At 62.9% G+C, this 54,995-nt stretch carries 58 protein-coding genes (2 of these 58 only partly in view); 31 read left to right on the forward strand and 27 right to left on the reverse strand.

What is annotated here, in order from left to right; translation table 11 throughout:
* From J2X53_RS18125 to J2X53_RS18160, 8 genes are all read left to right on the forward strand, one after another.
* Positions 1 to 232, forward strand: the 3' end of a protein-coding gene (locus tag J2X53_RS18125; protein WP_349038909.1) for an FAD-dependent oxidoreductase. The gene continues 1,871 nt to the left of window position 1, outside the view; only the last 232 of its 2,103 coding nucleotides appear in the window; the start codon falls outside the window, past its left edge; it ends in the stop codon at positions 230 to 232.
* Between the two features lie 24 nt (positions 233 to 256).
* Positions 257 to 1,423, forward strand: a complete 1,167-nt coding sequence (gene argE / locus J2X53_RS18130) for an acetylornithine deacetylase (protein WP_349038910.1) — start codon at positions 257 to 259, stop codon at positions 1,421 to 1,423.
* A gap of 102 nt (positions 1,424 to 1,525) precedes the next feature.
* Positions 1,526 to 1,939: a RidA family protein gene (locus J2X53_RS18135; RefSeq protein WP_118155604.1), complete on the forward strand. Its 414-nt coding sequence runs from the start codon at positions 1,526 to 1,528 to the stop codon at positions 1,937 to 1,939.
* A gap of 4 nt (positions 1,940 to 1,943) precedes the next feature.
* On the forward strand, positions 1,944 to 2,615 hold the full coding sequence (locus J2X53_RS18140; RefSeq protein WP_349038911.1) for a DUF1028 domain-containing protein: 672 nt from the start codon (positions 1,944 to 1,946) through the stop codon (positions 2,613 to 2,615).
* A gap of 27 nt (positions 2,616 to 2,642) precedes the next feature.
* Positions 2,643 to 3,590, forward strand: coding sequence for a LysR family transcriptional regulator (locus J2X53_RS18145; protein WP_349038912.1), 948 nt, complete (start codon positions 2,643 to 2,645; stop codon positions 3,588 to 3,590).
* Positions 3,591 to 3,685: 95 nt separating this feature from the next.
* Positions 3,686 to 4,921, forward strand: a complete 1,236-nt coding sequence (locus J2X53_RS18150; RefSeq protein WP_349038913.1) for an NAD(P)/FAD-dependent oxidoreductase — start codon at positions 3,686 to 3,688, stop codon at positions 4,919 to 4,921.
* Between the two features lie 120 nt (positions 4,922 to 5,041).
* Positions 5,042 to 6,175 carry a Rieske 2Fe-2S domain-containing protein gene (locus J2X53_RS18155; protein ID WP_349038914.1) on the forward strand — a complete coding sequence of 378 codons (1,134 nt, stop codon included), beginning with the start codon at positions 5,042 to 5,044 and terminating at the stop codon, positions 6,173 to 6,175.
* Positions 6,176 to 6,244: 69 nt separating this feature from the next.
* Entirely contained in the window at positions 6,245 to 6,961 is a 717-nt protein-coding gene (locus J2X53_RS18160) for a UTRA domain-containing protein (protein WP_349038915.1), read from the forward strand.
* A 73-nt stretch (positions 6,962 to 7,034) separates the two neighbouring features.
* Here the strand turns inward: J2X53_RS18160 and J2X53_RS18165 are convergent, their stop codons facing one another.
* Genes J2X53_RS18165 through hutI form a run of 5 tightly spaced genes read right to left on the reverse strand, consistent with a single transcriptional unit; the run spans position 7,035 to position 12,774 of the window.
* Positions 7,035 to 7,556 carry a HutD family protein gene (locus J2X53_RS18165; RefSeq protein ID WP_349038916.1) on the reverse strand — a complete coding sequence of 174 codons (522 nt, stop codon included), beginning with the start codon at positions 7,554 to 7,556 and terminating at the stop codon, positions 7,035 to 7,037.
* Entirely contained in the window at positions 7,553 to 9,238 is a 1,686-nt protein-coding gene (gene hutU, locus J2X53_RS18170) for a urocanate hydratase (protein ID WP_349038917.1), read from the reverse strand. Before hutU ends, J2X53_RS18165 begins: the two co-directional genes overlap by 4 nt.
* A 10-nt stretch (positions 9,239 to 9,248) precedes the next feature.
* Entirely contained in the window at positions 9,249 to 10,043 is a 795-nt protein-coding gene (hutG, locus tag J2X53_RS18175) for an N-formylglutamate deformylase (RefSeq protein ID WP_349038971.1), read from the reverse strand.
* The gene (gene hutH, locus J2X53_RS18180) at positions 10,043 to 11,575 is read right to left on the reverse strand and encodes a histidine ammonia-lyase (protein WP_349038918.1); all 1,533 of its coding nucleotides are present in this window, start codon (positions 11,573 to 11,575) and stop codon (positions 10,043 to 10,045) included. The genes hutG and hutH overlap by 1 nt, the downstream gene beginning before the upstream one ends.
* Positions 11,572 to 12,774 carry an imidazolonepropionase gene (gene hutI, locus J2X53_RS18185; protein ID WP_349038919.1) on the reverse strand — a complete coding sequence of 401 codons (1,203 nt, stop codon included), beginning with the start codon at positions 12,772 to 12,774 and terminating at the stop codon, positions 11,572 to 11,574. The genes hutH and hutI overlap by 4 nt, the downstream gene beginning before the upstream one ends.
* Positions 12,775 to 12,880: 106 nt before the next feature.
* Here hutI and J2X53_RS18190 point away from each other — a divergent pair, with 106 nt between their 5' ends.
* Positions 12,881 to 14,212, forward strand: coding sequence for a formimidoylglutamate deiminase (locus tag J2X53_RS18190; protein WP_349038920.1), 1,332 nt, complete (start codon positions 12,881 to 12,883; stop codon positions 14,210 to 14,212).
* 76 nt (positions 14,213 to 14,288) lie between these two features.
* Here J2X53_RS18190 and J2X53_RS18195 read toward each other — a convergent pair whose 3' ends face one another.
* The 10 genes from J2X53_RS18195 to mutM form a co-directional block, all read right to left on the reverse strand.
* Entirely contained in the window at positions 14,289 to 14,489 is a 201-nt protein-coding gene (locus J2X53_RS18195; RefSeq protein ID WP_118155615.1) for a hypothetical protein, read from the reverse strand.
* Between the two features lie 204 nt (positions 14,490 to 14,693).
* Entirely contained in the window at positions 14,694 to 17,144 is a 2,451-nt protein-coding gene (gene gyrB, locus J2X53_RS18200) for a DNA topoisomerase (ATP-hydrolyzing) subunit B (protein ID WP_349038921.1), read from the reverse strand.
* Positions 17,145 to 17,225: 81 nt separating this feature from the next.
* On the reverse strand, positions 17,226 to 17,846 hold the full coding sequence (locus J2X53_RS18205; protein WP_349038922.1) for a LysE family translocator: 621 nt from the start codon (positions 17,844 to 17,846) through the stop codon (positions 17,226 to 17,228).
* Complete coding sequence (locus J2X53_RS18210) at positions 17,843 to 18,268, reverse strand: VOC family protein (RefSeq protein WP_349038923.1); 426 nt, start codon at positions 18,266 to 18,268, stop codon at positions 17,843 to 17,845. The genes J2X53_RS18205 and J2X53_RS18210 overlap by 4 nt, the downstream gene beginning before the upstream one ends.
* Positions 18,265 to 19,353 carry a DNA replication/repair protein RecF gene (gene recF / locus J2X53_RS18215; RefSeq protein ID WP_349038924.1) on the reverse strand — a complete coding sequence of 363 codons (1,089 nt, stop codon included), beginning with the start codon at positions 19,351 to 19,353 and terminating at the stop codon, positions 18,265 to 18,267. The genes J2X53_RS18210 and recF overlap by 4 nt, the downstream gene beginning before the upstream one ends.
* Before the next feature lie 107 nt (positions 19,354 to 19,460).
* Positions 19,461 to 20,579, reverse strand: coding sequence for a DNA polymerase III subunit beta (gene dnaN / locus J2X53_RS18220; RefSeq protein WP_349038925.1), 1,119 nt, complete (start codon positions 20,577 to 20,579; stop codon positions 19,461 to 19,463).
* Positions 20,580 to 20,795: 216 nt separating this feature from the next.
* The gene (gene dnaA, locus J2X53_RS18225) at positions 20,796 to 22,154 is read right to left on the reverse strand and encodes a chromosomal replication initiator protein DnaA (protein WP_349038926.1); all 1,359 of its coding nucleotides are present in this window, start codon (positions 22,152 to 22,154) and stop codon (positions 20,796 to 20,798) included.
* Between the two features lie 533 nt (positions 22,155 to 22,687).
* Positions 22,688 to 22,963, reverse strand: coding sequence for a 30S ribosomal protein S20 (gene rpsT / locus J2X53_RS18230; RefSeq protein ID WP_349038927.1), 276 nt, complete (start codon positions 22,961 to 22,963; stop codon positions 22,688 to 22,690).
* Positions 22,964 to 23,116: 153 nt separating this feature from the next.
* Entirely contained in the window at positions 23,117 to 23,893 is a 777-nt protein-coding gene (locus J2X53_RS18235; RefSeq protein ID WP_349038928.1) for an enoyl-CoA hydratase, read from the reverse strand.
* 60 nt (positions 23,894 to 23,953) lie between these two features.
* Complete coding sequence (gene mutM, locus J2X53_RS18240) at positions 23,954 to 24,805, reverse strand: bifunctional DNA-formamidopyrimidine glycosylase/DNA-(apurinic or apyrimidinic site) lyase (RefSeq protein ID WP_349038929.1); 852 nt, start codon at positions 24,803 to 24,805, stop codon at positions 23,954 to 23,956.
* A 110-nt stretch (positions 24,806 to 24,915) separates the two neighbouring features.
* On the opposite strand from mutM, the gene ubiE reads away from it, so the two are divergent.
* Positions 24,916 to 25,668 (forward strand): bifunctional demethylmenaquinone methyltransferase/2-methoxy-6-polyprenyl-1,4-benzoquinol methylase UbiE, encoded by a 753-nt coding sequence (ubiE, locus tag J2X53_RS18245; RefSeq protein ID WP_349038930.1) that lies wholly within the window; start codon positions 24,916 to 24,918, stop codon positions 25,666 to 25,668.
* On the forward strand, positions 25,669 to 27,198 hold the full coding sequence (gene ubiB / locus J2X53_RS18250; protein WP_349038931.1) for a 2-polyprenylphenol 6-hydroxylase: 1,530 nt from the start codon (positions 25,669 to 25,671) through the stop codon (positions 27,196 to 27,198).
* A gap of 56 nt (positions 27,199 to 27,254) precedes the next feature.
* Here ubiB and J2X53_RS18255 read toward each other — a convergent pair whose 3' ends face one another.
* Together J2X53_RS18255 and J2X53_RS18260 are read right to left on the reverse strand one after the other, a co-directional pair.
* Positions 27,255 to 27,917: a flagellar hook capping FlgD N-terminal domain-containing protein gene (locus J2X53_RS18255; RefSeq protein WP_349038932.1), complete on the reverse strand. Its 663-nt coding sequence runs from the start codon at positions 27,915 to 27,917 to the stop codon at positions 27,255 to 27,257.
* A gap of 12 nt (positions 27,918 to 27,929) precedes the next feature.
* A complete protein-coding gene (locus tag J2X53_RS18260; protein WP_349038933.1) occupies positions 27,930 to 28,694 on the reverse strand; it encodes a flagellar hook-length control protein FliK in 765 nt (254 codons plus the stop codon).
* Between the two features lie 3,778 nt (positions 28,695 to 32,472).
* On the opposite strand from J2X53_RS18260, the gene J2X53_RS18265 reads away from it, so the two are divergent.
* The 6 genes from J2X53_RS18265 (at position 32,473) to J2X53_RS18290 (ending at position 36,224) form a co-directional block, all read left to right on the forward strand.
* A complete protein-coding gene (locus tag J2X53_RS18265) occupies positions 32,473 to 32,757 on the forward strand; it encodes a rod-binding protein (RefSeq protein WP_349038934.1) in 285 nt (94 codons plus the stop codon).
* Positions 32,750 to 33,070, forward strand: coding sequence for a hypothetical protein (locus tag J2X53_RS18270; RefSeq protein WP_349038935.1), 321 nt, complete (start codon positions 32,750 to 32,752; stop codon positions 33,068 to 33,070). The genes J2X53_RS18265 and J2X53_RS18270 overlap by 8 nt, the downstream gene beginning before the upstream one ends.
* Before the next feature lie 196 nt (positions 33,071 to 33,266).
* Positions 33,267 to 34,565, forward strand: coding sequence for a flagellin (locus J2X53_RS18275; RefSeq protein WP_349038936.1), 1,299 nt, complete (start codon positions 33,267 to 33,269; stop codon positions 34,563 to 34,565).
* 68 nt (positions 34,566 to 34,633) lie between these two features.
* The gene (gene flaF, locus J2X53_RS18280; protein WP_349038937.1) at positions 34,634 to 35,011 is read left to right on the forward strand and encodes a flagellar biosynthesis regulator FlaF; all 378 of its coding nucleotides are present in this window, start codon (positions 34,634 to 34,636) and stop codon (positions 35,009 to 35,011) included.
* Entirely contained in the window at positions 35,008 to 35,412 is a 405-nt protein-coding gene (gene flbT, locus J2X53_RS18285) for a flagellar biosynthesis repressor FlbT (RefSeq protein WP_349038938.1), read from the forward strand. Before flaF ends, flbT begins: the two co-directional genes overlap by 4 nt.
* A complete protein-coding gene (locus J2X53_RS18290; RefSeq protein WP_349038939.1) occupies positions 35,409 to 36,224 on the forward strand; it encodes a DUF1217 domain-containing protein in 816 nt (271 codons plus the stop codon). Before flbT ends, J2X53_RS18290 begins: the two co-directional genes overlap by 4 nt.
* Before the next feature lie 20 nt (positions 36,225 to 36,244).
* Here J2X53_RS18290 and J2X53_RS18295 read toward each other — a convergent pair whose 3' ends face one another.
* The gene (locus tag J2X53_RS18295; RefSeq protein WP_349038940.1) at positions 36,245 to 37,555 is read right to left on the reverse strand and encodes a FliI/YscN family ATPase; all 1,311 of its coding nucleotides are present in this window, start codon (positions 37,553 to 37,555) and stop codon (positions 36,245 to 36,247) included.
* Positions 37,556 to 37,612: 57 nt separating this feature from the next.
* On the opposite strand from J2X53_RS18295, the gene J2X53_RS18300 reads away from it, so the two are divergent.
* From J2X53_RS18300 to J2X53_RS18340, 9 genes are read left to right on the forward strand one after another with little or no spacing between them, the layout of a single operon-like run.
* Positions 37,613 to 38,020, forward strand: a complete 408-nt coding sequence (locus tag J2X53_RS18300) for a FlgB family protein (protein ID WP_349038941.1) — start codon at positions 37,613 to 37,615, stop codon at positions 38,018 to 38,020.
* Between the two features lie 10 nt (positions 38,021 to 38,030).
* Positions 38,031 to 38,411, forward strand: coding sequence for a flagellar basal body rod protein FlgC (flgC, locus tag J2X53_RS18305; RefSeq protein WP_349038942.1), 381 nt, complete (start codon positions 38,031 to 38,033; stop codon positions 38,409 to 38,411).
* Positions 38,412 to 38,421: 10 nt separating this feature from the next.
* Positions 38,422 to 38,712 (forward strand): flagellar hook-basal body complex protein FliE, encoded by a 291-nt coding sequence (fliE, locus tag J2X53_RS18310; RefSeq protein WP_349038943.1) that lies wholly within the window; start codon positions 38,422 to 38,424, stop codon positions 38,710 to 38,712.
* Entirely contained in the window at positions 38,709 to 38,987 is a 279-nt protein-coding gene (locus J2X53_RS18315) for a flagellar biosynthetic protein FliQ (protein WP_349038944.1), read from the forward strand. The genes fliE and J2X53_RS18315 overlap by 4 nt, the downstream gene beginning before the upstream one ends.
* 1 nt (position 38,988) lies before the next feature.
* Positions 38,989 to 39,699, forward strand: coding sequence for a flagellar hook-basal body complex protein (locus J2X53_RS18320; protein ID WP_349038945.1), 711 nt, complete (start codon positions 38,989 to 38,991; stop codon positions 39,697 to 39,699).
* 9 nt (positions 39,700 to 39,708) lie between these two features.
* The gene (flgG, locus tag J2X53_RS18325) at positions 39,709 to 40,494 is read left to right on the forward strand and encodes a flagellar basal-body rod protein FlgG (RefSeq protein WP_349038946.1); all 786 of its coding nucleotides are present in this window, start codon (positions 39,709 to 39,711) and stop codon (positions 40,492 to 40,494) included.
* The gene (gene flgA, locus J2X53_RS18330; RefSeq protein ID WP_349038947.1) at positions 40,494 to 40,913 is read left to right on the forward strand and encodes a flagellar basal body P-ring formation chaperone FlgA; all 420 of its coding nucleotides are present in this window, start codon (positions 40,494 to 40,496) and stop codon (positions 40,911 to 40,913) included. Before flgG ends, flgA begins: the two co-directional genes overlap by 1 nt.
* Positions 40,914 to 40,917: 4 nt before the next feature.
* Positions 40,918 to 41,637, forward strand: coding sequence for a flagellar basal body L-ring protein FlgH (gene flgH / locus J2X53_RS18335; protein ID WP_349038948.1), 720 nt, complete (start codon positions 40,918 to 40,920; stop codon positions 41,635 to 41,637).
* 4 nt (positions 41,638 to 41,641) lie between these two features.
* Positions 41,642 to 42,127, forward strand: a complete 486-nt coding sequence (locus J2X53_RS18340; protein WP_349038972.1) for a flagellar basal body-associated FliL family protein — start codon at positions 41,642 to 41,644, stop codon at positions 42,125 to 42,127.
* A 213-nt stretch (positions 42,128 to 42,340) separates the two neighbouring features.
* On the opposite strand, the gene J2X53_RS18345 is transcribed toward J2X53_RS18340, so the two are convergent.
* The 5 genes from J2X53_RS18345 to J2X53_RS18365 are packed head-to-tail and all read right to left on the reverse strand — an operon-like array spanning position 42,341 to position 47,320.
* Positions 42,341 to 42,670, reverse strand: coding sequence for a hypothetical protein (locus tag J2X53_RS18345; protein ID WP_349038949.1), 330 nt, complete (start codon positions 42,668 to 42,670; stop codon positions 42,341 to 42,343).
* Positions 42,667 to 43,755: a flagellar type III secretion system protein FlhB gene (locus tag J2X53_RS18350; RefSeq protein WP_349038950.1), complete on the reverse strand. Its 1,089-nt coding sequence runs from the start codon at positions 43,753 to 43,755 to the stop codon at positions 42,667 to 42,669. The genes J2X53_RS18345 and J2X53_RS18350 overlap by 4 nt, the downstream gene beginning before the upstream one ends.
* A 6-nt stretch (positions 43,756 to 43,761) precedes the next feature.
* Positions 43,762 to 44,532: a flagellar biosynthetic protein FliR gene (locus J2X53_RS18355; protein WP_349038951.1), complete on the reverse strand. Its 771-nt coding sequence runs from the start codon at positions 44,530 to 44,532 to the stop codon at positions 43,762 to 43,764.
* A complete protein-coding gene (gene flhA / locus J2X53_RS18360) occupies positions 44,529 to 46,604 on the reverse strand; it encodes a flagellar biosynthesis protein FlhA (RefSeq protein ID WP_349038952.1) in 2,076 nt (691 codons plus the stop codon). The genes J2X53_RS18355 and flhA overlap by 4 nt, the downstream gene beginning before the upstream one ends.
* A gap of 5 nt (positions 46,605 to 46,609) precedes the next feature.
* Positions 46,610 to 47,320, reverse strand: coding sequence for a transglycosylase SLT domain-containing protein (locus J2X53_RS18365; protein ID WP_349038953.1), 711 nt, complete (start codon positions 47,318 to 47,320; stop codon positions 46,610 to 46,612).
* A gap of 172 nt (positions 47,321 to 47,492) precedes the next feature.
* On the opposite strand from J2X53_RS18365, the gene J2X53_RS18370 reads away from it, so the two are divergent.
* From J2X53_RS18370 to lpxK, 3 genes are read left to right on the forward strand one after another with little or no spacing between them, the layout of a single operon-like run.
* The gene (locus J2X53_RS18370; RefSeq protein WP_349038954.1) at positions 47,493 to 47,738 is read left to right on the forward strand and encodes a DUF4170 domain-containing protein; all 246 of its coding nucleotides are present in this window, start codon (positions 47,493 to 47,495) and stop codon (positions 47,736 to 47,738) included.
* Between the two features lie 12 nt (positions 47,739 to 47,750).
* Complete coding sequence (locus tag J2X53_RS18375) at positions 47,751 to 48,947, forward strand: glycosyltransferase N-terminal domain-containing protein (RefSeq protein WP_349038955.1); 1,197 nt, start codon at positions 47,751 to 47,753, stop codon at positions 48,945 to 48,947.
* Positions 48,947 to 49,921, forward strand: a complete 975-nt coding sequence (gene lpxK, locus J2X53_RS18380) for a tetraacyldisaccharide 4'-kinase (protein WP_349038956.1) — start codon at positions 48,947 to 48,949, stop codon at positions 49,919 to 49,921. The genes J2X53_RS18375 and lpxK overlap by 1 nt, the downstream gene beginning before the upstream one ends.
* 18 nt (positions 49,922 to 49,939) lie before the next feature.
* Here the strand turns inward: lpxK and J2X53_RS18385 are convergent, their stop codons facing one another.
* From J2X53_RS18385 to J2X53_RS18395, 3 genes are read right to left on the reverse strand one after another with little or no spacing between them, the layout of a single operon-like run.
* Entirely contained in the window at positions 49,940 to 51,064 is a 1,125-nt protein-coding gene (locus J2X53_RS18385) for a CaiB/BaiF CoA-transferase family protein (protein ID WP_349038957.1), read from the reverse strand.
* On the reverse strand, positions 51,061 to 51,744 hold the full coding sequence (locus J2X53_RS18390) for a DsbA family protein (protein WP_349038958.1): 684 nt from the start codon (positions 51,742 to 51,744) through the stop codon (positions 51,061 to 51,063). Before J2X53_RS18390 ends, J2X53_RS18385 begins: the two co-directional genes overlap by 4 nt.
* Positions 51,744 to 52,283, reverse strand: coding sequence for a DciA family protein (locus tag J2X53_RS18395; RefSeq protein WP_349038959.1), 540 nt, complete (start codon positions 52,281 to 52,283; stop codon positions 51,744 to 51,746). Before J2X53_RS18395 ends, J2X53_RS18390 begins: the two co-directional genes overlap by 1 nt.
* An 81-nt stretch (positions 52,284 to 52,364) precedes the next feature.
* Here J2X53_RS18395 and mutY point away from each other — a divergent pair, with 81 nt between their 5' ends.
* The gene (gene mutY, locus J2X53_RS18400; RefSeq protein ID WP_349038960.1) at positions 52,365 to 53,411 is read left to right on the forward strand and encodes an A/G-specific adenine glycosylase; all 1,047 of its coding nucleotides are present in this window, start codon (positions 52,365 to 52,367) and stop codon (positions 53,409 to 53,411) included.
* Between the two features lie 49 nt (positions 53,412 to 53,460).
* The gene (locus J2X53_RS18405; RefSeq protein WP_349038961.1) at positions 53,461 to 54,597 is read left to right on the forward strand and encodes an alkane 1-monooxygenase; all 1,137 of its coding nucleotides are present in this window, start codon (positions 53,461 to 53,463) and stop codon (positions 54,595 to 54,597) included.
* A 47-nt stretch (positions 54,598 to 54,644) separates the two neighbouring features.
* Here the strand turns inward: J2X53_RS18405 and pcaF are convergent, their stop codons facing one another.
* Positions 54,645 to 54,995: the final stretch of a 3-oxoadipyl-CoA thiolase gene (gene pcaF / locus J2X53_RS18410; RefSeq protein ID WP_349038962.1), read on the reverse strand. Its footprint extends 849 nt past the window's final position; 351 of the gene's 1,200 nt are visible here — the last part of the coding sequence; its start codon lies off the right edge, out of view — the gene reads right to left on this strand; it ends in the stop codon at positions 54,645 to 54,647.

Raw genomic sequence — 54,995 nt, forward strand, 5'->3', positions numbered from 1 at the left:
CGACAGCCTCTACCACGACCTGCGCGCCCGTCAGGGCGACTGGGCCGATGCCGGCATCCTCTCGGTCAAGCTGATTGGCGATGCCGCTGCCCCCGGCCCGATTGCCTGGGCCACCTATGCCGGGCGCCGCTTTGCCGAAGAGCTCGACGAACCCGACGACCGGGGCGACACCCCCGCCTTCCGGCGTGAGGTGGCGCGGCTGGAACCATTGCCCTCGCGCCTGCCTTCGTAAAGACTGGCACCAAGGGGGCATCACATGACACCGACCGAAACATGGCTCAGCCGCCTGATCGCCCACCCCACCGTCAGCAGTGTCACCAACCTGCCGCTGATGGCAGAGGTTGAAAAGGCGCTGACCGCCCTTGGCGCGGTCTGCACCCTTTTCCCCGATGCCACCGGGCAGAAAGCCGCCCTGCTGGCCCGGCTCGGCCCCGATGGCCCCGGCGGGCTGATGCTGTCGGGCCATGTCGATGTGGTCCCGGTCACCGGGCAGGACTGGACCGTGCCACCGTTCGCGCTGACCCGTCAGGGCGACCGCCTCTATGGGCGCGGCACCACCGACATGAAGGGCTTTATCGCCGCCATGCTGGCCTTGGCCGGGCGCGCGCCAACGCTAACCCGCCCGCTCTGGCTGGCCATCTCTTATGACGAGGAAGTCGGCTGCATCGGTGTCCGCCCGATGCTGGCCGCCATTGCCGCGCGCAACATCCGCCCCGATCTGGTGGTGGTGGGCGAACCCACGTCGATGCGGCTTGGCCTTGGTCACAAGGGCAAGCTGGCCTTTACCGTCTCCGCCAAGGGCACCGCCCGCCACTCGTCCGAGGCACCGCTGGCGCTCAACGCCCTGCATCTGGCGGCGGATTTCATGACCGGGGTGCGCGCCTTGCAGGATGACATCGCAGCACACGGCCCGGCCGAAGATGGCTATTCCGTCCCGTATGCCACCGTGCATGTCGGCCGCCTGACCGGCGGCACCGTCGTCAACCTTGTGCCCGACAGCGCAGAGCTGCTGATGGAGCTGCGGCTTCTGGCCGCCGATGATCCCGCCGCCCTGACCGCCCGCCTGCACGATCTGGCGGCGCAGATCGTCGCCCCGCATCGGGGCGCTTTCCCCACCGCCGACCTGACCGTCGTTGAGACTGGCGGCTACCCCGGCCTGTCCACCCCGCTCTCCCCCGCCGTCCACACTTTCGCCACCTGCCTGCCGCCCGGCACCCGACCGTGCAAGCTCAGCTACGGCACAGAAGGCGGGTTGTTCGCGCAAAGTCTTGGCGTGCCGGTGGTCGTCTGCGGCCCCGGCGACATGGCGCAGGGCCACCGCCCGGATGAGTATATCGAGACCGCCGAGCTTGCCGCCTGCGACGCCGCGCTGGATGCCGCCCTTGCCCGGTTCTGCGCCTCACCAGATGCGCGTGCTGATTAGGCCCTACCTAATCAGCGACACAGAAAGCCCTACTTTTGCCATACGTAAACCTGACGCATCCTCCGACGCAAACCGGCACCTTTCCGCAGACAGGACCCCCCCATGGCCCACACCCGCCACCGCAAGTTCAACACCAAGGACACCTACCCCGAACAAAAGCTCGATAACGATCTGGCGCAGGCCGTCGTCGCCCGTGGCCGCATGGTGTTTTTGCGCGGTCAATGCCCGCAAGACCTTGATACCGCGCAGAATATCAACAGCCACGACCCGGTGGAACAGACCCATAAGGTGATGCAGAACATCCGCCAGCTCTTGGAAGAGGTCGGCGGCAGCATGGAACACCTGTGCAAGGTGGTGGTCTACCTGACCGACGTGCGCCACCGGGAGGCGGTGTATCGCACCATGGGCGAGTACATCAAAGACGTGCACCCCGTCTCGACCGGCGTTGTCGTCACCGCCTTGGCCCGGCCCGACTGGCTGGTGGAAATCGACGGCACGGCCGTGATACCGGATTGATTTCATGACATTTTCTCTGATCGCCCGTTGCGCGCGTACTGGCCAGTTTGGCATGGTCATTGCCTCATCTTCCCCCGCCGTTGCGGCCCGTTGCGCGCATGTCCGCGCCGGCGTGGGGGCGGTGGCCAGCCAGAATGTCACCGACCCCGCCCTCGGCCCGTTGCTGCTCGATCAGCTGCAGGCCGGGTTGTCTGCGCCGGATGCTCTGGCGCAGATCACCACGGACCGCGCGCATATCGACTATCGCCAGTTGCTGGCGATTGACGCGCAGGGCCGCACTGCCATCCACTCGGGCAAACAGGTGCTCGGCCTCTGGGGGGAGGCGATGGGCACAGATTGTGCCGCAGGCGGCAATCTGCTGGTAAATCACACCATCGCTGGTGCCATGGTCACCGCCTTTGAGACCACCCAAGGCCCCTTGGGAGAGCGCCTCATGACCGCGCTGGAGGCCGGTCTTGCCGCAGGCGGTGAGGCGGGTCCGGTCCATTCCGCCGGGCTGAAACTGGCAGACCGCCTCAGCTGGCCGCTGGCCGATCTGCGCATCGACTGGGCCGATGACCCCATCGGCATGCTGCGCAGCGCCTGGGATGTCTACCACCCGCAAATGCTGGCCTACGTCCAGCGCGCCACTGACCCGACTCAAGCCCCCAGCTATGGTGTGCCCGGCGATGAATGATCCCACGCCTTGCGCCAAGGGCTGAAGATGCCCCTGCGCTTCACCCTCCGGCAGCTGGAATACCTCGTCGCGGTGGGCGATGCCGGGTCGATTGCGGTCGCGGCAGAGCGGGTCAATGTGTCCTCCCCCTCGATCTCTGCCGCCATCGCGCATCTGGAGCATGAATTCGGCCTGCAACTCTTTGTCCGCCGCCATGCGCAAGGCCTGTCGCTGACCAGCGCGGGGCGTCAGGTCTGTGATCACGCCCGGCAGATTCTGGCGCAGGCCGGGCAGCTGAACGATCTGGCGGGCAGCATCACCCAGACCGTGCAGGGGCGGCTGCATGTCGGCGGGCTGATCACCTTTGCGCAGGTGATCCTGCCGCAACTGCGCCGCAGCTTTACCGACCTGCACCCGCAGGTCGAGTTTCACCAGTCCGAAGGCGACCAGCCCGATCTTTACGACGGCCTGCGCAAGGCCACGCTGGACGCGGCTCTGGGCTACGACCTCGACATCCCCGCCGATCTGGATTTTGTGCCGCTGGCCAGCCTGACCCCCTATGCCGTGCTGGCCGTCACCCACCCGCTTGCCGGGAATGACACCGTGACACCGCAGGATCTGGCCGCCTACCCGATGGTCCTGCTCGACCTGCCGCTGTCGGCGGATTACTTCCTGTCCTGCTTTCACGCCGCCGGGCTGAAACCGCGCATCGTGGAGCGGACCCGTGACATGGGGGTGATGCAAAGCCTTGTGGGGCAGGGCTTTGGCTATTCCATCGCCAATATCCGCCCCTGGTCCGACCGCTCGCCCGATGGCCAGCCTTTGCGCTTTGTGCCGCTGACCGGCGGGGTGCGCCCCATGCAGCTGGGCCTGATCCTGACCATGGGCGCGCAATCTGCGCTGACCGTGCGCGCCTTTGTCGCCCATTGCCACGACCAGCTGACCCCGGAAAAGGTGCGCAGCCTGCGCCCGGCGATAGACCCCGGTGTGGCTTAGCCGCAGCCTGATCCGGGCTGAGCCAGATCATCGTTTTCCCGAACCAAGGGACGGATTACACCTTTCCCATCCCCACTCTTGAGAGGACGCCGCAGATGAGCCTTGAAAAAATCAACACGATGGTTATTGGCGGAGGTCAGGCCGGGGTGGCCACCAGTGCGCATCTGGTGCAACACGGCATACCACATCTGGTGCTGGAGCGCGCCCGCATCGCCGAACGCTGGCGGTCCGAGCGTTGGGATTCGCTGGTCGCCAACGGCCCCGCCTGGCATGACCGTTTCCCCGCCATGACCTTTGACGACCTTGACCCCGACAGCTTTGCCGGCAAAGACCGCGTGGCCGCGTATTTCGAGGCTTTTGCCAGCAAGATCAACGCGCCGATCCGCTGCGGGGTCGAGGTGACGGCGCTGCACCGCACCCCCAGCGGCACCTTCCGCGCCGAAACCAGCGATGGCGTGATCGAGGCCGAGCAGGTGGTGGTCGCCACCGGCCCGTTTCAGAAACCGCTGATCCCGGCCATGGTGCCTGCGCAACCCGGGCTGACCCAGCTTCATTCCAGCGCCTACAAGAACCCCGCCCAACTTCCCGAAGGCGCGGTGCTGGTGGTCGGCGCAGGCTCGTCCGGCGCGCAGATCGCCGAAGAATTGCAGCGCGCGGGGCGTCAGGTCTATCTGTCGGTCGGCCCGCACGACCGCCCGCCCCGTCGCTATCGCGGGCAGGATTTCGTCTGGTGGCTGGGCAAACTGGGCAAATGGGACGCCAAGGCCAAGGAGCCGGGCACCGAGCATATCACCATCGCCGTCAGTGGCGCTTACGGTGGCCACACGATGGATTTCCGCCGCCTCGCCGCGCAAGGCGTGGTGCTTCTGGGCCGCGCCAATGGCTTTGCGAATGGCGCGCTTACGGTCAACGATGACCTCGCCCGGAACATCGCCCAAGGCGACGCCAACTATCTGTCGGTGCTGGACGAGGCTGATGCCTATGCCGTTGCCCACGCCCTCGACCTGCCCGAAGACCCCGGCGCGCGCGTCTTTGCCCCGCTGCCCGGTTGCGTGACGCAGCCGCTGCTGTCGCTCGATCTCGCCGCACAGGGCATCACCAGCATCATCTGGGCCACCGGCTTTGCGCTCGACTACAGCTGGATCAAACTCGACGCGTTTGACGAACAGGGCCGCCCGCTCCACACCGAAGGCGTGTCGCAGGTGCCCGGTCTGTATTTCGTCGGCCTGCCGTGGCTGTCCTGCCGGGGGTCAGCTTTCATCTGGGGGGCCTGGCGTGATGCCGAACGGCTGGCTGCCCATATCGCCGCGCGGGTGCCCGCACATGCCTGACCCGCAGGCAGAACGCCCGACGCCGCTGCAAAACCTTGCCGCCGGGCCACAGCGCGCTTGCCCGATCCCCGATCCCTGCGCATGCTCGCAGGGCAACCCATCGGCAGACGGAGGTGTCAGATGACCCGCCACGACCCAGACCTCAGCCCGCTGGCCGAACTTCGAGCCAATGTCGCGCAGCCCTTCGAACGCGCCACTGCCATGCCGAAATCGGTCTACACCTCGCCCGATTTTGCCGCGCTGGAACAGCAGCACATCTTTGCCCGCGAATGGCTCTGTGCCGGTCGCGCCGATGCGCTGCCCAATCCCGGCGATTACCTGACGATGGAGATCTCGGGCGAGCCCATCATCATCCTGCGCGACCGCGAAGGCACCCTGCGCGGCCTGTCCAACGTCTGCCGTCACCGGATGAGCACCCTGCTCGAGGGGCGCGGCAACACCCGCGCCATCGTTTGCCCCTATCACGCCTGGACCTACAACCTTGACGGCACGCTGCGCGGCGCGCCCGCGATGACCCTGAACGAGGGGTTCTGCAAAGACCAGATCGCGCTGCCGAAAGTGCGGGTCGAAAACTGGCTTGGCTGGATCATGGTCACCCTGAACCCCGACGCCCCCGCCCCGACCGAGGCCCTGAGCGACGTCGAAAACCTCGTCGGCTATCTCGGCATGGAACACTATGTCGAGGCGTTCCGGGAGGAGTTCCACTGGAACACCAACTGGAAGGTGCTGGCCGAGAATTTCATGGAAAGCTACCACCTGCCGGTCTGCCATGCAGACACCATCGGCGGCACGGTCGACCTGTTGAAAATGACTTGCCCCGAGGGGTTCCCCGCGTTTAACTACCATTACATCGTCAAGAACGACTCCCTGCCGCTGACCCTCGCCCACCCGTCGAACACCACCCTGACCGGGGATGAGCGGCGGATCACCTGGCTGGTGTCGGTCTACCCCGCCCTGCTGATCACGCTGACGCCGGGGTATTTCTGGTATCTCTGCCTCACCCCCGATGGCCCCGGAAAGGTGCATGTCCTGTTCGGTGGCGGTCTTGCGCCGGACTGGGCCGCCGACCCGCAGGCGCCTGCGCATTTTGCGGCACTCAAGGCGCTGCTTGATGATGTGAATGTCGAAGACAAAGGCTGTGTCGAACGCGTCTATCGGGGCCTGTGCGCCGATATGTCCTCCCCCGGTGCGCTCAGCCATCTGGAGCGGCCAAATTTCGAATTCGCCACCTATATCGCCGGCAAGATGCCCTGAGCCTTCCCCTGTGCTTGTTCCGCCCGGCCCGGTTGTCTAGGCTGCGGGCCAAGCAGAACAGGGGCCCTTGTGGACAGCCGCACCACCCATCACGACCGCATCCTTGCCGATCTGCGCGACCGCATCACCGGCGGCGTGTGGCCCCCCGGCTTTCAGCTGCCGTTTGAAACCGTGCTTGCCGAACAGCATGGCGTGTCGCGCATGACGATGAACAAGGTGCTGGGCCAGCTCACGCGCGAGGGCTTTCTGGTCCGCCGCAAGAAGCTGGGCACCTTTGTTGCCCAACCAATGGCGCAGGCGGCGGTGATGGCGATCACCGATATCGAGGCCGAGGTCCGCGCCCTTGGCCTGCCCTGGCGCTTTGCCCTGACATTGCGAGACCTGCGCCCGCCACGCCCCGATGAAATCCAGACCGCCTGCATCGACGGGGCAGCACCCGTTCTGGCGCTGCAAGGCCTGCACTACGCGGGCGACCAGCCGTTCTGCCACGAATCCCGCATCATCAACCCCGTCAGCGCGCCTGCCGCCCTTACGCAGGATTTCCGCACCATCGCCCCCGGTCAGTGGCTTTTGCGCGAAATCCCGTGGACATCTGCCGACCACCGCATCCGCGCCATCAACGCCCCCGCCCCGATCGCCCGCGCGCTGGCGCTCGCTGCGGGGGAGGCCTGTCTGGAAGTCACCCGCCGCACCGAAAGCGCCGGGCAGTGGGTCACGCTGGTCACCCAGACCTACCCCGGATCGCGGCACCAGCTGGTCAGCCGCTTCACCCCGGACGAGCGTTGAATTTGAGTATTTTTTCCAAGATGAAATCCATGCCGTTTCATCTTGGCCCAAATACTCACTGATCCCGCAAGGGTCAGGCGCGCGGCAGACGGATCGCGATGACAGGCGCACCCAACAGGTGCGCCACAAGGTTCGTCTCTGCCACGACCAAATCCACCAGATCCAGCCGTGCCAGACCGGCGACGGGCGCCAGCAGCAGGGCAAAGCGGGCCCCGGCTGTGAGTGGCCCGACGGTGACCTGCGCCTGTAGCGGGCGGCGGGTCATCACGTTGAAGTCGAGGAGGGGCGGGCCTTCAAGCTTGGCCTCGCAAAGCGCGTCGCCGGGAAAGGCAAAGGGCGGGCTGCCGGGGGCAAGGCGATGGTCTGTGCCGTCAAGGCTCAGCACCATGGCCCCGCCCTCGATCACCGTCAGCACCCGGTCCACCCCCGGAAACAGCGAGAACGGGCCGGAGCGGTCCACCCGCGCTGTGCTCAGGCGCAGGGTGAAATCGTCAAGGCCCGCCCCTTCGGGCCAGCACAGAATCTCCGCCGTCTCCCCGCCGCCGTTTTTCCACGGGCGAAAGACGCGGGCGGCGGCGGGGTAGACGCCGTTCATCCGAGGCCCGGCAGGCGGAGACCGTGGTCTGACGCACACTCGCGCGCGATGTCGTAGCCCGCATCGGCATGGCGCATCACGCCTGTGGCCGGGTCGTTCCACAGCACCCGCTCCAACCGCTTCGCCGCTTCCTCGGTGCCATCGGCCACGATCACCACCCCGGCATGCTGGCTGAACCCCATCCCCACGCCGCCGCCATGGTGCAGCGACACCCAGGTCGCGCCCCCGGCCACGTTGAGCATCGCATTCAACAGCGGCCAATCGCTGACCGCATCCGACCCGTCCTTCATCGCCTCGGTTTCCCGGTTGGGGCTGGCCACCGAGCCGGAATCCAGATGATCCCGCCCGATCACCACCGGCGCCTTCAGCTCGCCCGAGCGCACCATCTCGTTCAGCATCAGCCCGGCGCGGTGGCGATCCCCCAGCCCGATCCAAGCGATCCGCGCGGGCAGGCCCTGAAACGCGATCCGATCACGCGCCATATCCAGCCAGCGGTGCAGATGCGCGTTGTCGGGGAACAGTTTCTTCATCGCGGCATCGGTTTTGTAGATATCCTCCGGGTCGCCCGACAGCGCCACCCAGCGGAACGGCCCGATGCCCCGGCAGAACAGCGGGCGGATATAGGCGGGCACGAAACCGGGGAAGGCGAAGGCATTCTCCAACCCCTCTTCCTTCGCCACCTGCCGGATGTTGTTGCCATAATCCAGTGTCGGCACGCCAGCGTTCCAGAACCCCACCATCGCCGCCACATGCTCGCGCATTGACGCGCGTGCCGCCTTTTCCACCTCCTCCGGGTGGGTTTCGCGCTTGGCTTGCCATTCGGCCACGGTCCAGCCCTTGGGCAGATAGCCGTTGAGCGGATCGTGGGCCGAGGTCTGGTCGGTGACGATATCGGGCCGACCGTTCGGCATCACCTCCCCCGCCTGCATCCGGCGGTAGATCTCGGGGAACACATCCGCCGCATTGCCGATCAGGGCGACCGACTTTGCCTCTCCGGCCTTGGTCCACTGGTCGATCAGCGCCAACGCCGCGTCCAGCGTATGCGCCTTGGCATCGCAATAGCGGGTGCGGATGCGGAAATCGGCGCGGGTCTCGTCACACTCTACCGCCAGACAGCAGGCCCCCGCCATCACCGCCGCCAAGGGCTGCGCGCCGCCCATGCCGCCAAGGCCAGCGGTCAAAATCCACCGCCCCCGCAGGCTGCCGTCATAATGCTGCCGCCCGGCCTCGGCAAAGGTCTCATAAGTGCCCTGCACGATGCCTTGCGTGCCGATGTAGATCCACGATCCGGCGGTCATCTGGCCGTACATCATCAGGCCCTTGCGGTCCAACTCGTGGAAATGCGCCCAGGTCGCCCAATGCGGCACCAGATTGGAGTTGGCGATCAGCACCCGTGGTGCATCGGCATGCGTGCGGAAAATGCCCACCGGCTTGCCCGATTGCACCAGCAGCGTCTCGTCGCCCTCCAGATCGCGCAGCGCGGCGCAGATGCGGTCAAAATCCTCCCAGGTCCGTGCCGCCCGGCCGATGCCGCCGTACACCACCAGCTCATGCGGGTTTTCGGCCACATCGGGGTGCAGGTTGTTCATCAGCATGCGCAGGGCGGCTTCGGTCAGCCAGCTTTTGCAGCTGATCTCGGTGCCGGTGGCGGGATAGATGTCGCGGGTGTTGTGGCGGGTCATGATGGCTCCCTCAGCTGTGCGCCAGACGCGGGGCCAGATCGGCCAGCGTGGCAAGGATTTCGGTCAATGTCTGGCGCAGATGGTCGGTGCGGGCGGGGTCCAGCGCAAACGGCGGTTCCTCCTGCGCCAGATGGCTGATCTGCGACAGCTCCATCTGGATCGCATGCACCCCGGTCTCTGGCCGGCCATAGTGCCGCGTGGTCCAGCCGCCCTTGAACCGCCCGTTCAGCACCCAACTGTGACCCGAAGCGGCGGCAATCCCCGCCACCGCCTGTTCCAGCACGGGCGCGCAGGTGGCCGCGTCATTGGTGCCGATGTTCAACTCGGGCAGGGTGCCCGGAAACAGCCATGGGATTTCCGACCGGATCGAGTGGCAGTCATACAGTACCGCCACCCCATGCCGCGCCCGCACCTTTGCCACTTCTGCCGCAAGGGCAGCGTGATAGGGCCGGTGCACCACCTCCAGCCAATGCGCCACATCTGCAGCCCCCGGTGGCTGGTCCCAGATCGGCACATTGTCGAAGGTCGTCTGCGGGATCAGGCCGGTGGTGGTCAGGCCGGGGTACAGGCTTTCGCCACTCGGGTCGCGGTTGAGGTCGATGACAGTGCGCGACTGCGTGGCTGTCACCGTCGTCAGCCCGGGGATCAGCCCGGCGTAAAGCTTGTGAATATGCCAGTCGGTGTCGCGCAGAACCCGGCCCTCATCGTTCAGTCGCCCCCAGACTTCGGACGGGACTTCGGTGCCGACATGCGGAAACGCCAGAATGACCGGGCCGTCGCCCTGCTGCACCTGCACCACCTGCATCACGCCACCCATGGCAGCAGCTCTGCCCCCGCCGCCTCCAGCGCGCCGGATGCCACCAGTTCGCCCGCAGCTTCCATATCTGCCCCCATGAACCGATCCGCCTCCAGCGCCGGAATCCGCGCCCGGATCGCCGCAATCGCGGCCTGCAAGGCGGGCGAGGTGGTCAGCGGCCCGCGCAGACCCACGCCTTGCGCCGCCACCATCGCCTCGACCCCGATGATCCAGTACAGGTTCTGCGTCATCGCCAAGAGCCTGCGCGCGCCATGGCAGGCCATCGAGACGTGATCCTCCTGATTGGCCGAGGTGGGCGTGGAATCGACCGAGGCCGGATGCGCCAGCATCTTGTTTTCGCTCATCAACGCGGCAGACGTGACCTCTGCGATCATCAGCCCCGAATTCAGCCCCGGCTTGGGCGTCAGAAACCCCGGCAGGCCAAAGTTCAGCGCAGGGTCTACCAGCAGCGCAATCCGCCGCTGTGCAATTGCGCCGATTTCGGCAACCGCCAAAGCGGTGATATCGGCGGCAAAGGCCACGGGTTCGGCGTGAAAATTGCCGCCCGACACCACCGATCCATCCGACAGCACCAGCGGGTTGTCGGTCGCGGCATTCGCCTCAATCTCCAGCGTGCGGGCAACGCCGCGCAGAATATCCAGCGCCGCCCCCGCCACCTGCGGATGGCAGCGGATGCAATAGGGGTCCTGCACCCGCTCATCCCCCTCCACATGGCTGTCGCGGATCTGGCTGCCCGCGAGCAGCGCGCGCAAACTGGCCGCCACGTCGATCTGCCCCTGATGCCCGCGCAAGCTGTGGATTTCCGCCGCAAATGGCGCGGTCGATCCCATCGCCGCATCGGTCGACAACGCCCCGGTGACAATCGCGGCGCGCAAGGCCCGTTCTGCCCGGAACAGCCCCGCGAGGGCCAAGGCGGTCGATACCTGCGTGCCGTTGATCAGCGCCAGCCCCTCTTTGGCGGCCAGCACCACCGGGGCCAGCCCGGCACGGGCCAGCGCCTCTGCCCCCGGCAGACGTTCCTCGCCCAGAAACGCCTCGCCCTCGCCGATCATCACCGCCGCCATATGCGCCAAAGGCGCCAGATCACCCGAGGCCCCGACCGAACCCTTTTCCGGGATCACCGGCAGCACGCCATGGGCCAGCATGCCCTCCAGCAACCCGCTCACTTCAGGCCGCGTGCCCGATGCGCCGCGCCCCAGTGACATCAGCTTCAGCGTCAGGATCATCCGCACCACTGCACCGTCCAGCGGCGCGCCGACGCCGCAGCAATGCGACAGGATCAGATTGCGCTGCAACTGCGCCACATCCCCCGCCGCGATGCGGATCGACGCGAGCTTGCCGAACCCGGTGTTCACCCCATAAACCGCCGCATCCCCTGCTGCGACCTCGGCAATCCGCGCCGCTGCCCGCGCCACGGCAGGCGCGCAATCGGGCGTCAGGCGGGGCGCGCCGCCCTGCCAGTACAGGTCGCGCAAGCTGGCCAGCGACACTGCGCCGGGGGTCAGGATCATCTCGGTCATGCGACCACCTCTCCTTGAAAAATCCGGGCGTGCAGGGGGTTGAACCCGATCCGCGCCACCAGCTGGGCCGGGGTTTCGGCGTTCCACAGCACCATATCTGCGGCGAGGCCCGGCGCGATCCGCCCGGTGACCTCTTGTAACCCCAGTGCCCGCGCCGCATGCGCCGTGATCCCCAGCAGACACTCCGCCACGGTCAGACGGAACAGCGTGGCCCCCATGTTCATCGCAAGCAGAATCGAGGTCAGCGGCGAGGTGCCGGGGTTGCAATCTGTCGCCAGGGCCATCGGCACGCCCGCCGCGCGGAACGCCGCGACAGGTGGCAGCACGGTTTCGCGCAAAGCGTAGAACGCCCCCGGCAGCAGAACCGCGACCGTACCCGATGCCGCCATCGCCTGCGCATCTGCTTCGGTCGCATGTTCCAGATGATCTGCCGACAGCGCGCCATAGCGCGCGGCAAACGCCGTGCCGCCGCTGTGCGACAGCTGTTCGGAATGGATCTTCACCGGCAGGCCAAGCGCGCGCGCCCGGTCATACAGCGGGGCCAGTTGCGCGGGGGTAAAGGCGATCCCCTCGCAGAAACTGTCGACTGCATCGACCAGTCCTTCGGCATGCGCCGCCTCCAGCCCCGCAATCGCCACTTCGGCGATATAGGCCTCGGGCCGCCCGTCATATTCCGGCGGCAGAGCATGCGCGGCCAGCCATGTGGTGCAAACCCGCACCCGCCGCGCGTGTCCCAAGGCTCGGGCGGCGCGCAGCATGGTCAGCTCTGATGCAACCGACAGACCATAGCCCGACTTCACCTCCACCGTGCACACGCCTTCGGCCAGCAGATGATCCAGCCGGGGCAGGCTGGCCGTGACCAGCGCCTCCACGCTCATCGCCCGCGTGGCGCGCATGCTGGCCTTGATGCCGCCGCCCGCCTGCGCGATCTGCGTATAGGGCACGCCGTCGAGCCGCATCTCGAACTCGTTCGCCCGGTCGCCGCCGAACACGATATGCGTGTGGCAATCCACCGGGGCGGGCGTCAGCAACCGCCCACCACAATCGACGATCCGGTGCCCATCACCCGCCAATCCCGGCCCCACCGCCAAAATCCGCCCGCCTTCGGTCAGCACGTCCAGCGCACCTGCCTGTGGCGCGCGGTCAATGCTGCCGTCAGCGGTGACAACCCGGGCATTGGTCCATAGCGTGGCTGTCATCGCGGCCCCCTGATGCGGCACAGGAATCTACTTCCTTTACACTCTGATTAAGTATATACATATTAAAGACCGCCTGCATAGCCCCTTTGCCAAAGGAACGCCTGCCATGACCCTGCATGCAAAAACCGCCCTGCTCCCCGATGGCTGGGCGCGCGAGGTGCGGCTGGTGCTGCAGGCGGGCCGGATTGACAGCGTTGCCACCGGTACGCCGCCACAGCCCGGCGACCACCGCGCCGAAATCGTGATTCCCGGCCTGCCCAATCTGCACAGCCACGCGTTTCAGCGCGGCTTTTCCGGCCTGACCGAACAGCGCGGCCCGACCCGTGACAGCTTCTGGACCTGGCGCGAGATGATGTATCGCTTTGCGCTTTCCCTGACGCCCGAGGCGATGCAGGCCATCGCCGCCCTCGCCTATGTCGAGATGCTGGAGGCAGGGTTCACCCGTGTCGGTGAATTCCACTACCTGCATCACACCCCGGATGGCCGCGCCTACGACAACCCGGCCGAGATGTCGGCGCGGATCTTCGCTGCGGCAGAAGACACGGGCATCAGCCTGACCCATTTGCCGGTGTTCTACGCCCACGGCGGTTTCGGCCCCAAACCGGCGGGCGCGGGTCAGCGCCGGTTTCTCCACACGCCCGACAGCTTTGCGGATCTGGTGCAGGCCTGCGACGCGATGGCCCGCCCGCAGGACCGCATCGGCCTTGCGCCGCATTCGCTGCGGGCTGCCACCATCGCCGACATCACCGCGCTGGCACAGGCCTTCCCGAACCGCCCCCTCCACATCCACATCGCAGAGCAACTGCAAGAGGTGGCGGATTGCGTCGCGTTCACTGGCCAGCGCCCGGTCGACTACCTGCTGGCCAACGCCCCGGTCGGCCCGGATTGGTGCCTGATCCACGCCACCCACCTGACCGATGCGGAAGTGCAGGGCATCGCCGCGACACAGGCCGTCGCCGGACTTTGCCCGATCACCGAGGCCAATCTGGGCGACGGTATTTTCCCGGCAGAACCGTTTCTGGCCGCAGGTGGGCGCCTTGGCCTTGGGACCGACAGCAATGTGCAGATCACGGCAGCGGGCGAGGCGCGGATGCTGGAGTATTCCCAACGCCTTGGCAGCCGCGCCCGCAACGTCTGCGCCGATACCGGCTCTACCGGGGCGCGGCTGTTTCACGGCGCGGCCAGCGGCGGCGCGCAGGCACTCGCCGCGCCCGCCCCGCAGATCGCTGCGGGCGCGCCCGCCGATCTGGTCGCTTTGCACGACCCGATGGCGCTGGATATGGCCGACGACCGCCTGCTTGACCGCTGGATCTTTGGCACCGACCTGACCGTGGCCGATGTCTGGGCCCATGGCGCGCATCTGGTTCGGTCGGGCCGCCACATTCACCGCGACCGCTTGCGGGCGGCAGCCGCCATCGCCTGTCGCGCCCTGATCTGACCGCAACAGAAAACGCCCGCAGCCAAACGGCTCCGGGCGACTTTTACAGCACAGCACCCCCGCAAAGGGGCAGGCGTCAGGCTTTGTCAGCCGGTTCCGCGTCGGGCGCAGCAGCCTCGGCTTCAACTTCGACCTCTGCTTCCGGTTCAACCGCTTCCGGCTCGGCGGCGGGGCGTGCGCCAAGGGCAAAACGCTTCCACTTGCGCGATTTCGGGCTGCCGGGCTTGCTCAGAAAATCGGTCAGGTCAAACGGCGTCTTTTGCGGGGAATATCCCATGGTCAGGCTCCTGTCAGGCTGGATTCGGTTGGAAACCGGCCGGGACAGAGCCTGCCATGACGCGGCACAAAGACCTTGTGCAGCTTATTCCAAGATGGGGGTCCGGCACCCGTTAAACCAGTGCCAGACCTCAACAATCGCAGAACCCAAGGGGATCAACGGAAACTTTCCGCGCCGCCCCGCCGCAAAGCAGGGCGGTACAGATCAGAAATCCAGATTTTCCACATTCAAGGCGTTTTGCTGAATGAATTCGCGGCGTGGTTCCACCACATCGCCCATCAGCTTGGTGAAAATGTCATCGGCCTCGGCCAGATCATCCACCTTTACCTGCAACAATGTGCGCGCCTCGGGGTCCAGCGTGGTTTCCCACAGCTGTTCGGGGTTCATCTCGCCCAGACCCTTGTAGCGTTGCAGGGTCAGGCCCTTTTCACCCTCGGCCAGAATCGATTTCAAAAGGTCGGTGGGGCCGTAAACCAGCTGCTCACGATCCTTACGCACCAGCTTGGCCGGGTCGCGGAAGGCATCGCGGCTGTCGCGCGACACCGTTGACAGCCGCCGCGCCTCGCCCGAGCGCAGAACGGCACCATCAAGCGTCCGCAATTCCTCGACCCCGCGCAGGATGCGGCTCAGGCGGATGCCATGATCCTGGGTGATCCGGCCCGCCCAGCCCTTTTCGTATTCCGCCGCGATCAGGTTCAGACGGACGGCGACCGTATCGGCGACCGCCTGCAAACCGGCATCCGCCTGACCGGGATCAAACGCACCCGCCAAAGCCGCCTGCTCCAGCAGATTGCGCGGATAGTTGGTCGGGAACGAGTCCAGCACCCGGCGGAACTGCCGCGCGCCATTGATCACCCGGCGCAGGTCTTCGCCCGCCAGCTCTTCGCCATTGCCGAGCCGCAGAAGCGCGCCATCCAGCCCCATGTCGATCAGGTAATCTTCCAGACCCGCCTGATCCTTGATGTAGACCTCGGACTTGCCGCGCGCGACTTTGTACAGCGGCGGCTGCGCGATATAGAGGTATCCGCCTTCGATCAGCTCCGGCATCTGCCGGAAAAAGAACGTCAGAATCAGCGTCCGGATATGTGCGCCATCCACATCGGCGTCGGTCATGATCACGACCTTGTGGTAGCGCAGTTTCTTGATGTCAAACTCGTCGCGGCCAATCCCGGTGCCCAGGGCGGTGATCAGCGTACCGATCTCCTGGCTGGCCAGCATCCGGTCAAACCGCGCGCGTTCCACGTTCAGGATCTTGCCCTTCAGCGGCAACACCGCCTGATTGGAGCGTGACCGCCCCTGTTTCGCCGAACCGCCTGCCGAATCCCCCTCGACGAGGAAGATCTCAGACTTTGCCGGGTCACGTTCCTGACAATCGGCCAGCTTGCCGGGCAGCGATGCCACGTCCAGCGCCGTTTTGCGCCGCGTCAACTCACGCGCCTTGCGCGCCGCTTCGCGCGCCAAAGCCGCCTCGATGATCTTGCCGACAATGATTTTCGCCTGCGACGGGTTTTCCTCAAACCATTCGGCCAGCTTTTCGTTCACCAGGTTCTCGACCGCAGGCCGCACCTCGGAGCTGACCAGCTTGTCCTTGGTCTGGCTGGAGAATTTGGGGTCCGGCACCTTGACCGACAACACACAGGTCAGACCTTCGCGGGCGTCATCGCCGGTGAAGTCGATCTTTTCCTTCTTCGCAATGCCCTTGGCCTGCGCATAGCCGTTGATCGTCCGCGTCAGCGCGCCCCGGAACCCGGCGAGGTGGGTGCCGCCATCGCGCTGCGGGATGTTGTTGGTAAACGGCAGCACCATCTCGTTGTAGCTGTCATTCCACCACATCGCGACCTCAACGGTCATGCCATTGCGTTCCCCGATCATATAGATCGGCTCGGCCATGATCGACGATTTGGAGCGGTCGAGGTATTTCACATACTCCCGCACGCCGCCTTCATAAAACAGCTCGGTGTGCAGCGGCTCTGCCGGGCGCGCGTCCTCGACAATGATCCGCACGCCCGAGTTCAGAAACGCCAGCTCCCGCAGCCGGTTTTCCAGCGTCTTGAAGCTGTAGTCGAGGTTCGAGAACGTCCCCTCCGGAATGTTGGTCTTGGCGCTGGCCAGAAACCGCACCTCGGTCCCGCGCATCCCCGGAGCCGGGCCAATGGCGCGCACATGCTCCACGCACTCGCCATGCTCGAACCGCGCCCGATACTCGGTCTCATCGCGCCAGACGGTCAGCTCCAGCCATTCCGACAGCGCATTGACCACCGACACGCCCACGCCGTGCAACCCGCCCGAGACCTTGTAGGCGTTGCCCGAGTCGTCCGTGTTGTTGAACTTGCCGCCCGCATGCAGTTGGGTCATGATGACCTCTGCCGCCGACACGCCTTCACCCTCATGGATATCCACCGGAATCCCGCGCCCGTTGTCGCGCACCGATACGCTGGAATCCGCGTGGATCTTGACCGTCACCGCCGTCGCATGCCCGGCCAGCGCCTCGTCGATGCCGTTGTCCACCACCTCATAAACCATGTGATGCAGACCCGACCCGTCATCGGTGTCACCAATGTACATGCCAGGGCGTTTGCGAACCGCCTCTAACCCCTTGAGAACCTTGATGGAATCGGCGCCGTATTCGGCGGGTTTGCGGGCAGCTTCGGCCATGCGTCATGAACCCCAAATTATGTGTCCGACTTATACCGCCGGGGGCAGGGAATGTCACCCCTGTGACACAAGATTTGGGGGTCAGGTAAAGGGAATCACACATCCCACCGCAATCAGCAAAACGCCCGACACCACATTCAGCCGCCGCAGCGCCGCCGGGCTGCGCAGCAGCTGACGTGCGCGGTCCAGAAACAGCGCCAGCCCCAGATTGCCCAGCATCGGGATCAGCGCCGAAACCAGCAGAATCGCCACAATATCCCAGGCCGTCACCCGGCTCAGATCAAAAAATCCCGGCAGAAACCCCATGTAGAACAAAATCGCCTTGGGGTTGCCGATCACCGCCGCCACGCCCACCGAAAACCCGGCCCAGACTCCGGGCCGCGTCATCCGGCTGTCCGCCCCCGGCACCGCCGCCGGTTTGCGCAGCAAGAGCACCCCCATCACGATGAACACCGCCGCCGCGACCCAGCGCATCACCTCCAGCAGATCGCCATACAGCGACAGCACCCAGGCCAGCCCCAGAATCGCACAGAGCGGCCAGATCAGATCCCCCAGCGCCACGCCCACCGCCAGCGGCCAGGCCCCCGCCATGCCGCCCGACAGCGCCCGCGCGGTCAGCGCCACCCAGACCGGGCCGGGGATCACCCACAGCCCCACCATGGCCAGCGCATAGAGCGCCAGCTGATGCAATGTCACCGTCATGGCAGCGTCAGGCTCCCGTCTTCATTCAGCGGCCAAAACGGGTTCATCGCAACCTCCCAGATATGGCCATCCGCATCAGCCCAATAGCCGGAATAGCCGCCCCAGAACACTTCTTCCGGCATTTTCAGCGCCACAGCTCCGGCAGCCAGCGCCGCTGCAAAGGCCGCATCCACCTCGGCCTCGGTGGCAAAGTTCTGCGCCAGTGTCACCGCCCCCGTGCCCAGCACAGCCCCGGGCCGTCCCTGATCCAGCGCCAGATTGTCGCGACCGAACAGCGCCAGCGCCGCCCCGTGCATCTGGAAAAACGCCACCCCCTCTTGCGACTCAGCATGCTCGACCCAACCCAGCCGGGCGTAAAACGCCCGCGCCGCCACAAGATCTGTCACGCCCAGCGTGATCAGCGTCACCCGTTGCACCGTCATCCCTTAACCTCCGATATGCCGCCGTCCTCGGTCACAGCCAGAACCTGCGCCCGCCCGTCCAGGCCCTCAAACAACCCCGGCTCGGTGCCGGTCATCAGCGCCTGCGCCCCCAGCGCACAGATCTCATCATAAAGCGCCGCGCGCCGGGCCGCGTCCAGATGCGCCGCCACCTCGTCCAGCAGCACCACCGGCGCGCGGCCCAGATCGGCACGCAGCGCCCGTGCATTCGCCAGAATCAGGCTGATCAGCAGCGCCTTCTGCTCCCCGGTCGAACATTGCCCCGCCGCCACGCCCTTGGCCGCAAAGACCGCCGCCAGATCCACCCGGTGCGGCCCTTGCAGCGTCCGCCCCGCCGCCATATCGCGCGCCCGCCCTTCGGCCAGCGCCAGCGCCAGATCGCCGTAGCCGCCCTCGGGGTGCACCAACGTCAGATCGGCGCGCGGAAACGCCGTCTCCGCCCCGTCCTGCGCCCGTGCCAGCCGGGCCAGCGCCGCCGCCCGGTTGGCGTCGATCGCTGCGGCCGCCTCGGCCATCCGCGCCTCGACCACGCCATACCAATGGGCATCGCGCACCTGATCCTTCAACAGACGGTTGCGCTCGCGCATCGCCTTGTCATAACCCAGCACCGCCTCGCCATGCTCGGGGGTAAAGCTCAGCGTGATCCGGTCCAGAAACCGCCGCCGGCCCTCGGCGGCCTCGATCCACAGCCGGTCCATCGCCGGCACCAGCCACAAAATGCGCAGCACCCGCCCCAGCATGGCCTGCGTGGCCGCCTTGCCATCAATCCGCACCACCCGCGCGTCCTGGCCTTCGGCATAGGTCACCACCTCATGCGGGGCGTCCAGCCCGTCCACCTCAGCCGAGAGTTTCCAGCCAATCGCCTCGGGCCGCCGCGCCAGCTCCTCTGCCCCCGCCCGCCGCAAGCCGCGACCGGGTGACAACAGCGACACCGCCTCCAGAATATTGGTCTTGCCCGAGCCGTTCGGGCCATGAATGGCCACAGGCCGCCCGTCAAAGGCCAGCCGCGTCAGGCCATGGCTGCGGAACTGCGACAGCACCAGCGAAGTGATCGCAAGGCCAGCCAACCGCTGCCCCTTTCATCTTGGCAAAAATACTCCGGGGTGCGTCCAGGGTTGCACCACCGGTTCAAGTAACCTTGGACGCGGGGGTAAAACCCCCGGCCCAACCGATGTTACACGCGCATCGGCATCACGACATAGATCGCGCTGGTATCATTCCCCTCGCGCATCAAGGTCGGATCGCCTGAGGAATTGAACAGGAACACCGCATTTTCCCGGTCCACCTGCGACGCAATCTCCAGCAGATACTTGGCGTTAAAGCCAATCTCCAGCCGCTCATCGCTATAGGCCACCGCCAGCTCTTCCTCGGCCGCACCCGAATCCGGGGCGTTGACCGACAGGATCAGCCGGTCTTCGTCCAGTGACAGCTTCACGGCACGCGACCGCTCGCTCGACACGGTGGCCACCCGGTCCACCGCCTTGGCAAACTCGCTGGCATCGACTTCTAGCCGCCTTGTGTTCCCGGTGGGGATCACACGGGTGTAATCGGGGAAGGTGCCGTCGATGACCTTTGAGGTCAGAGTGATGGCAGGCGTCGCAAAGCGGATCTTGGTCTCCGAGACCGAGACCGCAATCGTCGCCTCGTCATCATCCAGCAGCTTGCGCAATTCATTCACGGTCTTGCGCGGCACGATCACGCCGGGCATGCCGGTCGCGCCTTCGGGCAGGGGCGTATCAATCCGCGCCAGCCGGTGGCCATCGGTTGCCACCGCGCGCAGCACCTGACCTTCTTCGCTGGTCGAGACATGCAGATAGACGCCGTTCAGATAATAGCGGGTTTCCTCGGTCGAGATTGCAAATTTCGCCTTGTCGAACAGCCGCCGCAGATCGGACGCCTTGGCCGAGAAGTTCGACGAATACTCAGACGTTGCCATCACCGGGAAATCTTCTTTCGGCAGCGTGGCCAGGCTGAACGACGACCGCCCCGCCATGATCGACAACCGGCCCGAGGCCGGGTCTTCGGTCAGGTTGACCAGCGCGCCATCGGGCAGTTTGCGCACGATCTCGTGCAGCATCACCGCCGAAACCGTGGTCGCTCCGGGGCGTTCCACCATGGCCGGGGCCCGGTCTACCACCTCGATATCCAGATCGGTGGCGCGGAACGACACCTGCGCGCCTTCGGCCTCGATCAGCACGTTGGCCAGGATCGGAATGGTGTTGCGCCGCTCCACCACCGACTGCGCCTGAGCCAGGGCCTTGAGCAATGTGCCGCGTTCAATCGAAAGCTTCATCTTCCATCCCCCTGTCGGGCCGTCTAAGGGACGCCGACAATACCCGTTTTTCGCGGGTTCACAAGTGTTTGAACCGACATTGTGTGGCTTTGCAGGCAAGGTCAAGGGCCAGAGGCTGCCTTACCGCCGAGCCGTTAAGTTTCCGTCAAAGTGAAAATGCAAGCCGTTGAAAACAAAGGGGCCGCCCTGATGTAACACTGCGGGCACCCCTTGCCCTCAGCTCTGCAAGAGCCGCTTCAACAGCTGCACATCATCGGCCAGCTGCCCGTCGGCCGCCATCAGCTCCTCGATCTTGCGAACCCCGTGCATGATCGTGGTATGGTCCCGCCCGCCAAAGCGGCGGCCAATTTCCGGCAGGCTGCGGCTGGTCATCTGTTTGGACAGATACATCGCCACCTGCCGGGGCCGCGCGATTGTCCGCAACCGCTTGGGCCCGATCATGTCGGACAGCCGCACATTGTAATGCTCGGCCACCTTCCGCTGGATCTCTTCGATCGTCAGCCGCTTTTCCGAAGACCGCAGGATATCGGAGAGGCATTCCTGAACCAGATCCAGATTGATCTCGCGCCCGACAAGGCTGGCAAAGGCAAAGAGCCGCATCAAGGCGCCTTCCAGCACCCGGACGTTGGTGGTGATCCGGTGCGCCAGAAATTCCAGTACCCCCGGCGCCATCGTCAGGCCACGGTACTGGTTGGCATAATGGTCCAGCTTGGCCTGAAGAATGCCCAGCCGCAGCTCGTAATCGGTCGGATGCAGGTCCACCACCAGCCCGCATTGCAGCCGCGAGCGGATGCGTTCCTCCAGATCCTTGATCTCGCCCGGCGCGCGGTCGGCGGAGATCACGATCTGCTTGTTCTGATCGACCAGCGCGTTGAAGGTGTGGAAAAACTCTTCCTGCGTGCTGTCCTTGCCGGCGATGAACTGCACGTCATCGACCATCAGCACGTCAACCGAGCGGAACAGCTCCTTGAAATCCATGATCTGCCGGTCGCGCAGAGCTTGAACAAAGCGGTACATGAACTGCTCGGCGGACAGGTACAGCACATGCAGGTCAGGACGGCTGAATTTCAGCTCATGGGCGATGGCGTGCATCAGGTGTGTCTTACCCAGTCCGACGCCGCCATACAGAAACAGCGGGTTAAAAGTGACCGGCCCGCCCTCGGCTACCCGACGGGCGGCGGCGTGGGCCAGTTCGTTCGGCTTGCCGACCACGAAATTGTCAAAGGTGAAACGCTGCTCCAGCTGCGCGCCGGTGACCTCATCCGTACCAGACGGGCGCATCCGCGCGGCCTTTGCCGCCCGCGCCGCAGGCTTTGCCGGAGCCCGCTCTGACATCGCGCCGACGGTAAACTCCACGCGTTCGACCGGCGTTCCGGCAACCGCAAGCTCGCCGCGAATGTGGTCGGCAAAATTGCGCGACACCCAGTCGCCGAAAAAGGTCGTCGGGACTTCAAAACTGGCGACGCCGTTTTTCAGGTGCGACAGGCGAAGCGGCTCGATCCATGTTGTGTAGTTGTTCTTACCAACCCTCTTGATCAGTTCTTCCCGAACCTGTCCCCACGTCTCGTTCGTCATTCGCTTTGACCTGTTTTTTTATTTGCCCGCGACCTCCGGTGACCCGGTCGGACTTTGTTTCTCACGCACCACCCCACAAGGCCTGCCGAACGGGACTGATACCTGTTTGCAGGCGTGCAAACAGGAACCGACCCGGGAACGGATCAGGTAAGGACACATTACAGAACGACGTTGCCGGCCCCGAAAAGCCAGCTCCGTTGAACCACCTGAGTGCGGAAAGGACCGCAGACAGCACAACACATTGATCTTTCACAAAACTCTGATGGTATAGCTGGCAGCAAGACACATCAGATTATTGCGCAAGACCGCGTCATGTCCCCCAAGACGAAGTGAATCGCCTCTGGAAGCTAGCAAGCTGGCAGGTGCTTTCGCAACCGAACTATTAAGTTGACAGACGAATGAACTCTGCGAATCCGGGGGCTCTGGCAAATCGGCAACGTGCAGGCGGAAAAGCGCCTGAAAACCCGTGAGAGGCATGAAAAAAGGGCGCCCTCTGAAGAGGACGCCCTTGACACAAAATTGATAAGAACGACTCAGGAAGCCGGGGTCGACAGGGCTTTGACGCGCGACGACAGGCGCGAGATTTTGCGCGAGACGGTGTTCTTGTGCAGCACGCCCTTGGTCACGCCGCGTGCCAGTTCTGGCTGTGCGTTTTTCAGCGCTTCGACAGCGGCTTCGGAATTGCCCGACGCGATTGCCTCTTCGACTTTACGGACAAAGGTACGGATGCGCGAACGGCGGGCTTTGTTCACGGCATAGCGCGCCTCGGACTGGCGGGCGCGTTTTTTGGACTGTTCACTATTTGCCATTTGGTGGCCTTTCCTGGGTCTGATTCAATGCGATCGCACGAAAGCCCCAAGACCCCACCTTATAGGAGGGGATGATTCTTGCCTAAGCGGGCCCACGCGCATGTGGGGCGGCGTATAGGATGGTTTGATCCGAAAGAAAACAGGAAAAACCGCCTACTTGTCGCGGAACTGCGGCTGACGCTTTTCCAGGAACGCGGCCATGCCCTCTTTCTGGTCTTCGGTCGCAAACATGGCGTGGAAGACCCGACGCTCGAACAGCAAGCCTTCGGCCAGGGTGGTTTCCTGCGCCCGGTTCACGCATTCCTTGACGGCCATCGACGACAGCAGCGATTTTTCGACAATCTTGTCGGCGATCTTCATCACTTCGGTCATCAGATCCTTGGCCGGAAACACCCGGCTGACCAGACCGCACCGCTCGGCCTCGGCCGAGTCCATGAAGCGGCCGGTCAGATGCATGTCCATCGATTTGGATTTGCCGACAAAGCGGGTCAGACGCTGGGTGCCGCCCATGCCCGCCACGATGCCAAGGTTGATCTCGGGTTGGCCGAATTTTGCGGTGTCAGAGGCGATGATGAAGTCGCTCAGCATCGCCAGCTCACACCCGCCGCCCAGACAATAGCCGGAAACAGCGGCGATGATCGGTTTGCGCACATTGCCGATGATTTCGGCTTCGACGCCGAACAGATTGTCGAAATAAACCTCGGTAAAGGTCTTTTCGGCCATTTCCTTGACATCGGCACCCGCGGCAAAGGCCTTTTCCGACCCGGTCAGCACAATGACGCGGACATTGTCATCGCGGTCAGCCGCCTGCACCGCGCTGGCCAGTTCCTTCATCAGCTTGGAATTCAGCGCGTTCAGCGCGTCGGGGCGGTTCAGCCGGATCAGGGAAACATAGTCCTCGACCTCGACGATCAGGGTATCATAGGCCATGCGCGGGCTCCACGGTTGGGCGATGCGGTGACTCCTAGCAGTATCTTGCCTGATGGCAAGTCAACGCTGGCATATCGGGCAATAGAAAGACGACCGCCCGGATTGCACCATCCGCTCAATTTTTGCGCTGCAGCCGGGGGTTACGCAAGGTTCGCCTTCGCGGTCATAGACCTGAAAGCGGTGCTGGAAATAGCCCAGCTCGCCGTCGGCCTGACGGAAATCGCGCAGGCTGCTGCCGCCCGCCTCGATCGCCTCGGCCAGCACCTCGCGGATCAGCGGGACAAGGCCCGCAACCTGACGGGCCGTCAGCGCGCCGGCCTTGGTCGCGGGCGCAATGCGGGCGCGGTACAGGGTTTCGCAGACATAGATATTGCCCAGACCGGCCACGATATGCTGATCCAGCAACGCAGATTTTATCGGCGTGTTGCGGCCCTTGAGGCGGGCCATCAGATACGCCTCGTCAAAGCCATTCCCCATCGGTTCCGGCCCCAGCGCGGCAAGCAGCGGATGCGTCTCTGCCGTGGCGGTCGGCATCAGATCCATCGCCCCGAACCGGCGGGCATCGTTAAAGGTGATGCGCGCGCCCCCTGCCATATCCAGCACCACATGGTCATGCTTTTGCGGGGCAGGGTGGTCGTGGTGAAAGGTGCCAAGCATCTGGCCGGAAATCAGCATTCGCCCCGACATGCCGAGGTGAATGAGCAAAGTCTCATCAGTGGACAGGTCGGCCAGAATATACTTCGACCGCCGCCGCAGGGTATTGACCCGAGCGTTGGTCAGCCGCGCAGCCATATCGTGCGGAAACGGCCAGCGCAGCCCATCCCGGTTGACGGTGGCCAGCGCGATCACCTGCCCCTCCATCACCGGCAGAAGACCGCGGCGGACGGTTTCAACCTCGGGCAGTTCGGGCATGATCGGAAGCTCCTGCTGTTTCGCGCGGGCCGCCCCCGGACAGGGTGGCGCATTGCAGCCGCGCAGATGCGCCCTATAAGAAGACGGACAGGCAATAAAGGGCAAGGCCCATGACCGACGACGACAAAAGCACGACGCATTTCGGCTATCAGACCGTACCGGAGGCCGACAAGGCCGGAATGGTGCATGGCGTCTTTACGCGGGTGGCCAGCAAATACGACATCATGAACGACCTGATGTCGGTTGGGGTTCACCGTCTGTGGAAAGATGCGATGATGGATTGGCTCGCCCCCCGGCCCGGTCAGCGGCTGCTGGATGTGGCGGGCGGCACGGGTGACGTTGCGTTCCGTTTCCTGAACCGCGCGCCGGGGGCGACGGCGGTGGTCTGCGACATGACCGAATCGATGCTGATCGCCGGGCGGCAGCGGGCCGAGGCAGACAGTATGGCTGACCGGCTGGGCTGGGTGGTGGGCGACGCGATGGCCTTGCCGTTCGAGAGCAACAGCTTTGATGTTTACACGATCAGTTTCGGCATCCGGAATGTGACCCGGATCGCAGATGCGCTGTCCGAAGCCTACCGCGTGCTGCGCCCCGGCGGGCGGCTGATGGTGCTGGAGTTCAGCCAGATTCCGAATGATCTGATGCAAAAGGCCTATGATCTGTATTCGTTCAACGTGATCCCGCTGATGGGCCAGATCGTGGCGGGCGACCGCGACAGCTATCAGTATCTGGTCGAAAGCATCCGCAAATTCCCCGACCAGGAGGCGTTTGCCACAATGATCCGTCAGGCAGGCTTTGATCAGGTCAAGTACCGCAATCAGACCATGGGCATCGCCGCCCTTCATTCGGGATGGAAGCTGTAAGTGCGTGGCCCCCACAACATCTGGCGTCTGATCCGCACCCTTGCCACGCTGGAGCGCACGGGTGCAATCGGTGTGGTGCTGGAGGCGTTCCGCGCGCCGCCGCGTCTGCGTTTTGCGGCGCGGATACTGGGGTGGCCGTTCAAGCCACTGGGTCTGCGCGGTGACCCGGCGCTGCCCCCGGTGACGCGCGCGCTGCAAGCGCTTGGCCCGGCCTATATCAAGTTCGGCCAGATTCTGTCGACGCGCCCGGATGTGGTGGGCGATGAGTTGGCGTTGCAGCTGAAATACCTGCAGGACAAGCTGCCGCCGTTCCCGATCGAGGTCGCCAAAAATATGATCGAGGCCGAGCTGGAGCTGCCGGTCGACCAGATGTTCCGCGAGTTTTCCGAGCCGGTCGCCGCTGCCTCTATCGCGCAGGTCCACAAGGCTTGGCTGGTCGAAGACGGGCGCGAAGTTGCGGTCAAGGTGCTGCGTCCGGGGATTGAACGGGCGTTCCGCAAGGATATCGACGCGTTTTACTTCGCCGCGCAAGCCATTGAATTTATTTCTCCCTCGTCGCGCCGTCTGCGCCCTTTGGAGGTGATCCGCCACTTCGAGGGTGTGGTCATGGGCGAGCTGGATTTCCGCCTGGAATCGAGCGCCGCCGCCGAGTTTGCGGCCAATACCGAGGGCGACGCCGGGTTTCAGGTGCCAAGGCCGATCTGGTTCCTGTCGGGCCGCAGCGTGATGACGCTGGACTGGGCCGAAGGCATCGGACTCAACGATAACGACCTGATTGACGCCGCCGGGCATGACCGCAAGGTGCTGGGCGCGCGCGTCTTGCAGCTGTTCCTGAACCATGCGTTGCGCGACGGCTATTTTCACGCCGACATGCATCAGGGCAACCTCAAGGTCGCGGCCAACGGCAATATCATCGCCTATGATTTTGGCATCATGGGGCGGATTGATGAATATACGCGGCGGGTCTATGCGGAAATTCTGTTCGGCTTTATCCGCAAAGATTATCGCCGGGTCGCCGAGGTGCATTTCGAGGCGGGGTACGTGCCTGCCGACCGGGACATCGACGAATTCGCCCGTGCGCTGCGTGCGGTGGGCGAGCCGATTTTCGGGATGGATGCCAGCCGGATCTCGATGGCACGGCTTTTGGCCTATCTGTTTGAAGTGACAGAGCGTTTCGGGATGGAAACCCGGACCGAACTGATCTTGCTGCAACGCACGATGGTTGTGGTCGAGGGCGTCGCCCGTGGTCTGGACCCGCATATCAACATCTGGGAAGTCGCCAAGCCCATCGTCGAAGGCTACATCACCAAGAACATCGGCCCGCGCGCCCTGTTGCGCGATCTGGGTAAGACGGCCCGTGTGCTGGCGCGATTTGGCCCGCGGCTGCCGCAACTGGTCGAGGCGGCGTTGATCGCGCAAGCCGATACGCCAAAGATGGTTCAGACAAAGCGCAACTGGTGGCCGGTCTGGACCGGCCTGACGGGTGCAGCGATGTTGGCCGCCGGGCTTTGGTTGGGGCAGTTTATATAGACTTTGTTGTGTCCAATCCGGGCAGGGGGCAATAGCCTTTCATAAAGGTTGAAACATTACGGAACCCGCAAGGCTGTGACATCGGTAGCCAGAACCTCAATTCCACCCCGGAGGATGAGTTTGGTGCCACCGGGGCCGCCCCGCGCCTCCAGGATCGGGGCGTAGTGTTCCACGGGGGTCGTGGTAAGAAGATCATCCGCATAGTAGCTTTCGAGGGACAAAGTATATCTGCCGACGGGAAGTGCCGCACCGGTCGGGCCAGTGCCGATCCACTCATAAGGCTCTGCCGAGACAGGGATATCGTCACGCGAGACAACGCGACCCTGTGAATCTGTTACCACAAGAACGGCACGGTCGGCGGCGGCTGCCGGGTTGGGCGACAGTGTGACGGGCCTGCCGTCCATATAGACGGGTGCCGCGGCCCGCGCCTCTTGCCCGACCCAGCCTGCAAGTTGCGCCATGCCCAGCAATCCGAATTGTGATTGCAGGCTTTCCAACAGCTGATTGGTGCGCACAGCCTGCTCCACACCGGAAAACGTCGCAAGCTGAACGGCATAATCGGCCGAATCAATCGGATTCATCGGATCCTGATTCTGCATCTGTACCGTCAGCATTTTGAGGAATGTTTCAAAATCTGAGCTGGCGAAGGCAGACCGGGGTTGTACGGTTGAAGCAGCGGATGGTGTATTCGAGCCGAATTGCGTTCTCAGAGCGTCCATGGGAAATTCCTTTCAGAGCCGGAGGTCCAGCCGCCCGGTAGCGGTGAAACGATGAGGGGGTTCAATAACCGCGGGGGAATCGCCCTCAGGGACGGGGGCGGTTGATGCTGGCTGGCCGGATGGTGTGCCTGCGCGACCATCCCGCTGCGCCCAGTCGCCAAAGCTGAGCGTGGGTTGGCTAAAGCCGGATAGCCGCAGATCGCTCAGCAACTGATCACCATGACGGCGGATCAACTCCATCGCTTCGGGCCGCTCGACAAACAGAATGACTGCGAGCCTGTCACCCGTCGTTGAGATTTCAAAGCGAAGCTGTCCCAGCTCTTCTGGCCGCAATGTCAATGCGATGGGGCCATCGCCAGCCATTTTCAGCGTTTGGATAATGGATTGCGCAACCTGATGCGCGACGGGTGGCGGGCCGGTGCCTGCCGGCAGCGCCGAACTGGGGAAGGACGCGGGCAGGCCTTGCCCCGCCCCCTCCCGGTTCAAGGGCGGCATGTCTGCGTTGACCAGGGCCGCGTCGTTTGCGGCGGCATTCCGGGTCAGGTCCGTGGGTTGGAGGGGCGTTCTGATATCGCCTGCCGCGGCAGGGCCTGTCTTCGGCGGCGATCGGGTATCGCGGCGGGGCGCATTTTCTGGTTCGGGTGGCAGCGGGGCGTAGCCGGGGTGCGGGTGAGGCGCCGGTTCAGTGACAATCAATGGCACTTGGCCGTGCGGGCGCATGGTTGATGCCGGAGCAGACTTGTTATCAGCGGGCGGGATGGCAGAAACGGGTGACATCGTGGCGTAGGAGATCGCTGCAGTCTGTGCCGGTTGCGCATGTGTGAGGGGAGCACCTGTTTCCGACGCGACGCGTGATGGCCGTGATCCCTGGTCTTGCCGAAGGGGTAGCAAAGGGGCTGGAGAATAATACGTCTCTTGCCCTGAGCGCACGGGAGCGGAGAGGTTTTGCAGGGTTTGTCCTTGCCAGACGACTGCAGGCTCTGACCGGGTGCCCGCGCGCTTGTCAGAAGGGGCTGCCATGGCAAGCGGTGGCGCAGGCTTTTCATCAGGTGCCACAGGGGCTGTTCTCGCAGGTTCCGGCAGCGTGGTTGATTCTGACCCGTTTGTTCTGTTAGCCCCGGCCGTTTTCGTGTCGGTTCCGCGAGTTTCGGGCTGCACTCGCGCCGGTTCGTCAAGCAACTGTGGCGGAGCACTGGCCAGCCGGGGGCCGGAACTGGCCGGATTTGTCCGGTGTGGCGCAGATGAAACTGACGCATCGGCTGTGCCGGTTTCACCCATCGGCGCGGCCGCTGGCTGTGACAAAACCAGTTTTTGCCCACCCTCCTGCGCCGGTACAAGCGGCGGTTGCACCGGTGCCAGTGTGCGGGTGGGCGCAGGGAGGTCTTTGCCATCTGCCTTCAGCGGACCTGATGGTGAGTCGTGTTCTGATTGGGTCGGGAGCTCATGCAAATGAGCGGAGGGTGCGATATGTGCAGCTTTCTGAACATCAACCGATACTTTCTGACCTGCGTCGGCAGCTGCTTCCCGCAGTGATGGACCGGGCAGACGGGCATCGGTTGTCGCGGCTTCATTCGCCTGCATCACAGGTGAGGCACCGCGACTGATCGGAGCGCTATGTGTTGCGGGAGGCGACGAAGGGGTCTCCTTCGTTTGCCGGGTCAATGGGAACAAGCTGGCGGCTGTGTCTTTTGGTCCCTCAAGCTTTGCCGTGGCGGAAAGCATCTCCGGCTTGGCGGAGTTTTGTGCGGGGGTCATCTGCTCGGGCAGGTAGCGAAGAACTGCCGGACGCATACTGTCACGTGCGACCGGTTCCCGCGGCGGTGCGACGGGTTGGGGGGCGTTTGCTTGCGCCGGGCTTGTCTGCGTGGGTGGCGGGCGGGGATTTGGCTGTGGCCGTTCAACCGAAGCGGTCTCATGCGGCAGCACGGATTGGGCCTGTGGCGGGGGGGGCTGAGGCGGGAGTGCCTGTTTTGGGGCGCTGCTGACCGTGGCCACAGGTCCGGCACCGGCTGTTGCCGGTGGGTATTGCGGCGGGGCCACGGCTTGGGGATTGTTTGCTTGCACCGGGGCTGTCTGCGCGGGTGGCGTGCGGGTGTTTGGCTGTGGCCGTTCAACCGAAGCCATCTCTTGCTGCGGTACGGCTTGGGCCTGTGGCAGGATTGGCTGAGGTGGGAGTGCCTGTTTTGGAGCGCTGCCAGCCGTGGTCACAGGTCTGTCACTGGTCGTTGCCGGTGGGGATGGCGGCGTGGCCATGGCTTGGGGATTCGTTGCTTGCGCTGGCCCTGGCTGCGCGGGTGACGTGACGGGACTTGGCGGTGGACGCGTATCAGGCTGAGCTTGTGCATGCGATAGGGGCTGGACCTGTGGCAGCGGCTGCCGGGCGCTGCTTGCCAGCGGACCGATGCTGTCACCCGAGGCCGCTGCTCCGGAGTTGATTGTTGTGATCGGGAGTCGCTGCTCGGCCTCTGGATGGCGGCCGGTTGCCTGCGCCGGGCTGGCCGGCGCGGGTGATGTGCGGAGGTCGGAACGGGGAGATGCTTCGAGCAGGGTCTGTTCGCGTGGCATAGCCGGTTGGATCTGTGGCAGGGGGGCCTGCTTTGGAGCGCTGCCAGCCGGGGTCACAGGTCCGGCACTGGCCGTTGCCGGTGGGGATTGTGGCGGGGTCACGGCTTGGGGATTGGTTGCTTGCACCGGGCCTGTCTGCGCGGGTGGCGTGCGGGGATTTGGCTGGGGCCGTTCAACCGAAGCCATCTCTTGCTGCGGTACGGCTTGGGCCTGTGGCAGGATGGGCTGAGGTTGGAGTGCCTGTTTTGGGGCGCTGTCAGCCGGGGTCGCAGGTCCGGCACTGGCCGTTGCCGGTGGGGATGGCGGCGTGGCCACGGCTTGGGGATTGACTGCTTGCGCTGGCCTTGGCTGCGCGGGTGACGTGAGGGGACTTGGCGGTGGACGCGTATCAGGCTGGGCTGGTGCATGGGATATCGGATGGACCTGTGGCAGCGGCTGCCGGGCGGTGCTTGCCAGCGGACCGATGCTGTCACCCGAGGCCGCTGCTCCGGAGTTGATTGTTGTGATCGGGAGTCGCTGCTCGGCCTCTGGATGGCGGCCGGTTGCCTGCGACGGGCTGGCCGGCGCGGGTGACCTGCGGAGGTCGGAACGGGGAGATGCTTCGAGCAGGGTCTGTTCGCGTGGCATAGCCGGGTGGATCTGTGGCAGGGGGGCCTGAGGCGGGAGTGCCTGCTTTGGAGCGCTGCCAGCCGGGGTCACAGGTCCGGCACTGGCCGTTGCCGGTGGGGATTGCGGCGGGGTCACGGCTTGGGAATTGGTTGCTTGCGCCGGGCCTGACTGCGCGGGTGGTATGCCGGGATTTGGCTGGGGCCGTTCGGCCGAAGCGGTCTCATGTTGAGGTACGGATTGGGCCTGTGGCACGGGCGGGCGAGACAGGTCTGCCCGTGGTGGAATGCTTTCTGCTGCAGGGATGATTGCGGATTTAACCGACACGAGGATGTCTGGTCCTTTGCCAAATTGGCCGCCAATTGTATGTGGCCGGTCCGTCTGCGCCGGAGGCGTACCGAGATCTGGCCCGGCAGGACCCCCATATGCAGCCTGCACGCGCGGCGGTGCGGACTGCGGTGCGGGCTGCGGTGCGGGGCGAAGCAGGTCTGTCTGTGGAGGAGTATTGTCCGCCCGGAAAAGAACGGCGTCCGTCGTCACCACCGGCCTTGGGGCGGGTTGGATGGCGGCTTCTTTCAGCGTGGCTGGCTGTGTGGGTGAGACGGGCAAACCAGGCAGCGGCAGTGGATCACCGGAAACCTGTTCGCGCTCAGGAGCGGGCAGATCCTGCAAAAGGGGAAGGTCTGGCCCGTTTGCCGGTGGAGATGGATTCGCAGGAGCGGCAGATGTGCCGGTGGGCGGGTCATTCGTCGTCGCGTCATCCTGCAGCGGGAGGGGGCTGCCAGCGGTGTGCGGATTGCCGGGTTGCCCCGTCTTATGCAGTGGCTCCGGCTGCGGCGTATCAGCCAGACCCGGGTCTGGCTGCGGTATTGCCAGCCCTGTCTCCTGCACCTGCGCGGGTGTTTCATTCTGTGCGGTATTGGGGTGCCTTTCAGGCGTTCCGATATCAAGCGGCGGCATGTTCTGATTCTGGTCCGCCAGATTGCGCACTGCTGCAAAAGCCACCTTATTCACGAGCGCAGCGTCGCCCCCCGATGTATCCGCCAAAACGAAGGCTTCTGTTTCCTCCCCCGGAAACCGGGTTTGCGCCGATGATTCGCGGATTGGCGTTTCGCGGATTTGCGGCTGGCGTGAGGGCAAAATCGTGGGCGGGGGCGATATCATGGTGTCAAGAGACTGGACCACCGCTGCAAAAGTGCCTGAATTGTCCACCGCCTGCTTTGACGGCACCTGCGGGGATAGCGGAAGCTGGGTCGCACTCGTGATCTGCATTCTGCATTCCGGGATCAAATGATGACTGCCCAAGAAATGCCCGAAATTGCTTACCGACTGTTTACCCAGATCGCAGATATTGGGGACAATTCAAGTTAAACGGAGCGTTGTGATGCACATAGAATCTGCCTTGCCGACCCCTCTTCCGAAAAAGCCTGGTCATGATCAACTGTATGAAAAAGCAAAGGAACTGGAGGTGGCGTTTCTGACCGAGATGCTGGCTCACGCTGGGTTGGGCGAATCATCGGATGCATTTGGTGGCGGGATCGGTGAAGAGCAGTTTGCATCTTTCCTGCGCACGGAACAGGCGCGCGGGATTGTTGAAAAGGGGGGGCTGGGTCTGGCCCAGAGCATTTTTGAGTCTCTGGTCAAAGCGCAGGAGGCAAAGCATGACTGACAGCATTGCCACTCTCCTGGCAGATGTCCGCAACACGTTGATCACAGGGGATTATGGGCAGCTTGCCACTCTGATCCCGGCGCTGGAAGCCGCCGAGGCACAGATGCCTGCAAATTCTCTGACCCAGCTGAAGGCAATGAAAGCCGAGGCTGAGCGGACAGCACACTGTCTTCAGGCGGCCTTGTCAGGTGTGCGTTCTGCCCGCCGTCGGGTTGCCGAAATTTCGGAGGCTGCCAAGGGACTCACCACCTATGACCGCGATGGGCATAAGGCAACGGTCCCCAATGGTGCACCTGCGTCGAGGCGCGTCTGAATTGTTTCAAATCATCGGTGATTGGCGAATGGCAGTTCACCGATGATTAGGAGTTGGAGGTTTGTATCGGTCTTGCGCCCCGAGGTCGGGGTGGCGCTGCGGGAATGATCCCAAGGCAACGGCAAGAATGCCCTTCCAGCCGTCGGCTGACGGTAATTTTAGCTGCGAAAAGCGCGGCAAGTGTGAAGGAACGAACATGTCTTCCATTCTGACAAACAATGGCGCGATGGTTGCTCTGCAAACCATGAAGTCCATCAACAAGAATATGGGCCAGGTCCAGGCCGAGATTTCCACCGGCAAGGCTGTCGGCAACGCCAAGGACAATGCGGCCGTCTGGGCCATCTCCAAGACGATGGAATCGGATGTCAGTGGCTTCAAGGCAATTTCTGACAGCTTGTCCCTGGGGTCTTCGACGATCGCCGTTGCACGCTCGGCGTCGGAACAGATCACCAAGCTGCTGGAAGAAGTGAAGGGCAAGGTTGTCAACTCGCAGGAAGACAACGTTGACCGCAGCAAGATTCAGGCTGATATCAGTGCTTTGCGTGATCAGATCAGCTCGATTGTCGGCGCTGCACAGTTCAACGGCCTGAACCTTCTGTCGAACAAGTCCAAGACTGCTGAAAGCGGCACGATCAACGTGCTGTCGTCGTTGGACCGTTCATCTGATGGCAGCGTTTCGGCGTCCAATATCAACGTCGGAAAAGCGGATCTGAGCACCACGACTTCGGTTGTCGGTGGTGCAGCTCTGGCGGCAGGTGCTGCATTGACGGCGAAGGCAACCGGTGCCGCAACCACAGCGGCAACGGCCCTGACGGGCGCTGTAACGGCGCCGACCACTGCGGTGACCATTGTCACAAATTCCGTCGCTGCAGGTGATGGCTATAACATCACGCTCACGGCGGGTGCGGCGGGGCTCTCGACGGCGAATACGGCGACCATCCAGGACATACGCTACGTCGCGCGCGATGGTGACACCGCGGCAGATGTCGCGAAAGGACTGGCTTCTGCATTCAATGACTATGCAAAGTCAAAAGGTCTGGAAACCCAGATGTCGGCAGCCGTCGGCTCCGGCGCCACTGCCAACCAAATTACCCTCACCGGCTCCACCACCGTCGGCAACAACGTTACCGCACAGCTCAATGTGTACGCGCCCGCTGGCAACACCATCGGCGGTGGTCTGGAGAAGCTGAGCAGCATTGATGTGTCCACCAGCGCGGGCGCTGCATCGGCGCTGGGGGTGATCGAAGGGCTGACTCAGACTGCAATTCAGGCGGCTTCTGATTTTGGTACCGCGCAGAAGCGGATCGAAATTCAGAATACCTTTGTCGGAAATCTGGTCGACTCGCTCAAATCCGGTATCGGGTCGATGGTTGATGCGAACATGGAAGAGGCATCGGCGCGCTTGCAGGCTCTGCAGGTGCAACAGCAGCTGGCCACGCAGTCGCTGTCGATCGCAAACCAGGCCCCACAGAGCATCCTCGCGCTGTTCCGCTGATGGTCCGGGCCGGGGGGGACCCCGGCCCACTTCCCTGACACATGATGGTGCAACGCGAAGGATTCGCTGTGAACGTGCTCATTCACCCGAAATCGGGCTACACGCGCCCGGATGCTACTCTGCGCCCGATGCGCAGTATCGAATACGACGCTTTTGCGCGCGTGACGCAAAGGCTTTCCATATCCTGGCAGAACCGGAAATCCGACTTCCCGGGGTTGGTGCAGGCTTTGACAGACAATCTTGGCCTTTGGTCCACACTGGCCGCAGATGTCGCGTCACCAGGAAATACCCTGCCATCCGCTCTACGAGCGCAACTCTTTTATCTATACGAATTTTCTGAAATCCATACGCGGCGGATTCTGGAGGGGAGTGCCGCGGTTGATGTCCTGATTGATGTCAATACTGCGATCATGCGCGGGTTGCGGGGACAAGGGGTCGCGACATGAGCGGTCTTGTTCTGAAGCTGGGTCCGCATGAGCGCGTGTTGATCAACGGGGCCGTCGTCGAGAACGGCGACAGGCGCTCACGCCTCGCCATAATGACGCCGAATGCGCATATACTGCGTCTGCGCGATGCGATACATCCGGAAGAGGTAAATACGCCGGTCCGCCGCATCTGCTACATTGCGCAACTCGTGCTATCCGGCGATGTGACGGCCAAAGATGCGCAACTGCAACTGCTGCGCGGGATTGAGCAACTGAGTCAGGTGCTCACTGATCCGGACAGTCGGCTTCAGCTGACGCTCGCAAGCAAGGCTGTTCTGGAAGATCAGCATTATCAGACTTTGAAATGTCTGCGCAGCTTGTTGGCCCGAGAAGAACGCCTGATGGCAGTTGGCCCGACGTGACCTATACGCCTATCATCCCCATTGGTGGCTACGCTGGCTGGGCCTTTCTGAAACGAACGATGGCGCAACAGACCAACGCATTCAATGCGCAAGCGTCAATAAAGCGTGACGAAGCCTATTTTCGTGAAAAGATTGGCAGCATCACCTCCGCCGAGCAGTTGGTGAATGATCCCAGGTTGCTGAGGGTGGCGCTGGGCGCTTTTGGGCTTGAGGCGGATATCGGGAACAAGTTCTTTATCAGAAAGGTTCTCGAAGATGGCACACTGAAAGCTGGCGCGCTTGCCAACAAGCTGGCAAATAAGCAGTATCAGAAACTTTCGACTACATTTGGCTTTGGAGACTTTAATACACCCCGTACAAAACTTTCAGACTTTGCTGACAAGATTCTTGGGTCCTACAAAACCCAGCAATTTTTTGTGGCAGTGGGCACCCAGAATGAAGACATGCGACTTGCCTTGAATATTGAACAGGAATTGCCTGTTCTCGCCAAAACGGAGGCCAGCACTCTATCCAAATGGTTCACTGTTATGGGCAACCCGCCATTGCGGAAAGTGTTTGAACGTGCCTTTGGTCTGCCAGTATCATTTGGGGCGATCGATATCGACAAACAGGCAGAAACGCTGCAGAATCGCAGCAAAGCAATGTTCGGCACAGACGATCTTTCACAGTTTTCGGATGGCGATAAGGTAGATAAACTTGTCAGACAGTTCCTGGTGCGATCCGAGCTTGCAGCCAGTTCTGCAAGTCTGAGTTCGGGGCAGGTGGCCTTGGCGCTTTTGCAATCCAATGTGTCCCGTTTCCGGTTGAATTGACGCTTGTGGAGCAAAGCCGATTACCCGTGAAGATAGTGGGTCAAACGGGCAAAGCTGGCCTGCACTCCTCCTGCAGGAGAATCTTCTGCAAGAAAGCTATCCAACCCTGGCCAAAGGCGGATTGCCTGATCGACCATCGGATCGCTGCCTTTTTCATACAGGCCCGCCTGAACCATCATTTCTGCGCGATCCCATGCCGATAGCAAACCTCTGGTGCGGGCAATAAGGGCATTTTCGGCCTCACTTGCCACGGCAGGCAGGCAACGGGAGACCGAGCGCAGCAGATCAACTGCGGGAAATCGCCCCCGCTCTGCGATCCTGCGGTCCAGAACGACATGACCGTCGAGCACGCCGCGCAGAATATCGGCGACGGGCTCTTCCATATCCGACCCTGCAACCAGCACTGTAAAGATGGCTGTAATATCCCCTTGCCCGTCAACACCGGGCCCCGCACGCTCTGCGAGGGCCATGATCGCGTGCTGAAGCGAGGGAGGATAGCCCCGCAAGCTTGGCGGTTCGCCTGCTGATAACGCAATTTCGCGATGCGCTTCGGCAAAGCGGGTGATGCTGTCGGCAAGGAGCAACACATTCAGCCCCTTGTCGCGGAAATGCTCTGCCACCGTAATCGCTGTCAGGGCGCAACGGCGGCGCAGCAACGGTGATCGGTCAGAGGTGGCGGCGATCACGATGCTGCGCTTCATGCCCTCTGGCCCCAGAACGCTTTCGGTAAATTCGCGCAGTTCACGGCCCCGCTCCCCGATGAGGGCAATCACCACGACATCGGCGGTGAGCGCCCGTGCAAAGCTGCCCAGCAAGCTGGATTTTCCGACACCTGACCCCGAAAAAAGCCCGATACGCTGCCCGCGTGCAATCGGCAAAAGCGTGTCAAACGCCGCCTTGCCGGTACTCAGCCGCTCGCCCAACCGCCTGCGCCGCGCCGGTGGTGGTGGGGCAGAGGAAAGACTGCGCAGCTCGGTTCCCGAAAACAGCGGCCTCCCATCCAGAGGTTGACCGAGCGGATCAATCACCCGGCCGATCCAGCTGTCGTCCGGCGCAATCCGGGCCGGGCCATGAAGCGCGATTTCCGCGCCAATGGCCAGACCATCCAATCCGTCATCTGGCAGGACGGTCAGGCTGTCGGGACCGATCCCGATAACTTCCCCCCCGCTGCGGTTCTTTGCACCTATGGCGATTCGGTCCCCCAACGCCGCCGCATGTTGCAGGCCACGGACTGAAATTGTTCCGCCCTCGGCCGTGCAGATCCGCCCGATCGGATGCGAAAGGCTGATGCGGGCGATCTGATGGCTCAGCGGGGTAAAAATGTCGGTCATGGGATTCTCCCTTTGTTCGGTGATTACGGTTTTTAAAGGAATCACCCCTAAGAACTGATGAAGCGGATCGAGGGAGAAGCCCCGGTGTTTGAAAAACTTGGATTGACCAGAATGGCACAGGCACTTGCAGCCCACGCGGGCTCTCGGGTTGAAGTGGTGGCGCGTAATGTGGCCAATGCTGATACCCCCGGCTTTCGGGCAATGGACCTGCCGGCATTTGCCAGCGTGTATGACGATGGTGGATTTTCACTTCGGGGTACACGTCCCGGCCACATTGTGAATGAAAACTCACATTCGTCATCACCCGTGATGTCCGGCTCCGGAATGGCCGTCAATGGCAACGATGTTTCCCTGGATCAGCAGATGATGAAGGCGATTGAGGCGCGCCAAAGCCACGAGATGGCATTGGCGGTCTATCGCAGCACATCTGCCATCATCCGCACATCACTTGGCCGGAACAATTGAGGGGAATGATATGACAGACCTTTTGCGGGCATTATCCCTCTCGGCCTCTGGAATGGAGGCTCAGGCCAAGCGGCTGCGGCATGTGTCCGAGAATATCGCCAATGCTGACACGCCCGGCTACCAGCGCAAACTGGTTTCCTTTCAGTCAGAGATGGAAACCGGAGCGGTTTCCGCAGGGCGTGTCCGTCTGGACAAGACGCCGTTGCCAAAACTCTTCGACCCCAGCCATCCTCTGGCTGATACGACTGGTCACTATGATGGATCGAATGTCGATCTGGTGATCGAAATCGCTGACGCGCGCGAAGCGCAGCGCAGCTATGAGGCGAACCTCAGACTCTTCGATCAGGCGCGCCAGATGACGCAGAGCCTGTTCGATCTCATCCGTCGATAGGAGATCCAGAATGGATATCAGAAAGTCTCTGGCCGCGCAGGCCTATGCACAGGCCCGTTCAACGGTGGTTCCAGAACCCCCCCCGAATTCAGCCGAGGAAGGGGCGGCGCGGTTTCTGGGCAGTTTTGCCGAAACCTTGTCGCGGGGCGAGGAAACGGCCCGCGCCGCAATGACTGGTGGGGCTGACCCGCATGCTTTGGTTGAAGCCCTGGCCTCATCTCAGAGCGCCGTGGAAACAGTGGTTACCGTGCGGGACCGTGTGGTTGAGGCATATCAGGAAATCCTGAGGATGCCGGTATGAGCAACCCGGCGACCGAGGGTGTCATCTTTGACATCCTGCGGCAGGGCCTCTGGATTGCCGTTACCATCTCTGCCCCACTTTTGATTGTGGCGCTGGTTGCGGGTGTGGTGGTGGGCCTGTTTCAGGCGCTGACCTCGATTCAGGAAATGACGCTGACATTTGTTCCAAAGGTGGGCGCGATGCTGATCGTTTTCTGGGTGTCGATGAGCTTTATGACCGCAACGCTGGTGACGTTCTTCAGCGATGCGATCATTCCTTTGATTGAGGGAAGTTGACATGGATACCCCCGGCTATACTGCCCTGACCCGGCAATCAGGCCTGATGCGCGAAATGCAGGTTGTTGCCAACAACATTGCGAATATTTCCACCAGCGGCTTTCGGCGTGAGGGGGTGGTGTTTTCCGAATACGTCACCCGGCTGGAAGGGGAGCCTTCGCTGTCGATGGCCCACGGAAATGCCCGCCATATTGATCTTGGTCAGGCCGGTCTGTCGCAGACGGGCGGCATCTTTGACCTGGGCCTTCAGGGCGAGGGGTTTTTCCTCATCGCCGCGCCCGAAGGCGAACGGCTGACCCGTGCCGGGAGCTTTTCGCCAAATGCTGAAGGTGTGCTGGTCAATCCAGATGGATATGCGCTGCTGGATGCTGGCGGAGCCCCGGTTCCGGCCCCGCTTGGTGCTGGTCCTGTCTCGATTGCGTCGGATGGCACCATGTCTGCTGATGGCCAGCCGATTGCCCAGATCGGTGTCTGGCGCCCGGTTGATCCGCTGTCGCTGCGCCATCAGGCCGGTACATTGTTTGCGGCAGATGACATCGAGCCGGCTGAAGGGGCTGTGATCCGGCAAGGGTTTCTTGAGGACAGCAATGTCGAACCCGTTTCTGAAATTGCCCGCATGATCACGGTTCAGCGGGCGTATGAGCTGGGCCAGAAGTTCCTCGATGCCGAGGATCAGCGCCAGCGCAATGTCATCCAGACACTTGGCCGATAGGAGAAGCCTATGAAAGCGCTGCAGATTGCCGCAACCGGCATGGCCGCACAACAAATGCGGGTCGATGTTGTGGCGCACAACCTCGCGAACATGTCGACCACAGGATATAATGCCCGGCGGGCCGATTTTGCCGATCTTCACTATCAGCAGCTGGCACGTCCGGGCTCTGTGTCCGCGAGCGATGGCACCTTGCTTCCGACCGGGGTGCAACTGGGGCTGGGGGTCAGGCCGGCCGCTGTGTCGGTCATCCTTGCGCAAGGGCCGCTGTCCCAGACCGGCGGCGATCTTGATGTGGCGATCGAGGGGTTGGGCTATCTTGAGGTCACGTTGCCGGGCGGCAATGCCGCCTATACCCGCGACGGCGCGCTGAAGCGCACCGGCGAGGGGCTGATCGTCGATTCCGAGGGGAATCAGGTTGCGCCGGGCATTACAATTCCTGCAGACGCGCGGTCCATTGCCATCAATGCAGACGGCGAAGTCTATGCTTACTTCGGGGACCGGGCAGAGCCCGAACTGCTGGGAGCCTTGTCGCTGGCGGGCTTTACCAACGAAAAGGGGCTCGAAGCCATTGGCTCGAACCTTTTTCTGGAAACCGAGGCTTCTGGTCCTCCGCTTCAGGCCGCACCGGGTGAAAATGGTCTGGGCACATTGCGTCAGGGCTATCTTGAAGAAAGCTCGGTCGACGCAGTCCGTGAAGTGACCGAGCTGATCAAGGCGCAGCGTGGGTATGAGCTGAACGCAAAAGTAATCACCGCTGCGGATCAGATGCTGTCAGCCACCACACAGGTCCGCTGATGCGCTGGCTTGTTCTTTGCCTTGTTCCCCTGCCGGTCTTTGCCGATGCGCTGATCCCGAACCGTATCATAAAGGCGGGTCAGGTGATTGAAGCGGCCGATATTTCCGTTGTGAATGCCGACATTCCCGGCACGCCAACCGATCCTGCCCTTGTGGCGGGCCAGGAGGCGCGCGTTGCGCTGTATCCGGGGCGGCCCATTCGCGACGGACAATTCGGCCCACCTGCGATTGTTCTGAGAAATCAGGTTGTCTCACTCACTTATGTCATGGGAACGCTTGCCATTTTTACCGAAGGGCGCGCGCTTGACCGTGGCGGCGCGGGCGATGTGATCCCGGTTGTAAACCTCTCTTCACGCAACACAGTGCAGGGGCGCATCATGCCCGACGGCACTGTGAGCGTTGTCCGGACAGAAGGATAGTCTAATGCGCGCTGCTCTATGTCTCATGCTCTTTCTGGCGGGATGCGGCTCACTTGACCAAGTGGGAAAAGCCCCGGATTTTTCGCCATTGGAAGGCAGCTATCAGCATCATGCGATGTATTCCAATGCCCTGCCAGATCAGGCCGATCCGGATGGCCCGACCGATGCCTCGTCGCTGTGGACCGCGAGCCGGGCCTCTTTGTTGGGCGACAGACGCGCTGGAAAGCGTGGCGATATTCTGACGGTTGTGATTGAAATTGACGACCGGGCAGAGATCTCAAACTCCTCTGACCGATCCCGTACGGGAAATCAGACGATGGGCATGCCCCAGCTTATGGGCCTTCCACAACGCCTCAATAAAGCCCTGCCCGAAGGGGCAACGATGGCAGACGCGGTGAATACAAACTCTTCGTCAACCTTTTCGGGCGACGGTTCGGTGTCGCGCAACGAAAAGATGACATTGCGTGTCGCAGCAACCGTGGTCGAAGAACTGGCCAACGGTGTTTTGCGGATCGAAGGACAACAGGAGGTCAGGGTGAATTTTGAACTCCGCGAGCTGATCGTGACCGGATATGTGCGCCCGGCGGATATCTCCAGAACAAACGAAGTGACCTACGATAAAATTGCGGGGGCGCGGATTGCCTATGGTGGCCGGGGGCAGATATCCGATGTTCAGCAGCCCCGCTATGGTCAGCAGATCGCCGACATTCTCCTGCCGTTCTGAGGACATAATGCGCAAACTCCTCCCTCTGTTGCTGATTTTGCTTGGTGCGGGTGCCGGAGTGGGGGCGGGGTTTTTCCTGCGTCCACCGCCTGCAGCTGCGGTAGAAGGCGAGCATGGCACAGAGGCCGACGCGCAAGAAGACCATGCAGAAGCCGCCAGTGATCAACTGCCGGAGTTTGTGAAGCTGAGCAATCAGTTCATTGTGCCTGTCGTCGAAAAGAACCGGATTGCCTCGCTGGTTATCCTTTCCCTCAGTCTTGAGGTGGAACCGGGGGGCACCGAGCGGGTTTTTGCGCAGGAACCCAAGCTGAGGGACGGGATTCTTCAGCTGTTGTTTGATCATGCGAACACCGGCGGGTTCCGGGGCTCGTTTACCGATGCAGACAATCTGGTCATCCTGCGCCGGGGACTGAAAGAGGTGGCGCAGCGTGTCCTGGGTGAGATGGTCAAGGATGTGCTGATTACCGATATGATCCGCCAGGACAGCTGACTGCCAATTTCAGGCGACCGATCCGGGCAACAGATTGGCAAGGGTCCGCTCCCTGACAGGGCGGGCCCTTTCTGGCATATTCGACTTCATAGATTCACAAATTGAATATCTTGGACGGCGACGGTCGGGAGCGTCTGGTTGCAAGCATGCCATTCCCTGTAATCGTGGATGCCGGCACGCGTCTGACCGGCCACGACGCACAGACCTACGAAATCACCGGCGCTTTGTCAGCTTGCCAAGAACTTCGGCCCGCCCGAAAGACTTTTGGGCATCGGACTTTGCAGCCATCCAGCTGACAGTGTCGCGGGCCAGTTGCTGGTTAAGCAGGATACGACGGTTCATGACCCAGAGGCCAAAGCGGTCTACGACCTGTGCGGCAGTCACAGGGTCCAGCCCGGTGGAAGGTTGCGTCTTGTCGAGGGCAGAAAGCAGCGTCTGAGTTCTGGCCTTTTGAGACGAGGCGAGTGTCAGACGGGACAGATCCCGGTCCCGCATCAGCTGCGCGATCTTTTCAAGCTTACGCAGGTTTTCCCGGGTGTTCATCTGGTGCGCGCCTTTGCCCGTTTGCGCATGGCTTCGGCAAAGCGTATCGCGGCCGCGACAGCGCGGTAGTGATCCCGCGCGATCGGCTTTCCGATCTCGACCATGGCAAACAGGGATCGTGCCGTGGGCGGGTCGGAATGGATCGGCACGCCATGCTCTGCCGCAGTCTCGCGGATGCGGCGGGCGATTTCATCAACGCCCTTGGCCACGACAATGGGGGCCGTCCGTGCGCCTTTTGTCCAGCGCAGGGCAACCGCATAGTGGCTGGGATTGACGATTACCACACTGGCTGTCGCCACTTCTGCCAGCATCTGATTCATCGCGATATCCTGCCCCCGTTGCCGCCGTTGCGACTTAGTATGCGGGTCGCCTTCGCTTTCTTTCATTTCATCCATCATGTCTTTGCGGGACATGCGGTTGCGCTGCAAAAGAGAGTGGTGCTGCCAAAGCAGATCAAGACCGCCGATAGCGGTCGTCACCAGAATGACAATCACCAGAAACTGGCCGAGCAGCGCAATCAGCTGAGTGAGCCCCTGGCGCGGATCGAGAGACACGGAGGCAAGGATGTTGTCAGCATGACTGATCAGGAACCAGCCAAGAGCGACCGACACGATCATCAACTTTGAGAAATTCTTTGCAAATTCGACCAGCCCCTCGGCTCCGAATTTCTTCTTTGCCGTCTCCCAGGGTGAAATGCGGGAAAGTTTTGGTGCCAGCTTGTCCGGGGCAAAGACGATTGCCTGAGTTGCAAAAAGCGCAAGCCATACAGCCGCCGCAGGAACCAGCAGCAGCAGCACAAAGGGCAGAACCGTTGACTGAAGCACACCACCGATGACAGGCCGTGAAGACTCCATTGCCAGCCGGGCAATTTCTGGCGCTTGACCTATCAGGATACTGGCGGCAAGTGCGGACTTTTCAACCGCGGGCGCCCCGGCCAGCACGGCGACAAACAGCCCGGCATAAGAGGCCGCGGCCAGCAGCTCGATTGATTTGGCGATGTCGCCTTGACGGCGCGCATCTGCCAGCTTCTTCTCGCTGGGCTCGTGTTCTTTTTCACTCGGGCTCTGATCGTCAGATTTTGACATCTGCGATCACGGTAGCGGGCCGGCGGGGGCGACAAGAAAGCTGTTCAAAGACTGAAGCCAGATTGCCAGGGCAAGAGGCGAGACCAGCGCAAGCAGGATCAGCCCGCCGAAGCTGAGCGCCGGGGCACCGATAAATGTAACCATCAGCTGTGGCATGGCGCGGTTGATGACCCCGAGGGCCACGTTGTAAATCAGGGATGCAATGACAAATGGCATCGCGATCATGAACGCCATGGCAAAGGCGCGCCCGGTCTGTGCGACACCCCATTCCGCCATCAGACCCGCAGAGGGCCATTGACCGGCAGGCAGCATGTCATAGCCGAGCAGGAGGTAATCCAGCACCCGCAGATGCAACCCTGCGGTGACGGCAAGCGCCAGCCCGGTGGTCACCAGAAGTTTGGAGATTGCGGGCTGCGCCTCTGCTCCGGCGGGAAACAGCTGCGACAGCGAGGTGGCGTTGGCGGCGATCGAGCCCGCAGTCATCAGAGACAGCACGAACAGGCGCACCATCAGGCCAAGCGCCAGACCGATTGCCACCTCGGGCGCAAAGCCGGTACTGAGCGGAATGCCGTTCAGCATGGGCTGGACGCCGGGGAACAGCGCGGCGGAGAGCATGACGGCCAGGACCAGCCTGATCCGGGTGGGGATTGTGGTTTCGCCAAAGGCTGGAAGTGTGGCCATTACCGCCCCGACACGCAGAAAAACCAGTGCCGCCGCCTCTGCCTGACCGGCGACCAGCGCATGAGAGGTCATCAGCAGGGTGAGGATCTCGTTCATTGCGGGACCAGACCCACAATGGCGGGCCGCGCTTCCAGCCCGATTTCCTCATAGGACAGGACTGGTGCGCTAAGCCCCTTTGCCGCCAGAACAGTGCGCACAAACCGCCGCCTTAATGTGGTTGTCACAACTGCTGCGGTGATGCCGCTTTCGGCGGCGCGGTTCAGCTTTTCGGCCAACAGACCAGACAAACGGGCAAACTGATCTGGCGGCAGGGCAATGTCGCGATGCCCACGCTCCCCGTCGATCTGATAGGTGGCAAAGGTCTTTTCCCACTCCGGCGCGATCTGGATCAGGGGGATCGTGCCATCATGGCGCTTCAGCTCCGAGACAAGCTGAAACCCGATCCTTTGCCGCACATGTTCGCAGATCGCTTCGGCGGATGGCAGGCCCCTGCCTTCGGCAATGGCTTCGAGGATCAGGGGCAGATTGCGGATCGACACCCGCTCATCCAGCAAAAGACGCAGGACTGCCAAAAGCAGGTCGACCGGCACCTTTTCCGGGATCATGTCATCCAGCAGTTTGCGGTTCGACTCGGCGCGGCTGGGTTCGGACACGTTGATGAATTCATCCAAGAGCCGCCGCAGGCCGCGCAAGGACAGCAGACGGGCGAGGTTGGCCCGGATCACTTCCATCAGATGGGTGGCGAGCACCTCGGGTGGGGAAACGACCGTCATGCCTGCGATCACGGCATCTTCCTGCTTTTCCGGAAGAATCCAGCGCGCGGGTGTTCCGTAGACGGGTTCGCTGACATCAATGCCATCGGGAGCCGGCATCCCCTCGTTCAGAAGGACAAGGCAGCGGTCTGGCATCAGGCGGTTGGTCACACGCTCCACCCCCTGAATGCGGATGCGATAGGTGCCATGCGGCAAGGCGGGTTCGTCGGTCAGCCGGATTTCCGGCAGGATCAGGCCAAAGCTTGCCGCGATATGGTTGCGCATGTTCCCGATGCGGCCATCGAGGCCCGTTGCGGGATCAAGCACCATCGCCACAAGGTCGGGTGAAAACTCCAGATGAAGCTCATCAAAATCAAGCACATCGCCCAAAGCCCGTTTTCGTTCGGGCTCGGCCGCGGGCAGCGGGGGCATCGCGGTCTGAATGCTTCGCCGATGGACCCAGAGTGCTGTACCGGCCAGCACCCCGGCCCCCAGAATAAAGGGCACAAACGGCATCCCCGGCACCAGCGCAAACAGCGCCATCAGAACGGCCACAGTGCCAAGCGCGCCGGGATAGCGCCCGAGTTGGGCAAAGAACGAAACATCTGCCGCGCCTTTGGTTCCCCCGCGGGCGAGCAACAGAGCCGCGGCCACCGAGATGATGACGGCAGGAATCTGGCTGACCAGACCATCGCCGACGGTCAGGATCGCATAGGTTTCAAAGGCCTGTGCGACCGGCATATCATGCAGGAACACCCCCATCACCAGACCCATGATGATGTTGAGCATGGTGATCAGCAGGCCCGCAACCGCATCGCCCTTTACAAATTTCGATGCCCCGTCGAGAGAGCCGAAAAAGTTGGTCTCGGCCAGTTCACGTTCGCGGCGCTCTTTGGCTTCGGCATGGTCGATGGCGCCTGCGGCCATATCGGCGTCAATGGCCAGCTGGCGGCCCGGCATCCCATCAAGCGCAAAGCGCGCCCCGACCTCGGCCATGCGGCCGGCGCCTTTGGTGATGACCATGAAATTCACGATCAGCAACACGCAAAAGATGACCAGACCCAGCAGAACATTGCCGCCCATGATGAAATTGGCGAACCCTTCGATCACCGCGCCGGCGGCGTCGGTGCCGGTGTGACCTTCGCCGATGATCAGTTTGGTTGAGGACACGTTGAGCGACAGGCGCAGCATCAGCGATGACAGCAGGATGGTCGGGAAGGCCGAAAAATCGAGCGGGCGTTCGATAAACAGCGTCACCGTCAGCATCAGGATCGCAAGCGCAAAGGACAGCGCCAGCCCGATGTCGAGCATCCAGGCCGGAACCGGCAGGATCATCATCACGATGACTGACATCAGGGCCAGTGCCAGCAGAATGGTCGGGCGAAACAGAAGGGCGAGGCGGGCTTGGGCGGTCATTCTGGCTACCGGAACAAAGGGACGGCAGCGCGGTCAGACAGCGTAGTCACCAGCGACCCATGCGCCCCGGCAACGCCGGGCATCAGCAGGGGATAGCGGTTGTCACCGGAAGCCGTCTGCAAAGGGACTGAGGCGGGCGTCTGCAATGTGGTATCCATCAAGGCGGAGACCTTTGCCAGATAGGCCGTTGCTGCCCCGCTTTGCCGTGAATGATAGGCCCCGATCGCATCATCCCACGAGCCGAATTCCTGATACAACTGCAACAGAAAGCGCGCCGCGTAGAGCGCGTTTTCCGCCGGGTCAAACATCGCCTCTAACGAGGCGAACTCTGTGCCATGCCAGCGCATATTGATCTGAAAGCATCCGACATCAATGTTGGTTTCGCCATTGCTTAGGGCGAACGAGACGTGATCCACTGCATCAGATTTTGACTCAAAGAACGAACCGGACCCGGCCTGATTGACTGCCCAAGGCCAGGGTGCAAGCACCCCGCCTATGGTGCGCCCGGTTTCGACACGCGAAATTGCCAGAAGTACAGGGACGGGAACACCGGTGATCTTGGCTGCCCTGCTACCTGCCGTGTCACACAGGTTTTGGCTGTCATGCGACGTGCTGGCACGGGTGCTGGCAATCCCCATTGCCAAAAGACCCGCCACCAGCGAAAGAACCCGGAACACCACCAAAGTCGCAGTCTGTCGCATAGCAGTCTGTCGCATCGGTTTCACCTGCCCGGATGACACGCACCATTCTGATGCTGTGACGACCATACGAAGCGAATCTTTCGAAATCGGAAACACCATGCGATAGGATGCGGGCTTGACCCTGCCTTTGGCCTCGTTACCCTTGCGCCCAAGGGTGGAGGCAACCCACAGAAGACGGAGCAGATGAATGACCCAACGGCTACACCTGGTGTTTGGGGGGGAACTTGTGGACCCTGCCAAATCGACGTTTGCAGATGTGAACGACATCCATATCGTGGGCATGTTCCCCGACTATGCCTCGGCGCACAAAGCGTGGAAGGCAGAGGCACAACGCACCGTCGACAACGCGCATATGCGGTATTTCATCGCTCACATTCACCGTCTGCGGGATGAAGCGCAGGCCGGATCGGCTACGGAAGAACTGGGCCGGTAATGTGCCGGGCATATGGTGCATTCGCTTGGTCTGACACTTTATAACCTGCGGCCCCGGCGCGATCCTGCGTCCGGGGGTGTCTGGCCAGAACGCCCCTCCGGGCGGTTGATATGGATGCATGCGCCCTCTGCCGAAGCGGCCCGCGGATTGCTGGAACTGGCCGCCCGTCTGATCGAGGAAGACCGCCTGACGGTCCTGTTTACCTGTGCCGAGGTGTTGCCGGCCCGGAAGGGTCTGGTCAGGCTGTTGCCGCCCGATGACCGTCCGGCCGAGGCCCGCGCTTTCCTTGATCATTGGCGGCCAGAGATTGCGATCTTTTCAGATGGCGAATTGCGCCCGGCCGTACTGCACGAAGCGGCGGAGCGTGGGGTGCAGCTGATGATGGTCGACGGGCGCGCGCCCTATGTGCTCAAGGATCGCAACGGGTGGTATCCGGGTCTGATGCGGTCCGCCCTGCAAGGATTTGCCCACGTCCTGACATTGGACGAGGCGTCGGCCCGCGCCTTTCGCAAGGGCGGGGCGGCCCTGTCTGCGGTGGGTGTGACCGGACGGATGGAAGAAAACAGTGCCGCCCTGCCGTGTCTGGAAGCGGAACGCGCAGCACTGGCAAAACTGCTGGCCACCCGCCCGGTTTGGCTGGCCGTGGGGCTGCCCGAGGCGGAAGAAACGGCCGTCATCGCGGCACATCGCGCGGCACAAAGCCTTGCGCACCGTCTGCTGCTGATCATCGCGCCCGAAGATCCGGCGCGGGCGGGCGCTCTGGCCAGACGATTGGCCGACGACGAAGGCTGGATCGTTGCAGAGCGCTCTGAGGATCAGGAGCCGGAGGCTGATGCCGAGGTTTTCGTCGCCGATGGCATGGCCGAGCTGGGTCTGTGGTACCGGTTGGCGCCGATCACCTTTATGGGGGGCAGTCTGGCGGGGCAGGGCTGTGTGCGCAACCCGATGGAACCTGCGGCGCTTGGCTCTGCGATTCTGTACGGTCCGCGCCCGGGCGTGTTTGGCGGCACTTTCGGCCGGCTTGGTGCTGCCCGTGCGGCCCGTGCTGTGGGCAGCGCCACGGATCTGGGCGAAGCCCTGTCTGATCTGTTGTCGCCGGACCGTGCGGCGCGGCTGGCTCAATCGGCGTGGATGGTGGCGTCAGACGGGGCGGATGTGACCGAGCGTGTTATCGCGCTGGTCCGCGAGGCCGTGAAAGGGGAACCATGATGCGCCCGCCTGCATTCTGGCAAAATCCGCCTGAGGCACCGGGACTTGTGGCGCGGCTGTTGCAACCTTTGGGCATTGCCTATGGCGCGGCAACGGCCCGCCGGGTGGCGCAAGACGGGTATAGGGCCGCTGTTCCGGTGATTTGCATCGGCAATCTGAATGTGGGCGGCACCGGCAAGACCCCTGCGACCATCGCACTGCTGTCACGGGTGCAAGGCGCGCATGTGGTGTCCCGGGGCTATGGCGGGGCGCTGGAAGGCCCGGTTCTGGTAGACCCGCAGCGGCACGCGGCGGCGCAGGTCGGGGATGAGCCGCTGCTGTTGGCAGCCTTTGCGCCAACTTGGGTCGCCAAAGACCGCGCGGCAGGTGTCCGGGCGGCAGAGGCCGCGGGGGCAAGGATCATCCTGATGGATGATGGCTTTCAGAACCCTTCGGTTCACAAGGATCTGTCGCTGGTCGTGGTCGATGCCGGGCGTGGCTTTGGCAATGGCCTGTGCCTGCCTGCCGGACCGTTGCGGGAGCCTGTCACGGCGGGTCTTGCCCGGGCGCAGGTGCTGCTGTCGATTGGCGGGGTTGAGGCGCAGGAAAAATTCGTCCGGCAATGGGGATCGGTGATTCCCATCCCGCAGGTGCAGGGGGAGCTGAAGCCCTTGCAAATGGGCATGGACTGGCACGGTCAGCGCGTACTCGCCTTTGCCGGTATCGGCCACCCGGACAAGTTCTTTGCCACCCTGCGCAGTCAGGGAGCCGAGATCGTGCGGGCGGTTGCGCTGGATGATCACCAGCCGCTGTCAGACACCCTGTTGCGTCGGCTGGAGGCCGAGGCCGATGGGTTGGGGGCCCAGCTTGTGACAACGGAAAAGGATCAGGTGCGCCTGCCGCCCGTGTTCCGGCCAAAGGTTCTGACCCTCGTTGTCCGGCTGGAGGTCGCGGATTGGTCGGTTCTGGATGCGGCGATTGCGGGGCTGCGCTAAGCTCCGCCTGCGGCTTTGTCAGCCCGCTTCGGCCTGATGCTCGCCCAGCTTCGGTGCCGGGCGGTCCAGCGCAAGGTCGGCCCCGGAAAACCGGAACGGTGAACGCACACCCGGCACCCCACCCGGGGCGATCTGCATGCCGCGTGCCACGATCTGCGGATCGGCAAACACCTCTCCCAGATCATTGATCGGTCCGGCAGGCACCCCTGCCACTTCGCAAGCGGCGAGCAGATCGGCCTTTGTCCATGTCCTTGTGGCTGCGGTCAGCCTGACCGTCAGCGCCTCCCGGTTCTGCACCCGGTCGGCGTTGGTGAGGAAATCCGGCGCAGTGGCCATATCCTCCAGCCCGAGGATCGTGCACAGCCGCTGATACTGGCCGTCATTGCCCGTGGCCAGGATCAGCCAGCCATCAGCGCAGTCAAACACCGCATAGGGGGCCAGATTGGGGTGGGCGTTGCCCATCTTTTTCGGCGCGATGCCAGTGGTCAGATAGTTCATAGACTGGTTGGCCATGGTCGCTGCCGCCACGTCCATCAACGCCATGTCGACATGCTGGCCGATGCCAGAGCTGTGTCGCTGATGCAGGGCCGCCAGAATGGCCGTCGCCGCATAGATGCCGGTGAAAATGTCGGTGACGGCCACGCCGACTTTTTGCGGTTGCCCATCGGGTTCGCCGGTCACGCTCATCAACCCGGCCATGCCCTGAATGATGAAATCATACCCGGCGCGATGGGCATAGGGGCCATCCTGACCGAACCCGGTGATCGAGCAATAGATCAGCCGCGGGTTCACCTTTTGCAGGCTGGCGTAATCCAGCCCGTACTTGGCCAGCCCGCCAACCTTGAAATTCTCGATCACCACATCCGCATCCGCAACCAGAAGGCGCACCATGGCCTGACCTTCGGGCGTGCGGAAATCGCAGATGACAGACCGCTTGCCCCGGTTGGTGGCATGGAAATAGGCGGCAGACCGGTCGCCATCCCGTTCGATGAACGGCGGCCCCCAGCGACGGGTATCGTCACCTTCGGGGGCCTCGACCTTGATCACATCCGCGCCCAGATCGGCCAGCGTTTGACCAGCCCACGGGCCCGCAAGAATGCGGGCCAGTTCAATGACCTTCACACCAGCAAGCGGCGTGGTCATTCCTTGGCAAGCTCTGCGTCAAGGATGGTTTTCAGATCGGCATAAGACATGTTTGCATGCTTGGTGCCATTGATGATCAGCGTCGGGGTGCCCTGCACCTCATACTCTTTCATCACGGTTTCATAGTGATCGACCATCGCCTGCGCCGTGGCACCGTCCTGCATGCAGGCGTCAATCTGTGCATCATCCATCCCTGCGGTGCGGCCAATCTTTTTCAGATTGCCGACCACCACATTCGGATCATCCGAAGCGGTCCAGGTCTGCATGTCCTTGTACAGCATCTCCTGCACGCCGAAATACTTCATGTCGCCGCCGCAACGGGCCACCATGGCTGCCCACAGACCGTAGCGATCAAAATAGACCTCGCGGTAGACAAAGTGGATCTTGCCGGTGTCGATGTAGTCTTTCTTGAGGTCTTTGAAGACATTGGCATGGAAATTCGCACAATGCGGGCAGGTATAGGACGCATATTCGATCAGCGTCACCGCCGCATCGACCGGACCCAGCGTCATGTCCTTGATCTCGACCGCCTGCGCTTCAGCCGCTGGCGCCGTTTCCTGCGCCTGTGCGCTGGACACCGGCAACAGCGTCTGGCTGACATTGCCAGCTGTCATCGACCAAAGGCCAAACCCGCCTGCAATGACAAGGGCCGATGCGGCCAGAATGGTTTTCTTTGACATTATTTCTCGCCTTCTGTCGTCTTGCGACGGTTTAGGATGTTTTCGGCCAGCGCTTCAAGCGCCGCGCGCAGGCCGGGGTCATGAATCGGGGCCACAGTTTCACTCGCCTCGGCCTTGATGGCCGGGTCGGTTGCGGGCGGGGCCTTTCGGGCGGGCATGAATTCGGCCTGACCTTCGGCAAATCCGATGGGGGCGGTCTGGGTCAGCAGAATGCGCGAAATGGCGTTGTAGCCATAGATCGCGTTCACCTTGGTCCGGATGACTTCTTTCTGCATTTCGATCATCGGCGCCATCGGCCCGGTGGTGAGCAGCGTCAGCGTGCCGCCAAAGCCGTCGCGGCCATAGCCGACCTTCACCGGGCGGGTGCATTTGGCCAGATCTTCGCCCACAACCTCTGTCCAATGGGTCAGAAGTCGCGCAATCGCAAAGCCGCGCGATTCCCCTGCCGTGCGCACCGGCTCTTTCATCAGCCCGAAAGCTGGTTCAAACCCGCGCATCCGGCGCGATTGGTTCTGGTAAGGGGTCGTGTTGCGGGCCATCTGGTATCCTGTGACTCTGCCGCTATCTTATCCCGTCAGGACAGCGCCGCCAGAGGCAAGACAGGACAAAGGGTATAAAGATTGCGTGACGCCGAGTTGAGCGACCTGCTGCTGCGCTGGTATGACCGCCATGCACGGGTCATGCCGTGGCGGGTGTCACCGCAGGATCGCAAGGGCGGCACCGTGCCAGACCCGTACCGGATCTGGCTGTCCGAGGTGATGTTGCAACAGACCACGGTTGCGGCGGTCAAGGATTACTTCCACCGCTTCACCGCCCGCTGGCCCACGGTTACCGATCTTGCGGCGGCGCGGGATGAGGATGTGATGGCCGAATGGGCGGGCCTTGGTTACTACGCCCGCGCCCGGAACCTGCTGAAAGCTGCACGCGCGGTGGTCGCGGATCATGCGGGCGTGTTTCCGCAAACGCGCGACGGTTTGCTCGGCCTGCCCGGCATCGGACCCTATACCGCAGGTGCCGTGGCCGCGATTGCCTATGATGAGGCGGCGACGGTGGTGGATGGCAATGTCGAACGGGTGATGGCACGGCTCTTTGCGGTGAACATACCGCTTCCAGTCGCCAAGGGAGAACTCACCGCGCTGGCGGGCTCGTTGACGCCCGCCACCCGACCGGGAGACTATGCGCAGGCCGTTATGGATTTGGGAGCCACCATCTGTACCCCGCGCAATCCGGCGTGCGGGATTTGTCCTTGGGTTCACGCTTGCACCGCACGGGCAGAGGGTCTTCAGGCCGAACTGCCCCGCAAGCTGCCAAAGGTGGAAAAGCCGGTGCGTCGCGGCACACTCTGGCTTGCGACTCAAGGCGACAGGGTCCTGCTGCAACGCCGCCCCGACACGGGTTTGTTAGGCGGCATGCTGGGATTTCCCGGCGACGGTTGGGATGGTGCCGGAGGTGACGCCCCTGCCATCGCCAGCTGGAGCGAGATCGGCGAAATTCGCCACACATTTACCCATTTTCATCTGTACCTGACGCTGCAAGCCGCTGAACTGCCAGCCGGGTCGGTCGTATCGCGCGGGCATTTTGTCTCGCGTCATGATTTCAGCCCTGCTGATCTGCCCACAGTGATGCGCAAAGCTTATGACCGCTGGCGGGACAGTTTGTCCTGTTGAGAAACCTCCCACGCTGGCACATCGTCTGCCCGCAAACACACGGCTTAACATGTCAGACCACCCGCGTCAGAAGATCGGATTTATGCAGGCCATGCCGTTCTGGCTGACGCTGGGCATCGTGCCGCTGGCGCTGATCGGGGCCACTTTCGGCGGGTGGTATACCGCTTTGGTTCCGGCCTATTCGCTGGTGATCTATTCGTCGCTCGACGCACTGACCGGCCGGAACGAAGGCAACGCCGACCCCGAAACCCCCGATGCCATGCTGTTCTGGTATCAGCTGCTGACGCTGATCTGGCCGCCGATCCAGATGGCTATCCTGTTCGGCACGATCTGGTATGCCACCCATACCAGCCATCTGTCCGGGTTGGAGCTGGCTGTGCTGTTCTTTGGCATCGGCATCGTCACTGGCACGGTGGGGATCAACTACAGCCACGAGCTGATGCACCAGAAAAACAAGCTGGAGCGTTGGCTGGCCGATATTCTGCTGGCGTCGGTGCTGTACTCGCATTTCCGGTCCGAGCATCTGCGCGTTCACCATATCTATGTCGGCACCTGCCGCGACCCGGTTACCGCGCGCTATAATGAGGGGTTCCACCGCTTTTTCCCGCGCGTGCTGCGTCAAAGCCCGGTATCTGCCTGGCGGGCCGAGGTGGCGATGCTGGCGCGGCGCGGAATGCCGTGGTGGCACCGCAGCAACCCGTTCTGGCGCTATGCCGCGTTGCAGGCGGGCATGCTTATGGCTGCCTTTGCGCTGGGCGGCGGGCTTGGCCTTGGGCTGTTTGTCTGGCAGGCCGCCGTCGCCATCTGGCAGCTGGAGGCGGTGAATTACGTTGAACACTACGGCCTGACCCGGCGGCATCTGGGCAACGGCAAGTATGAACATGTCAAACCGCATCACAGCTGGAACGCATCGCACACCGCGTCAAACTGGCTGCTGATCAACCTGCAGCGCCATTCCGACCACCATTTCAAGCCCGACCGCCGCTTTCCGCTGTTGCAGACCTATGACGAAGATCAGGCACCGCAGCTGCCGCTCGGCTATCCGCTGATGGTGTTCATTGCCATGAACCCGCTGTGGTGGCGGCGGATGATGAACCCCCGTGTGCGGGCGTGGCGCAAGTTTCACTATCCGGACATCACCGACTGGAAACCCTATAACAAGGCGCTGAATCCGCCGCCGCGCTGATCCGACCAGCCCCGCCACCAAGGCGCGGCTGGCCGATATGCCTCAGATCACACCCGCTCCAGCGCGATGGCAATGCCTTGTCCGACGCCGATGCACATTGTGGCAAGCGCGCGCCGCGCGCCGGTCTGCGCCAGTTGCAGCGCGGCGGTTCCGGTGATGCGGGCCCCCGACATGCCCAGCGGATGACCCAGAGCAATCGCCCCGCCATTTGGGTTCACGCGCGGATCGTCATCGGCAATGCCAAGCGCGCGCAGCGTGGCCAGGCCCTGCGCGGCAAAGGCCTCATTCAGCTCGATCACATCCAGATCGGCGGGGGTCAGCCCCAGCCGCGCCAGCAGCTTTTGCGAGGCCGGTGCGGGACCGATGCCCATGATCCGGGGCGGCACGCCCGCAGTCGC

Origin of the sequence: Pseudotabrizicola sp. 4114, assembly GCF_031457365.1 — a bacterium.
Taxonomy (GTDB): domain Bacteria; phylum Pseudomonadota; class Alphaproteobacteria; order Rhodobacterales; family Rhodobacteraceae; genus Pseudotabrizicola.

What these genes read in the sequence shown, in the direction of transcription:
- flgG (WP_349038946.1), top strand. Translation starts at nt 39,709, where the DNA reads ATGAAAGCGCTGCAGATTGCCGCAACCGGCATGGCCGCACAACAAATG.
- J2X53_RS18210 (WP_349038923.1), bottom strand. Translation starts at nt 18,268, where the DNA reads ATGACGGTGCAACGGGTGACGCTGATCACGCTGGGCGTGACAGATCTT.
- hutH (WP_349038918.1), bottom strand. Translation starts at nt 11,575, where the DNA reads ATGACCGAGATGATCCTGACCCCCGGCGCAGTGTCGCTGGCCAGCTTG.
- gyrB (WP_349038921.1), bottom strand. Translation starts at nt 17,144, where the DNA reads ATGGCCGAAGCTGCCCGCAAACCCGCCGAATACGGCGCCGATTCCATC.
- J2X53_RS18345 (WP_349038949.1), bottom strand. Translation starts at nt 42,670, where the DNA reads ATGAACACCCGGGAAAACCTGCGTAAGCTTGAAAAGATCGCGCAGCTG.
- mutM (WP_349038929.1), bottom strand. Translation starts at nt 24,805, where the DNA reads ATGCCCGAACTGCCCGAGGTTGAAACCGTCCGCCGCGGTCTTCTGCCG.
- J2X53_RS18270 (WP_349038935.1), top strand. Translation starts at nt 32,750, where the DNA reads ATGACTGACAGCATTGCCACTCTCCTGGCAGATGTCCGCAACACGTTG.
- hutU (WP_349038917.1), bottom strand. Translation starts at nt 9,238, where the DNA reads ATGACCCGCCACAACACCCGCGACATCTATCCCGCCACCGGCACCGAG.
- J2X53_RS18145 (WP_349038912.1), top strand. Translation starts at nt 2,643, where the DNA reads ATGCCCCTGCGCTTCACCCTCCGGCAGCTGGAATACCTCGTCGCGGTG.
- J2X53_RS18150 (WP_349038913.1), top strand. Translation starts at nt 3,686, where the DNA reads ATGAGCCTTGAAAAAATCAACACGATGGTTATTGGCGGAGGTCAGGCC.
- J2X53_RS18295 (WP_349038940.1), bottom strand. Translation starts at nt 37,555, where the DNA reads ATGACCGACATTTTTACCCCGCTGAGCCATCAGATCGCCCGCATCAGC.
- J2X53_RS18255 (WP_349038932.1), bottom strand. Translation starts at nt 27,917, where the DNA reads ATGGACGCTCTGAGAACGCAATTCGGCTCGAATACACCATCCGCTGCT.
- fliE (WP_349038943.1), top strand. Translation starts at nt 38,422, where the DNA reads ATGGATATCAGAAAGTCTCTGGCCGCGCAGGCCTATGCACAGGCCCGT.
- J2X53_RS18390 (WP_349038958.1), bottom strand. Translation starts at nt 51,744, where the DNA reads ATGTCAAAGAAAACCATTCTGGCCGCATCGGCCCTTGTCATTGCAGGC.
- J2X53_RS18405 (WP_349038961.1), top strand. Translation starts at nt 53,461, where the DNA reads ATGTCAGACCACCCGCGTCAGAAGATCGGATTTATGCAGGCCATGCCG.
- J2X53_RS18320 (WP_349038945.1), top strand. Translation starts at nt 38,989, where the DNA reads ATGGATACCCCCGGCTATACTGCCCTGACCCGGCAATCAGGCCTGATG.
- J2X53_RS18140 (WP_349038911.1), top strand. Translation starts at nt 1,944, where the DNA reads ATGACATTTTCTCTGATCGCCCGTTGCGCGCGTACTGGCCAGTTTGGC.
- flhA (WP_349038952.1), bottom strand. Translation starts at nt 46,604, where the DNA reads ATGACCGCCCAAGCCCGCCTCGCCCTTCTGTTTCGCCCGACCATTCTG.
- ubiE (WP_349038930.1), top strand. Translation starts at nt 24,916, where the DNA reads ATGACCGACGACGACAAAAGCACGACGCATTTCGGCTATCAGACCGTA.
- J2X53_RS18260 (WP_349038933.1), bottom strand. Translation starts at nt 28,694, where the DNA reads ATGTCACCCGTTTCTGCCATCCCGCCCGCTGATAACAAGTCTGCTCCG.
- J2X53_RS18155 (WP_349038914.1), top strand. Translation starts at nt 5,042, where the DNA reads ATGACCCGCCACGACCCAGACCTCAGCCCGCTGGCCGAACTTCGAGCC.
- J2X53_RS18205 (WP_349038922.1), bottom strand. Translation starts at nt 17,846, where the DNA reads ATGACGGTGACATTGCATCAGCTGGCGCTCTATGCGCTGGCCATGGTG.
- J2X53_RS18315 (WP_349038944.1), top strand. Translation starts at nt 38,709, where the DNA reads ATGAGCAACCCGGCGACCGAGGGTGTCATCTTTGACATCCTGCGGCAG.
- J2X53_RS18300 (WP_349038941.1), top strand. Translation starts at nt 37,613, where the DNA reads ATGAAGCGGATCGAGGGAGAAGCCCCGGTGTTTGAAAAACTTGGATTG.
- J2X53_RS18395 (WP_349038959.1), bottom strand. Translation starts at nt 52,283, where the DNA reads ATGGCCCGCAACACGACCCCTTACCAGAACCAATCGCGCCGGATGCGC.
- J2X53_RS18235 (WP_349038928.1), bottom strand. Translation starts at nt 23,893, where the DNA reads ATGGCCTATGATACCCTGATCGTCGAGGTCGAGGACTATGTTTCCCTG.
- J2X53_RS18355 (WP_349038951.1), bottom strand. Translation starts at nt 44,532, where the DNA reads ATGAACGAGATCCTCACCCTGCTGATGACCTCTCATGCGCTGGTCGCC.
- J2X53_RS18385 (WP_349038957.1), bottom strand. Translation starts at nt 51,064, where the DNA reads ATGACCACGCCGCTTGCTGGTGTGAAGGTCATTGAACTGGCCCGCATT.
- flgH (WP_349038948.1), top strand. Translation starts at nt 40,918, where the DNA reads ATGCGCGCTGCTCTATGTCTCATGCTCTTTCTGGCGGGATGCGGCTCA.
- hutI (WP_349038919.1), bottom strand. Translation starts at nt 12,774, where the DNA reads ATGACAGCCACGCTATGGACCAATGCCCGGGTTGTCACCGCTGACGGC.
- flbT (WP_349038938.1), top strand. Translation starts at nt 35,008, where the DNA reads ATGAGCGGTCTTGTTCTGAAGCTGGGTCCGCATGAGCGCGTGTTGATC.
- lpxK (WP_349038956.1), top strand. Translation starts at nt 48,947, where the DNA reads ATGCGCCCGCCTGCATTCTGGCAAAATCCGCCTGAGGCACCGGGACTT.
- J2X53_RS18370 (WP_349038954.1), top strand. Translation starts at nt 47,493, where the DNA reads ATGACCCAACGGCTACACCTGGTGTTTGGGGGGGAACTTGTGGACCCT.
- flgC (WP_349038942.1), top strand. Translation starts at nt 38,031, where the DNA reads ATGACAGACCTTTTGCGGGCATTATCCCTCTCGGCCTCTGGAATGGAG.
- J2X53_RS18350 (WP_349038950.1), bottom strand. Translation starts at nt 43,755, where the DNA reads ATGTCAAAATCTGACGATCAGAGCCCGAGTGAAAAAGAACACGAGCCC.
- hutG (WP_349038971.1), bottom strand. Translation starts at nt 10,043, where the DNA reads ATGCAGGTGGTGCAGGTGCAGCAGGGCGACGGCCCGGTCATTCTGGCG.
- rpsT (WP_349038927.1), bottom strand. Translation starts at nt 22,963, where the DNA reads ATGGCAAATAGTGAACAGTCCAAAAAACGCGCCCGCCAGTCCGAGGCG.
- J2X53_RS18375 (WP_349038955.1), top strand. Translation starts at nt 47,751, where the DNA reads ATGGTGCATTCGCTTGGTCTGACACTTTATAACCTGCGGCCCCGGCGC.
- flgA (WP_349038947.1), top strand. Translation starts at nt 40,494, where the DNA reads ATGCGCTGGCTTGTTCTTTGCCTTGTTCCCCTGCCGGTCTTTGCCGAT.
- dnaA (WP_349038926.1), bottom strand. Translation starts at nt 22,154, where the DNA reads ATGACGAACGAGACGTGGGGACAGGTTCGGGAAGAACTGATCAAGAGG.
- J2X53_RS18135 (WP_118155604.1), top strand. Translation starts at nt 1,526, where the DNA reads ATGGCCCACACCCGCCACCGCAAGTTCAACACCAAGGACACCTACCCC.
- J2X53_RS18365 (WP_349038953.1), bottom strand. Translation starts at nt 47,320, where the DNA reads ATGCGACAGACTGCTATGCGACAGACTGCGACTTTGGTGGTGTTCCGG.
- J2X53_RS18275 (WP_349038936.1), top strand. Translation starts at nt 33,267, where the DNA reads ATGTCTTCCATTCTGACAAACAATGGCGCGATGGTTGCTCTGCAAACC.
- dnaN (WP_349038925.1), bottom strand. Translation starts at nt 20,579, where the DNA reads ATGAAGCTTTCGATTGAACGCGGCACATTGCTCAAGGCCCTGGCTCAG.
- J2X53_RS18190 (WP_349038920.1), top strand. Translation starts at nt 12,881, where the DNA reads ATGACCCTGCATGCAAAAACCGCCCTGCTCCCCGATGGCTGGGCGCGC.
- J2X53_RS18265 (WP_349038934.1), top strand. Translation starts at nt 32,473, where the DNA reads ATGCACATAGAATCTGCCTTGCCGACCCCTCTTCCGAAAAAGCCTGGT.
- J2X53_RS18195 (WP_118155615.1), bottom strand. Translation starts at nt 14,489, where the DNA reads ATGGGATATTCCCCGCAAAAGACGCCGTTTGACCTGACCGATTTTCTG.
- J2X53_RS18165 (WP_349038916.1), bottom strand. Translation starts at nt 7,556, where the DNA reads ATGAACGGCGTCTACCCCGCCGCCGCCCGCGTCTTTCGCCCGTGGAAA.
- argE (WP_349038910.1), top strand. Translation starts at nt 257, where the DNA reads ATGACACCGACCGAAACATGGCTCAGCCGCCTGATCGCCCACCCCACC.